Annotated in this window: 46 protein-coding genes (1 of these 46 running past the window's edge); 26 read left to right on the top strand and 20 right to left on the bottom strand. The window is 71.6% G+C overall.

Annotated elements, in window-relative coordinates; genetic code table 11:
- Window positions 1-4,041, bottom strand: the 5' portion of a protein-coding gene (scy, locus tag AB0D48_RS28480) for a polarized growth protein Scy (RefSeq protein WP_362402963.1). 429 nt of this gene lie to the left of the window's left edge; only the first 4,041 of its 4,470 coding nucleotides appear in the window; it begins with the start codon at window positions 4,039-4,041; the stop codon falls past the left edge of the window.
- A 194-nt stretch (window positions 4,042-4,235) separates the two neighbouring features.
- Complete coding sequence (gene mce, locus AB0D48_RS28475) at window positions 4,236-4,664, bottom strand: methylmalonyl-CoA epimerase (protein WP_215020519.1); 429 nt, start codon at window positions 4,662-4,664, stop codon at window positions 4,236-4,238.
- Between the two features lie 137 nt (window positions 4,665-4,801).
- Between mce and AB0D48_RS28470 the strand changes: the two genes are divergently transcribed.
- Both AB0D48_RS28470 and meaB read left to right on the top strand, forming a co-directional pair.
- Complete coding sequence (locus AB0D48_RS28470) at window positions 4,802-6,004, top strand: acetyl-CoA C-acetyltransferase (RefSeq protein WP_362402958.1); 1,203 nt, start codon at window positions 4,802-4,804, stop codon at window positions 6,002-6,004.
- A gap of 57 nt (window positions 6,005-6,061) precedes the next feature.
- The gene (gene meaB / locus AB0D48_RS28465) at window positions 6,062-7,024 is read left to right on the top strand and encodes a methylmalonyl Co-A mutase-associated GTPase MeaB (RefSeq protein WP_362402954.1); all 963 of its coding nucleotides are present in this window, start codon (window positions 6,062-6,064) and stop codon (window positions 7,022-7,024) included.
- Between the two features lie 224 nt (window positions 7,025-7,248).
- Here the strand turns inward: meaB and AB0D48_RS28460 are convergent, their stop codons facing one another.
- From AB0D48_RS28460 to AB0D48_RS28440, 5 genes are all read right to left on the bottom strand, one after another.
- Entirely contained in the window at window positions 7,249-7,815 is a 567-nt protein-coding gene (locus tag AB0D48_RS28460; protein ID WP_362402951.1) for a PepSY domain-containing protein, read from the bottom strand.
- 206 nt (window positions 7,816-8,021) lie between these two features.
- Window positions 8,022-8,498 (bottom strand): MarR family transcriptional regulator, encoded by a 477-nt coding sequence (locus AB0D48_RS28455; protein ID WP_362402982.1) that lies wholly within the window; start codon window positions 8,496-8,498, stop codon window positions 8,022-8,024.
- An 81-nt stretch (window positions 8,499-8,579) separates the two neighbouring features.
- Window positions 8,580-9,389 carry an AIM24 family protein gene (locus AB0D48_RS28450; RefSeq protein WP_362402979.1) on the bottom strand — a complete coding sequence of 270 codons (810 nt, stop codon included), beginning with the start codon at window positions 9,387-9,389 and terminating at the stop codon, window positions 8,580-8,582.
- Window positions 9,390-9,400: 11 nt separating this feature from the next.
- On the bottom strand, window positions 9,401-10,051 hold the full coding sequence (locus tag AB0D48_RS28445) for an AIM24 family protein (RefSeq protein WP_362402948.1): 651 nt from the start codon (window positions 10,049-10,051) through the stop codon (window positions 9,401-9,403).
- A complete protein-coding gene (locus tag AB0D48_RS28440) occupies window positions 10,051-10,689 on the bottom strand; it encodes an AIM24 family protein (protein WP_215020524.1) in 639 nt (212 codons plus the stop codon). Before AB0D48_RS28440 ends, AB0D48_RS28445 begins: the two co-directional genes overlap by 1 nt.
- Before the next feature lie 183 nt (window positions 10,690-10,872).
- On the opposite strand from AB0D48_RS28440, the gene AB0D48_RS28435 reads away from it, so the two are divergent.
- From AB0D48_RS28435 to AB0D48_RS28420, 4 genes are all read left to right on the top strand, one after another.
- A complete protein-coding gene (locus AB0D48_RS28435) occupies window positions 10,873-11,217 on the top strand; it encodes a DUF3817 domain-containing protein (protein ID WP_362402944.1) in 345 nt (114 codons plus the stop codon).
- Window positions 11,214-11,510: an MTH1187 family thiamine-binding protein gene (locus tag AB0D48_RS28430; RefSeq protein ID WP_362402941.1), complete on the top strand. Its 297-nt coding sequence runs from the start codon at window positions 11,214-11,216 to the stop codon at window positions 11,508-11,510. The genes AB0D48_RS28435 and AB0D48_RS28430 overlap by 4 nt, the downstream gene beginning before the upstream one ends.
- Before the next feature lie 198 nt (window positions 11,511-11,708).
- Window positions 11,709-12,389: a DUF4166 domain-containing protein gene (locus AB0D48_RS28425; RefSeq protein WP_362402938.1), complete on the top strand. Its 681-nt coding sequence runs from the start codon at window positions 11,709-11,711 to the stop codon at window positions 12,387-12,389.
- Window positions 12,386-13,018, top strand: a complete 633-nt coding sequence (locus tag AB0D48_RS28420) for a helix-turn-helix domain-containing protein (protein WP_362402935.1) — start codon at window positions 12,386-12,388, stop codon at window positions 13,016-13,018. The genes AB0D48_RS28425 and AB0D48_RS28420 overlap by 4 nt, the downstream gene beginning before the upstream one ends.
- A gap of 75 nt (window positions 13,019-13,093) precedes the next feature.
- On the opposite strand, the gene AB0D48_RS28415 is transcribed toward AB0D48_RS28420, so the two are convergent.
- Window positions 13,094-14,089 (bottom strand): DUF5937 family protein, encoded by a 996-nt coding sequence (locus AB0D48_RS28415; RefSeq protein ID WP_362402932.1) that lies wholly within the window; start codon window positions 14,087-14,089, stop codon window positions 13,094-13,096.
- A gap of 126 nt (window positions 14,090-14,215) precedes the next feature.
- Between AB0D48_RS28415 and AB0D48_RS28410 the strand changes: the two genes are divergently transcribed.
- From AB0D48_RS28410 to AB0D48_RS28390, 5 genes are all read left to right on the top strand, one after another.
- A complete protein-coding gene (locus AB0D48_RS28410; RefSeq protein WP_362402930.1) occupies window positions 14,216-15,466 on the top strand; it encodes an MFS transporter in 1,251 nt (416 codons plus the stop codon).
- A 21-nt stretch (window positions 15,467-15,487) separates the two neighbouring features.
- Complete coding sequence (locus tag AB0D48_RS28405; RefSeq protein ID WP_362402926.1) at window positions 15,488-15,997, top strand: MarR family transcriptional regulator; 510 nt, start codon at window positions 15,488-15,490, stop codon at window positions 15,995-15,997.
- A gap of 44 nt (window positions 15,998-16,041) precedes the next feature.
- On the top strand, window positions 16,042-16,371 hold the full coding sequence (locus tag AB0D48_RS28400; protein ID WP_362402923.1) for a DUF3817 domain-containing protein: 330 nt from the start codon (window positions 16,042-16,044) through the stop codon (window positions 16,369-16,371).
- Between the two features lie 75 nt (window positions 16,372-16,446).
- A complete protein-coding gene (locus AB0D48_RS28395) occupies window positions 16,447-18,147 on the top strand; it encodes a methylmalonyl-CoA mutase family protein (protein ID WP_362402920.1) in 1,701 nt (566 codons plus the stop codon).
- Window positions 18,148-18,196: 49 nt separating this feature from the next.
- The gene (locus AB0D48_RS28390; protein WP_362402917.1) at window positions 18,197-18,667 is read left to right on the top strand and encodes a hypothetical protein; all 471 of its coding nucleotides are present in this window, start codon (window positions 18,197-18,199) and stop codon (window positions 18,665-18,667) included.
- A gap of 25 nt (window positions 18,668-18,692) precedes the next feature.
- Here the strand turns inward: AB0D48_RS28390 and AB0D48_RS28385 are convergent, their stop codons facing one another.
- The gene (locus AB0D48_RS28385) at window positions 18,693-19,313 is read right to left on the bottom strand and encodes a TetR/AcrR family transcriptional regulator (RefSeq protein ID WP_362402914.1); all 621 of its coding nucleotides are present in this window, start codon (window positions 19,311-19,313) and stop codon (window positions 18,693-18,695) included.
- A 226-nt stretch (window positions 19,314-19,539) separates the two neighbouring features.
- Here AB0D48_RS28385 and AB0D48_RS28380 point away from each other — a divergent pair, with 226 nt between their 5' ends.
- The 4 genes from AB0D48_RS28380 (at window position 19,540) to AB0D48_RS28365 (ending at window position 23,729) form a co-directional block, all read left to right on the top strand.
- Window positions 19,540-20,538: a tetratricopeptide repeat protein gene (locus AB0D48_RS28380; protein ID WP_362402912.1), complete on the top strand. Its 999-nt coding sequence runs from the start codon at window positions 19,540-19,542 to the stop codon at window positions 20,536-20,538.
- A gap of 605 nt (window positions 20,539-21,143) precedes the next feature.
- Window positions 21,144-21,785, top strand: a complete 642-nt coding sequence (locus AB0D48_RS28375; RefSeq protein ID WP_362402909.1) for a DUF6230 family protein — start codon at window positions 21,144-21,146, stop codon at window positions 21,783-21,785.
- 107 nt (window positions 21,786-21,892) lie between these two features.
- Entirely contained in the window at window positions 21,893-22,465 is a 573-nt protein-coding gene (locus tag AB0D48_RS28370; RefSeq protein ID WP_362402906.1) for a DUF6114 domain-containing protein, read from the top strand.
- Window positions 22,455-23,729: a hypothetical protein gene (locus tag AB0D48_RS28365; protein ID WP_362402903.1), complete on the top strand. Its 1,275-nt coding sequence runs from the start codon at window positions 22,455-22,457 to the stop codon at window positions 23,727-23,729. Before AB0D48_RS28370 ends, AB0D48_RS28365 begins: the two co-directional genes overlap by 11 nt.
- Window positions 23,730-24,195: 466 nt before the next feature.
- Here AB0D48_RS28365 and pyk read toward each other — a convergent pair whose 3' ends face one another.
- The 3 genes from pyk to pta all read right to left on the bottom strand — a co-directional run bounded on the left by pyk (window position 24,196) and on the right by pta (window position 29,033).
- On the bottom strand, window positions 24,196-25,626 hold the full coding sequence (gene pyk / locus AB0D48_RS28360; RefSeq protein WP_362402900.1) for a pyruvate kinase: 1,431 nt from the start codon (window positions 25,624-25,626) through the stop codon (window positions 24,196-24,198).
- Window positions 25,627-25,688: 62 nt separating this feature from the next.
- On the bottom strand, window positions 25,689-26,903 hold the full coding sequence (locus AB0D48_RS28355) for an acetate kinase (protein ID WP_362402897.1): 1,215 nt from the start codon (window positions 26,901-26,903) through the stop codon (window positions 25,689-25,691).
- 45 nt (window positions 26,904-26,948) lie between these two features.
- Window positions 26,949-29,033, bottom strand: coding sequence for a phosphate acetyltransferase (gene pta / locus AB0D48_RS28350; protein WP_362402894.1), 2,085 nt, complete (start codon window positions 29,031-29,033; stop codon window positions 26,949-26,951).
- A 222-nt stretch (window positions 29,034-29,255) separates the two neighbouring features.
- Between pta and AB0D48_RS28345 the strand changes: the two genes are divergently transcribed.
- The gene (locus tag AB0D48_RS28345; protein ID WP_362402891.1) at window positions 29,256-30,281 is read left to right on the top strand and encodes an ATP-dependent 6-phosphofructokinase; all 1,026 of its coding nucleotides are present in this window, start codon (window positions 29,256-29,258) and stop codon (window positions 30,279-30,281) included.
- Window positions 30,282-30,440: 159 nt separating this feature from the next.
- Here AB0D48_RS28345 and AB0D48_RS28340 read toward each other — a convergent pair whose 3' ends face one another.
- Complete coding sequence (locus AB0D48_RS28340; protein ID WP_362402888.1) at window positions 30,441-31,133, bottom strand: XRE family transcriptional regulator; 693 nt, start codon at window positions 31,131-31,133, stop codon at window positions 30,441-30,443.
- Window positions 31,134-31,484: 351 nt separating this feature from the next.
- Here AB0D48_RS28340 and AB0D48_RS28335 point away from each other — a divergent pair, with 351 nt between their 5' ends.
- Together AB0D48_RS28335 and AB0D48_RS28330 are read left to right on the top strand one after the other, a co-directional pair.
- Window positions 31,485-31,877 carry a MerR family transcriptional regulator gene (locus tag AB0D48_RS28335; protein ID WP_362402885.1) on the top strand — a complete coding sequence of 131 codons (393 nt, stop codon included), beginning with the start codon at window positions 31,485-31,487 and terminating at the stop codon, window positions 31,875-31,877.
- A gap of 40 nt (window positions 31,878-31,917) precedes the next feature.
- Complete coding sequence (locus AB0D48_RS28330) at window positions 31,918-32,283, top strand: thioredoxin domain-containing protein (RefSeq protein WP_362402882.1); 366 nt, start codon at window positions 31,918-31,920, stop codon at window positions 32,281-32,283.
- Here AB0D48_RS28330 and glgB read toward each other — a convergent pair.
- From glgB to AB0D48_RS28310, 4 genes are all read right to left on the bottom strand, one after another.
- Window positions 32,273-34,561 (bottom strand): 1,4-alpha-glucan branching enzyme, encoded by a 2,289-nt coding sequence (glgB, locus tag AB0D48_RS28325; protein WP_362402879.1) that lies wholly within the window; start codon window positions 34,559-34,561, stop codon window positions 32,273-32,275. The two genes, AB0D48_RS28330 and glgB, sit on opposite strands and share 11 nt — an antisense overlap.
- Entirely contained in the window at window positions 34,558-36,027 is a 1,470-nt protein-coding gene (locus tag AB0D48_RS28320) for a maltokinase (protein ID WP_362402876.1), read from the bottom strand. The genes glgB and AB0D48_RS28320 overlap by 4 nt, the downstream gene beginning before the upstream one ends.
- A gap of 151 nt (window positions 36,028-36,178) precedes the next feature.
- The gene (treS, locus tag AB0D48_RS28315) at window positions 36,179-37,888 is read right to left on the bottom strand and encodes a maltose alpha-D-glucosyltransferase (RefSeq protein ID WP_362402873.1); all 1,710 of its coding nucleotides are present in this window, start codon (window positions 37,886-37,888) and stop codon (window positions 36,179-36,181) included.
- A complete protein-coding gene (locus tag AB0D48_RS28310; protein WP_362402870.1) occupies window positions 37,885-39,879 on the bottom strand; it encodes an alpha-1,4-glucan--maltose-1-phosphate maltosyltransferase in 1,995 nt (664 codons plus the stop codon). The genes treS and AB0D48_RS28310 overlap by 4 nt, the downstream gene beginning before the upstream one ends.
- Before the next feature lie 812 nt (window positions 39,880-40,691).
- Here AB0D48_RS28310 and glgP point away from each other — a divergent pair.
- A complete protein-coding gene (gene glgP / locus AB0D48_RS28305; protein WP_362402867.1) occupies window positions 40,692-43,328 on the top strand; it encodes an alpha-glucan family phosphorylase in 2,637 nt (878 codons plus the stop codon).
- Window positions 43,329-43,350: 22 nt separating this feature from the next.
- On the opposite strand, the gene AB0D48_RS28300 is transcribed toward glgP, so the two are convergent.
- Window positions 43,351-44,376: an Lrp/AsnC family transcriptional regulator gene (locus AB0D48_RS28300; RefSeq protein ID WP_362402864.1), complete on the bottom strand. Its 1,026-nt coding sequence runs from the start codon at window positions 44,374-44,376 to the stop codon at window positions 43,351-43,353.
- A 168-nt stretch (window positions 44,377-44,544) separates the two neighbouring features.
- Between AB0D48_RS28300 and AB0D48_RS28295 the strand changes: the two genes are divergently transcribed.
- Together AB0D48_RS28295 and AB0D48_RS28290 are read left to right on the top strand one after the other, a co-directional pair.
- Entirely contained in the window at window positions 44,545-46,086 is a 1,542-nt protein-coding gene (locus AB0D48_RS28295; protein ID WP_362402861.1) for an MFS transporter, read from the top strand.
- Window positions 46,087-46,243: 157 nt separating this feature from the next.
- Window positions 46,244-46,765, top strand: coding sequence for a hypothetical protein (locus tag AB0D48_RS28290; RefSeq protein ID WP_362402858.1), 522 nt, complete (start codon window positions 46,244-46,246; stop codon window positions 46,763-46,765).
- 207 nt (window positions 46,766-46,972) lie between these two features.
- Here AB0D48_RS28290 and AB0D48_RS28285 read toward each other — a convergent pair whose 3' ends face one another.
- The gene (locus tag AB0D48_RS28285) at window positions 46,973-49,243 is read right to left on the bottom strand and encodes a M4 family metallopeptidase (RefSeq protein WP_362402855.1); all 2,271 of its coding nucleotides are present in this window, start codon (window positions 49,241-49,243) and stop codon (window positions 46,973-46,975) included.
- A gap of 381 nt (window positions 49,244-49,624) precedes the next feature.
- On the opposite strand from AB0D48_RS28285, the gene AB0D48_RS28280 reads away from it, so the two are divergent.
- Window positions 49,625-51,100 (top strand): sugar transferase, encoded by a 1,476-nt coding sequence (locus AB0D48_RS28280; RefSeq protein WP_362402852.1) that lies wholly within the window; start codon window positions 49,625-49,627, stop codon window positions 51,098-51,100.
- An 18-nt stretch (window positions 51,101-51,118) separates the two neighbouring features.
- Here AB0D48_RS28280 and AB0D48_RS28275 read toward each other — a convergent pair whose 3' ends face one another.
- A complete protein-coding gene (locus tag AB0D48_RS28275) occupies window positions 51,119-52,066 on the bottom strand; it encodes a GDP-L-fucose synthase (RefSeq protein WP_362402849.1) in 948 nt (315 codons plus the stop codon).
- A gap of 255 nt (window positions 52,067-52,321) precedes the next feature.
- Between AB0D48_RS28275 and gmd the strand changes: the two genes are divergently transcribed.
- The 4 genes from gmd to AB0D48_RS28255 all read left to right on the top strand — a co-directional run bounded on the left by gmd (window position 52,322) and on the right by AB0D48_RS28255 (window position 57,546).
- Complete coding sequence (gene gmd / locus AB0D48_RS28270; protein WP_362402846.1) at window positions 52,322-53,335, top strand: GDP-mannose 4,6-dehydratase; 1,014 nt, start codon at window positions 52,322-52,324, stop codon at window positions 53,333-53,335.
- A gap of 245 nt (window positions 53,336-53,580) precedes the next feature.
- Complete coding sequence (locus AB0D48_RS28265; RefSeq protein WP_362402843.1) at window positions 53,581-56,355, top strand: LamG-like jellyroll fold domain-containing protein; 2,775 nt, start codon at window positions 53,581-53,583, stop codon at window positions 56,353-56,355.
- Between the two features lie 96 nt (window positions 56,356-56,451).
- A complete protein-coding gene (locus AB0D48_RS28260; protein WP_362402840.1) occupies window positions 56,452-57,132 on the top strand; it encodes a hypothetical protein in 681 nt (226 codons plus the stop codon).
- A 195-nt stretch (window positions 57,133-57,327) separates the two neighbouring features.
- A complete protein-coding gene (locus AB0D48_RS28255; RefSeq protein WP_362402837.1) occupies window positions 57,328-57,546 on the top strand; it encodes a DUF6458 family protein in 219 nt (72 codons plus the stop codon).
- Window positions 57,547-57,671 lie beyond the last annotated feature (125 nt).

Here is a 57,671-nt window from a genome sequence, read left to right as displayed (position 1 = left end):
CTTGTCGACGCGCTCGCCGGCCGACTTCATCTGCTCGGCCGACTCCCGGCGGGCCCGCTCGTGCAGCTCCTCGACCTCGGACTCGACCCGGGAGCGCAGCTCCTCCGCCCGCTCCCTTATGGCCGACGCGTCCGTGCGCGCCCCGACCAGCAGTTCGTCCGCGTCCGTACGGGCCTTCTCCACCAGGGAGTTGCCCTCCACGGTCGCCTCCGAGGTGATCCGCGCGGCCTCCTTGCGGGCCGCGTCGACCATCGCGTCGGCCTGCTCCTCGGCGGCCGTGGTGGCGGCCAGCGCCTGCTTGCCCGCCTCGGCGGTGAGCTTGTCGGCCTCGGCCGAGGCCTCGGTGATGAGCCGGTCGACCTGCTCCGCGGCCTCGCTGCGGCGCTTGTTGGCCTGCTCGCGGGCCTCGTCCAGCAGCCGCTCGGACTCCGCGCGGGCCTCCGTACGGATGCGCTCGGCCTCGTTCGCGGCCTCCGCCTTGACCCGCTCGGCCTCCGACCGGGTACGCGTCGCGTGCTCCTGTGCCGAGGACAGCGCCTCCGACGCCTCCGCGCGCAGCCGCTCGGCCTCGTTCGCGGCCTCGCCGACCGTGCGCTCGTTCGCCTTGCGGGTCTCGGTGGTGAGCTTGTCGGCCTCCGACGCGGCCTCGGTGATGAGCCGGTCCGCCTGCTCGGCGGCCTCGGTCCGCAGCCGGTTGGCCTCGGCGCGCGCCTCGTCCAGCGTCTGCTCGGACTCCCGCTCGGCGCTCGCCAGGGTCTCGTTCGCCGCGACCGTGACGCGGTCCGCCTCCGCAGTGGCCTCGCCGATGATCCGGCCGCCCTCCGCACGGGCGTCGTCCAGGGTCCGCGCCGCCTCGGCGCGCAGCCGCTCCGCCTCCGCGGCGGCTTCGCCGACCGTGAGTTCGTTGGCCGCGCGGGTCTCGTCGACCAGCCGGTCGCCCTCGGTACGGGCGTCGACCAGCACCCTCGCCGCGTCCCGCTCGGCCGCGGCCAGCGTGTCCGCCGCCTGCTTGATGAGCCGCTCGGCCTTCGCCGTCGCCTCGCCGACCGTCGCGGCGTTGGCCGCCCGGGTCTCCTCGGTGAGCCGCTCGGCCTCGGCGCGCGCCTCGTCCAGGGTGCGCGCCGCTTCGGCGCGGGTGGCCTCCGCCGCGGCCGCCGCCGCGGCGGTGATCCGCTCCGCCTCGGCGGTCGCCTCGCCGACCGTGGCCGAATTCGCCGCCAGGGTCTCCTCGGTGAGCCGCTCGGCCTCCGCCGTCGCCTCGGCCGTGATCCGGGAGCCCTCGGTGCGCGCGGCCTCCAGAGCCTCCGCCGCCTCGCCACGGATGCGGTTCGCGTCGTCCCGGGCGTCCGCCCGGGTACGGGCGGCGTCCCGCTCCGCCGCCGCCAGCGCGTCCGTGGCCTCGGTCCGTACCCGCTGGGCGTACTCGGCCGTGTCGCCGCGCAGTTGCTCGGCCTCGGCGATCGCGTCGCCGACCGTCCGCTCGGCCAGCGCCTTCGCCGCGTCCGTCTCGGCACGCGCCTCGCTGCGGATCCGGTTGGCGTCCTCGGTGGCCCGCTCCCGTTCCGCGTGCGCGTCGGCGCGGACCCGCCCGGCCTCTTCCTCGGCTTCGGTCCGGGCGCGCTCCGCCGCGTGCTCGGCCGCGCTGCGCAGTCCGGCGACCTCCTCCTCGGCCTGCTCGTGCAGCCCGGCCACGGAGTCCCGTACCTGCTGGGCGGTGGCCTCCGCCGCCGCCACGACCTCGGACGCGCGCCGCTCGGCCTCCTCGGTCAGCCAGACCGCCTCGGCCTGCGCCTCCTCGGAACGCTTGCGGGCCTGCGCCAGCAGCTCCTCGCTCTGCTCCCGGGCCTGGGCCCGCTCGTTCTCCGCGTCGGTCCGCGCCGACGCCAGGGTCTCCTCGGACTCCCGGCGGCGCCGGGTGGCCTCCTCCTGCGCGGCGGCCAGCGCCTCCGCGGCCTCCGCGGCGACCCGCTCGGCCGCCGCCTTCGCCTCGGCGCGCAGCCGGTCCGCGGTCTCCTGCGCCTCGGAGCGCACCCGTTCGGCTTCGGCCTCGGCCTCGCCGGTCAGCCGTACGGCGGCCTGCTCGGCCTCCGCGCGCACCCGGCCGGCGTCCTGCGCCGCGTCGGTGCGCAGCTGGTCGGCCTCGGTCTCCGACTGCGCCTGGAGGGTGCGGATCCGCTCCGCCGACTCGGCGCGCAGCCGGTCGGTCTCCTCGCCGGCCTCCCGGCGGATGTTCTCGGCCGCGGATCGGGCGTCGCGCAGCGTCTGCTCCGCCGTGCCCAGCCGGTTCTCGGCTTCCGTGTGCAGCCGTACGAGTTCCTCGTCGGCCTCCGCCCGCTTCGCGGCGAGGGCCTGCTCGGTCTCCGCGCGCCGGGCGAGAGCCGCCGCGTCCGCCTCGGCCCGTACGGCTTCCGCCTGCTCCTCGGCGTCGGCGCGCAGCCGCTCCGCCTCGGCGCGGGTCCGTTCCAGGGTCTCCTCGGCCTGCCGGCGCAGGGTGGTGGCCCGCTCGACGGCCTCGGCGCGGACCCGCTCGCTCTCGGCGGTGGCCCCGCCGCGCAGCTCGTCCGCGTCCGCCTTGGCCTTGCCGAGGAGTTCCTCGGCGGTCTTGGCCGCCTCCTCGATCTGCTGGACCGCCTCGCGGCGGGCCTCGCCGCGGATCCGCTCGCCCTCGGCGACGGCCTCGGCGCGCAGCTGCTCGGCCTCGCCGCGCAGCCGCCGGGCCTCCGCCTGGAGTTCGACCGTACGGGCCCGGTACTCCTCGGTGTCGTCCTTCGCAGCGCCCTTGAGCTCATCGGCCGTGGCCGCCGCCTGCAGGCGCAGCCGCTCGGCCTCCGCCTCGGCCTCGCGGCGGATCCGTTCGGCTTCCTCGGACGCGGCCTTCGTGGTGGCCCGGGCGTCCTCCGAGGCCTTGTTCAGTACGTCCTCGGCGGTGCGGGCGGCCTTCGCCAGCTGCGCCGCGGTGTCCTCGGCCGCGGCCGTACGGGCTTGCTCGCCGGCCTCGGTGCGCAGCCGCTCGGCCTCGGCGCGGGAGTCGGCCAGGGCCTGCTCGGCCTCCGCCTTGAGGGCCTCGGCCTCCTTGGTGGCCTCGCCGACCAGCCGCGCCACCTGCTCCTTGGCGGTACGGGTGCGCTGCTCGTTGACGGATTCCGCCGAGGCGAGCTGCCGGGCGGCGCTCTCCTTGGCCTCCGCGAGGACCTTCTCGGCGGCGGCGCGGGCCTCGCGCAGCGCGGCGTCGGCCTCCTGCACGCGGGACTCGGCCACCCGGCCGAGGTCGAGGGTCTGCTGACGGGTCTGCTCCGCCTCGGCGGAGGTGGTGGAACGCAGGCGCTCGGCGTGCTCGGTGGCCTCCTGGGCCTGCGCGGAGGCGGCGGTCAGCAGCCGCTCGGCCTCCTTGCGGGCGCGCAGCAGGGTGGCCTCGGCCTCCGCACGGGCGGCCTCGGCGTCGGCGGCCATCCGGCGCCGGGTCTCCTCGGCGACCCGGGCGGCCTCGGCGCGGGCGGCGTTCAGGGACTGCTCGGCCTCGGCGCGGGACTCTTCCATGAGCCGGCGCGCCTGGGACTCCGTACGGGCACGCAGCTGCTCGGCCCAGGCCACGTTCTCGTTGACGTGCGCCTCGACTGTCTGGCGGCGCTCGTTGAGCTCCTGGTCCAGCCGCTGGCGGCGGTTGACGGCCTCGGCGTGCAGTTCGGCCTGCAGGCGCGACTGGTGCTCGGCGTGCTCCTGGAGGATGCGCTGGGTCTGCGCCCGGGCGTCGCGCAGCTCGCGCTCGGCGTCCGAGCGCATCTGGTCGGCCTGGATCTGGGCATTGCGGAGCAGCTGCTCCGCCTGGTACCCCATGTCCGCGCCGTCGTAGGCGGGGCGGGACGCCAGACTGCGGCGTACCTCGTGGAGCTTGGCGCGCAGCACCTCGACCTGGTATCCCAGGTCCTCAGCGTGCTGGACGGCCTTCCCGCGCTCCTTCTTCAGCCGCTCCATCTCGGCCTCGAAGCGCGAGAGGTGATCGGCCTCGGCCTGATGGCTCTCCTGGCTTTCGTAGCCCCGCACAGCGCGGTCCCATCCGTCCCCTGGTCGCAAGCTCACTCCCAAATGAGCATCGCTCGCCCGCTGAACGACGCCCCCGGGGGAATGGTGTCAGATACCGGGGCAGGGGTCACAGGCCCCGACCCCCGTCTCCGCACCGAACCCCGGCCGAGCCATGGCCACTCTACCGGCCGGGGAATCGGGCCATCAGTGGTCCATCAGTGCTCGGGGTTGGAGGTGACGAGTTCGGTGAGGACTCCGTGGCAGTCCTTGGGGTGCAGGAAGGTGATCGAGGAGCCCATGGAGCCGGTCCGGGGCTGGTCGTACAGGACGCGGACGCCCTTGCCGCGGATGGCCTCCGAGTCGCCCTGGACGTCCTCGGTGCCGAAGGCGATGTGGTGGACGCCCTCGCCGTTCTTCGCCAGCCACTTGCCCACCGCGGAGTCCTCGCGGGTGGGCTCCAGCAGCTGGAGGTAGGAGGCGCCGCCGTCGGACGTCTCGTTGATCTTGAGCATGGCCTCGCGGACGCCCTGCTCCTCGTTGACCTCGGTGTGGAAGACCTCGAACCCGTACGTGGCACGGTAGAACTCGACGGTCTTGTCCAGGTCGAAGCAGGCGATCCCGATGTGGTCGATCCTTGTCAGCATGGGACCAGTGCACTGCCGAGGAGGGTGGTTACGCAACGTGCCAGCGATCACACCGGCAGCCCGGTGACGGCGCGGGTACCGCTCAGTACATTCAGGTAAACCCTCGTTCACTCCTCATCCTCAAGGGGCTGTGCCTCATGTCCGGATCGAACAACACCACCTCAGTGATCGTCGCCGGGGCCCGCACGCCCATGGGGCGGCTGCTCGGCTCGCTGAAGTCCTTCTCGGGTGCCGACCTCGGCGGCTTCGCCATCAAGTCCGCGCTGGACCGGGCCGGAATCTCCGGCGACCAGGTGCAGTACGTGATCATGGGGCAGGTGCTCCAGGCCGGTGCGGGCCAGATCCCCGCCCGCCAGGCCGCGGTCAAGGCCGGCATTCCGATGAACGTCCCCGCCCTGACCATCAACAAGGTGTGCCTCTCCGGGCTGGACGCGATCGCGCTCGCCGACCAGCTGATCCGCGCCGGCGAGTTCGACATCGTGGTGGCCGGCGGTCAGGAGTCCATGACGAACGCCCCGCACCTGCTGCCCAAGTCCCGCGAGGGCTACAAGTACGGCGCCATCGAGATGCTCGACGCGATGGCCTACGACGGTCTCACCGACGCCTTCGAGAACATCGCGATGGGCGAGTCCACCGAGAAGCACAACACCCGCCTGGGCATCGAGCGCGCCCCGCAGGACGAGTTCGCCGCCGCTTCGCACCAGCGGGCCGCGACCGCCCGGAAGAACGGCGTCTTCGAGGCCGAGATCACCCCGGTCGAAATCCCGCAGCGCAAGGGCGAGCCGGTCGTCTTCTCCCAGGACGAGGGCATCCGCCCGGAGACCACGGCGGAGTCCCTGGGCAAGCTGCGCCCGGCCTTCGCCAAGGACGGCACCATCACCGCCGGTACCTCCTCGCAGATCAGCGACGGCGCGGCCGCAGTGGTCGTGATGAGCAAGGCGAAGGCCGAGGAGCTGGGCCTGGAGTGGCTCGCCGAGATCGGCGCCCACGGCAACGTGGCCGGCCCCGACAACTCCCTGCAGTCGCAGCCGTCGAACGCCATCCAGCACGCCCTGAAGAAGGAGGGCCTGGAGGTCGCCGACCTGGACCTCATCGAGATCAACGAGGCCTTCGCGGCGGTCGCCGTGCAGTCAATGAAGGACCTCGGCGTGACGCCGGAAAAGGTGAACGTCAACGGTGGCGCCATCGCCCTGGGGCACCCGATCGGCATGTCCGGCGCCCGCGTGGTGCTGCACCTGGCGCTGGAGCTCAAGCGCCGTGGCGGCGGGGTCGGCGCGGCCGCGCTGTGCGGCGGCGGTGGCCAGGGCGACGCCCTGATCGTCCGCGTGCCCAAGGCGTAGCGAGGGCCCAGCAGCACCCGCCCGTACCCGTACGAGAACCCGAGGAGCGCAGCACGTATGACGGCGGTGGACGTCCCCCAGCTGGTGGCCCAGGCCCGTGAGGGCCGGCCGAGAGCGGTGGCCCGGCTGATCTCGCTGGTGGAGGGGGCGTCCCCGCAGTTGCGCGAGGTGATGGCGGCGCTGGCCCCGCTCACGGGCAACGCGTACGTGGTGGGGCTGACGGGGTCGCCGGGCGTGGGCAAGTCGACCTCGACCTCGGCGCTCGTGTCGGCGTACCGGAAGGCCGGGAAGCGGGTCGGCGTGCTCGCCGTCGACCCGTCCTCGCCGTTCTCCGGCGGGGCACTGCTCGGCGACCGGGTGCGGATGTCGGACCACGCCTCCGACCCGGGGGTCTACATCCGCTCCATGGCCACCCGCGGCCACCTGGGCGGTCTCGCCTGGGCGGCTCCGCAGGCGATCCGGGTACTGGACGCGGCAGGCTGCGAGGTGATCCTGGTCGAGACGGTCGGGGTCGGGCAGTCGGAGGTGGAGATCGCCGCTCAGGCGGACACCTCGGTCGTGTTGCTGGCGCCCGGGATGGGTGACGGGATCCAGGCCGCGAAGGCGGGAATCCTGGAGATCGGCGATGTGTACGTGGTGAACAAGGCCGACCGGGACGGCGCCGACGCCACCGCCCGGGAGCTGAACCACATGCTGGGCCTGGGCGAGTCCCGCGGGCCGGGGGACTGGCGTCCCCCGATCATCAAGACCGTCGCCGCGCGGGCGCAGGGCATCGACGAACTCGTCGAGGCGCTGGAGAAGCACCACGCGTGGATGGACGAGCGGGGGGTGCTGGCCGAGCGGCGTACGGCGCGGGCCGCGTGCGAGGTGGAGACGATCGCGGTGACGGCCCTGCGGGCCCGGATGGCCGATCTGCACGGGAACGCCCGGCTCGAAGCGCTGGCGGCCCGGGTGGCCGGGGGCGAGCTGGACCCGTACGCCGCCGCCGACGTCCTCCTGGAGACGCTGACGGAGGCATGAGCCTGCGGGCGCGGCCGGTCGACCCTAGACTGGCGAACGCCCGGAATACCCCGATGCAGGGAGTGGCTCATGGCCAAGCGCGGCAACAAGAAGCGAGCACGCAAGAAGAAGAAGGCGAACCACGGCAAGCGTCCCAACGCCTGACCGACCGCCTGAGCAGTACCCGAGCACTACGGCAGGAGCCGCGCCCCTTGACAGGGGCGCGGCTCCTGCCGCATGTGCGGTCAGCCGTTGTCGTCCTCGTCGCCGTCCGAGTCTGAGCCCGAGGTGACCTTGGCGGTCGTGGCGTCCACGGAGGCGTCCCACGTCTTGCCGTCGGCCGTCTTGCCCTCGACGTGCCAGTACGGGGCCTTGCCGTTGTCGTCATCGTCCCATTCGACCGACCAGACCTGTCCCGAGCGGGCCGCCAAAGCCGCCTTGGCGGCCTGCTCGGCGGTGACCTTGGCCGCGCGCAGGGCGGCGGTCTCGCTGCTGTCCTCGCCGGTGTCCTTGTTCTGCGTGGCGACCGCGCCGCTGACGGCGTTCACTTCCAGCTCGGCGTGGCCCTTGCCGTCCTTGCTGACCACGTCCACGTGCCAGGTGGAGCCGTCCTTGTCGAGGGACTCGACCACGCCGGGGTAGTGCTTCAGGGCGGCCGCGGCCGCCCCCTCGGCGGTGACATCGCCCCGGGCGGCGGTGGCCGCCGCGACGGTTCTCGCCGTGTCGGCGGATGCCGCTGCCGCGGCCGCCACCGGGCCTCCCGCCATCAGGGCGACGGATACGGCTGCGGAGACGTACAGATTGCGCTTCATGGCTGACCTCCTCAGGCCGGCCGGACCGCGTGCGGTTGCCCGGCGGGCGGCCGGCAGCGAGTGTTCCCGCCCATTGTCCGGCCGATCACCGAGGAGGGCGCGGCGACCTCGGCCTGGGGCCCGGAGGGCGCGGCGATCCCGGGCCGTGAGGCCGGCCCTCAGGCCTTGCCGCGACCCCGGGGGCTGCAGCGCCCGGAGGCCGGCCCTCAGGCCTTGCCGCGGTTGCCCCGCAGGTGGTCCGCCACCGGGCTCAGCGATTCGCGCAGCGCCGCCAGGGCCTCGGGCGGCAGCAGGTCGATGAAGTGCCGGCGGACGGACGCCACGTGGTGCGGGGCGACCTTGCGCATCGTCTCCATGCCCTCGTCCGTGAGCACCGCGAACAGACCCCGGCGGTCGGACTCGCAGTTCACGCGGCGGACCAGGCCCGCCGCCTCCATGCGCGTGATCTGGTGGGACAGCCGGCTCTTGGACTGCAGGGTGGCGGTCGCGAGATCGCTCATCCGCATCCGGTGTTCCGGCGACTCCGAGAGGTTCACGAGGATCTCGTAGTCGTTGTTGGTGAGACCGAAGGGCTGGAGGTCCTTTTCCAGCTGGTGCATCAGCAGTCTGCTGACGTCCAGGTGGGTGCGCCAGGCGCACTGCTCGGCGTCGGTCAGCCAGCGCGTGGCCGTCTCGGTCTCCATGGTCTCCATGAGTGAACTCTACCTAAGAAGTTGAATTACGTACAAAAATGGGGCGGCTGAACGGGTTCACGGGCTGCGGGGTCACAGACCGAATCGGCGCTGGAGATCACCCAGCTGCCCCGGCATCCGCGGCACGCCCAGCTGCCCCAGCGGACCCTGGCCCGCCCCGGCCCCCGGGACGCCCTGCGCGTTGCCCGTGGCCGCGCCGGCGCCGACCGCGCCGACCGCCTGCTCCGCCATCAGCATCTCCGACGACTGCAGCAGGACCGTACCCGCCCCGACGAACTCGAACTGGTGCTCCTCGCCCGAGGTGCCGCCGATGCCGGTCAGTGAGCGCAGCCCGCCCATCACGCCCGACATGTAGCCGTGGTCGTAGTGGTGGCACGGCGAGGGGCAGTCCGCCCAGCCCACCAGCGCCTGCGGGTCCACGCGCAGCGGCGGCTCCATGAACACCACCGGTCCGTTGGACGCCGCCACGAACTTGCCGGTTCCGATCAGCGTCAGGAAGCCCGGGACGATCGACTGTTTCAGGGCGAGGGAGGGCTGGTACGCGAGCAGGTTGCCCGACCGGATCGTCAGGTTCCCGTTCTCCAGGTCGTACGAGTTCACGTCGAAGGCCCGGTCGGCCAGCAGCATCTTGCCCTGGCCCTCGGCCACCACCCAGTCGCTCGCGTGCAGCGGCGAGTGGAAGCTGGTGCGCAGCAGCCGGTCGAAGCGGCCGTTGCCGATGCCGTTGAACTCGATGCTCCCGTAGTACGAGATCATCTTGCCCTTCTGCAGGAACCACTGGCTCCCCTTGAGCTCGACGCAGAAGGTGTACGCGTTCACGTTGTCGTCGGAGGGCAGGGTGTACGGGTCGAAGACGGTCGGGCCGCCGGGTCCGCCCGCCACGGGACCAAAGTTCACAGCTTCTCCTCCGACGCCTGTACGTACACCGCGCCCTGGCCGGACAGCTCCAGCTGGAACGCCTCGCCCGAGCCGCGCCCCACCATGTCGCGCCAGCCGAGCGCGGTGGAGAGCTTGTTGCGGACGTCGCCGTGGTGGGCGACGTACGCCTGCGGGTCCACGTGGACCGGGCGCTGAGGGGTGATGGGGAGCTCGATGACCCCGCCGTGGGCCATCACGGCGACCGCGCCGTGGCCCTTGAGGGTGGTCGTGAACAGTCCCTGGCCGGTCACCTGGCCGCGGACCATGCCCATGACCCCGCCCTGCGAGCCCATGAACATCGTGCCCTGCTGGAGGGTGCCGTCGAAGGCCAGCAGCCGGTCGGCCTCGACGTAGAGCGTCTCGCCGGTCAGGTTGATCACCTGGATGTGGTGGCCGCCGTGGCCGAACATCACGGTGCCGCTGCCCTCGACCGTCATCAGCGGGGTCTGCTCGTTCGCCACCCGGCGCCCGATCATGCCCATCACCCCGCCCTGACCGCCGGTCAGGCTCGGGGTGAAGGAGACCTCGCCGCGGTACGCGAGCATCGCGCCGCGCTGGCTGTACATCCGCTGCCCGGGAATCACCTGGGCCTCGACCATCTTCGAGTTGATCTCGCGGAACGGCATCAGATGTCGCCCCCGATGGTGTTGCGCTCGCTGGGCTGCACGTACACCAGGCCCTCGCCCTCGAAGCGGATCTGGAAGGACTCGCCGGAGCCCTCGCCGATCAGCGTGCGGAAGTTGACGCCGGACTGGAAGGACTGCTGGAGGTTGCCGGTGTGCGCGATGTACGCCCCCGGGTCGACGGAGAGCGGGTACTGGGCGCTCACGCGCAGCACCACCGCCGGGCCGTCGGACATGATCGCCGCCTGGCCCGAGCCCTCGACGGTCGTGGTGAACAGGCCGTTGCCCGTCGTCGCACCGCGCAGCCCGGTGAAGGTGGTGCCGGTGCGCAGACCGGCGTCGGTGCAGAGCAGGTTGCTGGACTCGACGTAGAGCTTCTCGCCGCGCAGGCTGACCAGATTGATCTCGCTCGCGCGGTCGGCGAAGAAGCAGGTGCCGTGCCCCTGCACTTCCATCACGGTCATCTGCTCGCCGGTCAGCCGGCGGGTCACCATTCCGCGGAGGCCTTCGCCGCCGCCGGTCATCTTCTTGAAGGCCATCTGACCGTCGTACGCGACCATGGAGCCGTTCTTCGCTTTCACGGCATCCCCGGTCAGGTCGACGGCGAGCACCTTGCTGCCTTGGAGTCGGAACTGAGCCACGGGATGACGTTATCGGCAGCGGGCGGGCGCGAACAGGGTCCCGTGGCCGATATGCGCCACACCCGGGCGGTAACGGGCGTCCTGCGGGTGCGTTTCCGGGGTCCGCGGAGCGGGGCCGGGGTCAAGATCCCGCAAAGCGGCTGAGACACTGGAACGCCCTGGCACCCACCCCGAAGGTTCCCCGTGGACATAAAGACCGCCTCCGCCCTGCACCGGCTGCGCCTCATCTCCGTCCCGGAGGCGCTGTCGTTCCCGGCCCTGCTGATCTTCGGCTCGCTGCTGAGCCGGATCTCGGACATCGACTACCTGATGATGCCGCTCGGCATCATCCACGGGATCCTTTTCGTCATCTACGCGCTCTTCCTGCTGGATGTCTGGAACAAGGCGAAGTGGCCGGTCAAGAAGGTCGCCCTGTTCTTCGTGCTGGCGCTGCTGCCGTTCGGCGGCCTGTACGGCGACCGGCTGCTCAAGCGGGACGAGGCCGACAGCGTGATCGCGGCCCGCGCGCGTGCGGCGGCCGACGCGTGATCGTCGCGTTCTCCGTGACCCCGCTGGGTGTCGGCGAAGAGGTCGGGGAGTACGTCGCCGACGCGGTCCGCGTTGTCCGCGAGTCCGGGCTGCCCAACCGCACCGACGCCATGTTCACCACCGTCGAAGGTGAGTGGGACGAGGTCATGGACGTGGTCCGGCGCGCGGTGGCCGCGGTGGAGGCGCGCGCGCCGCGGGTCTCCTTCATCCTGAAGGCCGACATCCGCCCCGGCGTCTGCGACGGGATGACGTCGAAGGTGGAGACGGTGGAGCGGCACCTGGCCGGAGGCTGAGCGCCCCGCCCCGCCGTCTTCGCTCAGCGCCCCCGGCCTGCCGGCCGGGGGCGCTTCTGCGTGTGCGGCGCCCCATGCAGGGCTCGGCCTCGGACCGCGCCTCAGGCTCCGTCCCGGCCCCGGGGGCTATTGAGCGATCGCTCAAACTCACCTAGGGTGCGGTTTGATCGGTCGCTCAAATGGAACCCTGGAGGACTCATGACCTCGATCTTCCGCGCGCACATGGGTGCCGACTTCGACCGTCTGCACCCGCAGATCCAGCGCCGGTTCTCGGTCGGGCTGGAGAGCGGGGAGGGGTGCGTGGGGCGCGGCACCATGGACCGGATCTGGCACGGGCCGGGCTTCGTGAAGCCCTTCCTGAGGATCGGCGGGAAGCGGAACATCCTGGTGCCCCGGGAGGGCCGGGACGTGCCGTTCGTCATTGAGAACCTCCCGTACCTCGACTCCTTCGGGCGCGAGACCGTCACCTTCGTGCGGACCTTCCAGCTGCCCGGCGGGCCCCACCGCTTCGACGCCACGATGGTCCACAGCCCCGAGCGGGACTGCGTCCTCGACTACCTGGGCACGCACCAGCACCTCGCCAGCGACCTCCACATGCGCGCCGAGTCCGACGGCTCGCTGCTCATCCGCTCCGGCGAACACCGGTTCCGCGAGGGCCCCGTCGACGTCCGCGTTCCCGAGTTCATCGGCGGCGACGCCGAGGTGCGGGAGTCCTTCGACGAGGCCACCGGCCGGTTCCGGATCCGGGTGCGGGTGGTCAACCGGCGCTTCGGCCCGCTCTTCGGCTACGAGGGCTCCTTCACCGCGGAGTACGTCGACGCCCGCGCTCACGGGGTCCGGCCCGGCCTGCGGCCCGTGCGCGAGGAGGCCCGGGCGTGAGCGCCGCCACCAAGGAGAAGCTCCTCGAAGGAGCCCTGCGCACCCTGGTCGAGCAGGGCATCGCCAAGACCTCCGCCCGGACCATCGCGGCCACCGCCGGCGTGGGGCAGGGGCTGATCTTCTACCACTTCGGCTCCGTCGACGAACTGCTTGCCGCAGCCTGCCGGTTCGGCGCCGAGCGGCGCGTGGCGGTCTACCGCGACCGGCTCGCGGAGCTGAGCAGCCTCGCCGGACTGCTGGAATTCGGCCGCCGGATGCACGCCGAGGAGCGGGCCGCCGGACAGGTCGCCGTGCTCGGGCAGCTGCTGGCCGCAGGGCAGACCTCGCCCGCGCTCGCCGCGGCCACCGCCGCCGGGCTCGCGCTGTGGATCGAGGAGCTGGAGACGGTGCTCGCCCGGCTGCTCGCGGCGACCCCCCTCTCCGGGTTCACCGACCCGGCGGGACTGGCCCGGGCCGCCGCCGCCTCCTTCGTCGGCATCGAGCTGTACGAGGGCGTGGACCCGCAGGGCGCCGGCCGGGCGCTCGACGCCCTGGAGCAGCTCGCCGTGCTCGCCCAGGCGCTGGAGGGTCTCGGGCCGCTGAGCCAGCGCGCCGTCCGGCACGGCCTGCGGCGCGGCGCCCGCGACTGAGATGGAACGGGGGCCGGGGTCCGCCTTTTGCCGCCGTACGGCACGCTGTTGGCGCCGTACGGCACCGTGTGCGGGTCAGGGCGACGCGTCGCCCGTGGTGAGGGCGATGGCCAGCGGGGTCCGCTCGTAGAGGACCTGATGGCCGTGGCGGGCGGAGACGAGCAGGCCCGCCCCTTGCAGGACGCTCAGGTGCGCCGAGACGGTGGACGGGGCCAGCCCGAGCCGATGGGCCAGGGCCGTGGTGGAGGCCGGCTCGTGCAGAGCGCACAGCACGTCCGCCCGGGCCCGGCCCAGCAGGCGGGCCAGCGCCTGCGGGGTCGGCCCCGTCGAAGCGGTCCACAACGCGCCGACGCCCCGCGCCGGGTACACGAGCGTCGGCTGCCACGGCGGGTCGTAGCCGCCGACCACCTCCGGCCAGACGAAGGCGCTCGGCATCAGCAGCAGCCCCTGCCCTTCCAGCGCGCGGTCGTGGTGCGCGGGCCGTTCGATGGTCAGCGTCGCCGTCTCCTCGTACCACCGCAGGTCCGGATGGAGCCCGTCGAACAGCGCTTCCAGCCCGCCCGCCGCGAGGCGCCGCGAGTGGAAGACGATGTCCGCCTCCAGCAGTCCGCGCAGCCGCGGCCAGTGGGGGGCGACCAGCGCCTCCCAGGCCCGCGCGGTGAGATCGGCCAACTCCCTTACCGCCCGCGCCGGATCCGCGAGCATGCGCTGCCCGATGTCGCTCTCCAGGGCGCCCGGGGTGCACACCAGGGAGAGCCTCAGGTCCTCCCGCGCCGCCTCCGGGTCGGCGGCGCGCACCCGCACCAGCTCCTCCTCGAAGGTGACGGAGGGTCCGAGCGGCGACGGGCTGAGGAAGTCCGGATGGTGCCCGGCCCGCGGCATCAGCAGCCACAGCGGACGCAGGTCCAGCCCCTCGGCGGCCGCCCGGACCTGACGCAGCCACGGCAGGTGGTAGGCCTGCCGGGCCGGCCGGAGGAGGGTCCGGACCGCCTCCTGCGTCTCCCAGCGCGGAGACACGGCGAAGCGGCACCGCAGCAGGTCGCCGGGCCCGAACCGGTAGTGGAATCCCATCGCGGCCCTCCCCGTCCCCTCCGCGTCGGCCGAAGATCCGTACCGGATTCGTGCCGGATTCATGCCGGATTCGCGCTGGGACGAATCTCTACCGGTCCCACGGTAGCCGCGGCGAAGCTGCCGGACATGGCAACGGCAACCCCCAGCCCCACTTCCACCGGCTACCGGGCCGTCTTCCGGATCAGGGAATTCCGCCCCGTCTTCGCCGCACACCTGCTCTCCGTGCTCGGCGTGGTCGTCGCCGAGATATCCCTCACCGTCCTCGTCTACCGCGCCACCGGCTCGCCGCTGATGAGCGCCCTCACCTTCGCCCTCGGCTTCCTCCCCTACGCCCTCGGCGGCACCCTGCTCGCCGGGATCGCCGACCGGCACCCCGCCCGGCGGGTCCTCGTCGGCTGCGACCTCGTCTGCGCGGCCTGCGCCGCCGCCATGGCCCTGCCGGGCACCCCCGTCGCGCTGCTCCTCGTACTGCGCTGCGCGACCGCCTTCGTGGCACCGCTGTTCCAGGGCGCCCGCGCCGCCTCCCTCGCCGACATCCTCGGCACCGGCGACGCCTTCGTCCTCGGCCGCTCGCTGCTGCGCATGGTGGCCCAGAGCTCCCAGCTCATCGGCTTCGGTCTCGGCGGGCTGCTGCTCACCGTCCTCGCACCGCGCGGGGCCATCGCCCTGACCGCCGCCGGATTCCTGGGCTCCGCGCTCCTGCTGGGCCTCGGCACCCGCAGCCGCCCCGCCCGCGGGGGCTCCCGCGAGTCCTCGCGCGGCGGGATGCGCGCCGTCCTCGGGGACCGCCGGATCAGGGTGCTCACCCTGCTGTTCTGGCTGCCGCCCGTCTTCGCCGTCGTACCGGAGGCTCTCCTCGCTCCGTACGCCGCCGGCATCGGCGCGGGAACCGCGGTGCTCGGGCTGCTGATGTGCGCGCTGCCCGTCGGCACCATCGCCGGTGAACTCTGGGCCGGCTCCGCACTCACCGCCCGAACGCGTTCCCGGATCACGGCCCCGCTCGTGGCTGCCGGACTGCTGCCGCTCCTGCTGTACGCCGCGCGGCCCGGCGTACCGCTGGCACTCACCGCGCTGCTGCTCGCCGGGCTGGCCAACGCCTACACCCTCGGCCTCGACCAGTGGTACCTCGACGCCGTCCCCGAGGACCTGCGCGGCCGCGCGATGACCCTGCTCAGCACCGGTGTGATGGCCCTCCAGGGCGTTGGCATGGCCCTGGCCGGCCTCGCCGCCGAGTTCCTGCCCGTGCACCAGGTCGTCACCGCCTCCGGGATCCTCGGCACGGCCGTCGTCCTGCTGCTGCTCGCCGAACTCCGCGCCTGCGCCCGCGCCGCGGAGTCCGAGCGGCCGAGGAGTGAGACGGGACTCGCCGCCAAATGACCGCCCGGTAGGGTCTGGTCCGTGCCCAAGCCGCTCAGCCTTCCCTTCGATCCCATCGCCCGCGCCGACGAACTCTGGCGGCAGCGCTGGGGGCCGGTGCCCTCGATGGCCGCCATCACCTCGATCATGCGGGCGCACCAGATCCTGCTCGGCGAGGTCGACGCGGTGGTCAAGCCGTACGGTCTGACCTTCGCGCGGTACGAGGCTCTGGTGCTGCTCACCTTCTCCAAGGCCGGCGAACTGCCGATGTCGAAGATCGGCGAGCGGCTGATGGTGCACCCGACGTCGGTGACGAACACCGTGGACCGGCTGGTGCGGTCGGGGCTCGTCGACAAGCGGCCCAACCCGAACGACGGCCGCGGCACCCTCGCCTCCATCACGGACAAGGGCCGCGAGGTCGTCGAGGCCGCCACCCGGGACCTGATGGCGATCGACTTCGGCCTCCGCGCGTACGACGCGGAGGAGTGCGCGGAGATCTTCGCGCTGCTGCGCCCGCTGCGGGTCGCCGCCGCGGACTTCGAGGAGAAGTAAGCCCGGGTAAAGATCGCTCAAAACGGACGGTTAGGCTCGTCCGCATGAAACGAAGCGTGCTGACCCGCTACCGCCTCATGGCCTACGTGACCGCGGTCATGCTCCTGATCCTCTGTGCCTGCATGGTGGCGAAGTACGGCTTCGACACCGGCGCCGACCTGACCTTCGCGGTCTCGCAGGCCCACGGTGTCCTCTTCATGGTCTACCTGGTCTTCGCCTTCGACCTGGGCTCCAAGGCGCGGTGGCCGTTCGGCAAGCTCCTCTGGGTCCTGGCGTCGGGCACGATCCCGCTGGCCGCGTTCTTCGTCGAGCGCAAGGTCCGCGCCGAGGTCGAGCCCCTGGTCAGCGACGGGCTCGCGACCTCCGAGGCCTGATCCTCGCCGCCCCCGGGGCATCTCCCCGGGGGTTGCCATCGACATTTACTAGGACGTCCTAGTAAATTGATGGGTATGGACGCAGACGCCATCGAGGAAGGCCGCCTTCGCTGGCAGGCCCGTTACGACAAGGCCCGCAAGCGCGAGGCCGACTTCACCACGCTCTCCGGCGATGCCGTCGATCCGGTCTACGGGCCCCGGCCCGGCGACGCGTACGAGGGATTCGAGCGCATCGGGTGGCCGGGCGAGTACCCGTACACCCGAGGCCTGCACGCGACCGGCTACCGCGGCCGGACCTGGACCATCCGGCAGTTCGCCGGGTTCGGGAACGCCGAGCAGACCAACGAGCGCTACAAGATGATCCTGGCCGCCGGCGGCGGCGGGCTCTCGGTCGCCTTCGACATGCCCACCCTCATGGGGCGTGACTCCGACGACCCCCGCGCCCTCGGCGAGGTCGGCCACTGCGGCGTCGCCATCGACTCCGCCGCCGACATGGAGGTCCTCTTCAAGGACATCCCGCTCGGCGACGTCACCACCTCGATGACCATCTCGGGCCCCGCCGTGCCCGCCTTCTGCATGTACCTGGTCGCCGCCGAGCGCCAGGGCGTGGACCCGGCCCTCCTCAACGGCACGCTCCAGACCGACATCTTCAAGGAGTACATCGCCCAGAAGGAGTGGCTCTTCGAACCCGAGCCGCACCTGCGCCTCATCGGCGACCTCATGGAGTACTGCGCGAAGGGCATCCCGGCCTACAAGCCGCTGTCCGTCTCCGGCTACCACATCCGCGAGGCCGGAGCCACGGCCGCGCAGGAGCTCGCGTACACCCTCGCCGACGGATTCGGCTACGTGGAACTCGGGCTCTCGCGCGGCATGGACGTGGACCACTTCGCGCCCGGCCTCTCCTTCTTCTTCGACGCGCACCTCGACTTCTTCGAGGAGATCGCCAAGTTCCGTGCCGCGCGCCGGATCTGGGCCCGTTGGATGAAGGAGGTCTACGGAGCGAAGAGCGAGAAGTCCATGTGGCTGCGCTTCCACACGCAGACCGCCGGCGTCTCCCTCACCGCCCAGCAGCCGTACAACAACGTCGTGCGCACCGCCGTCGAGGCCCTCGCGGCCGTCCTCGGCGGTACGAACTCCCTCCACACCAACGCCCTCGACGAGACCCTCGCGCTGCCCAGCGAGCAGGCCGCCGAGATCGCCCTGCGCACCCAGCAGGTGCTGATGGAGGAGACCGGCGTCGCCAACGTGGCCGACCCGCTGGGCGGTTCCTGGTACGTCGAGCAGCTCACCGACCGCATCGAGGCGGACGCCGAGAAGATCTTCGAGCAGATCAGGGAGCGCGGGCTGCGCGCCCACCCCGACGGGCAGCACCCCATCGGGCCGATCACCTCGGGCATCCTGCGCGGCATCGAGGACGGCTGGTTCACCGGGGAGATCGCCGAGTCGGCCTTCCAGTACCAGCGGGCGCTGGAGAAGGGCGACAAGCGGGTCGTCGGCGTCAACGTCCACCACGGGTCGGTCACCGGGGACCTGGAGATCCTGCGCGTCAGCCACGAGGTGGAGAAGGTACAGGTCCGGGAGCTGGCCGAGCGCAAGGGCCGGCGCGACGACGCCAAGGTGTCCGGCGCGCTGGCCGCGATGCTGGACGCCGCCCGGGACGGGTCGAACATGATCCCGGCCATGCTGGACGCGGTGCGGGCCGAGGCCACGCTGGGCGAGATCTGCAACGTGCTCCGCGAGGAGTGGGGCACCTACACCGAGCCGCCGGGCTTCTGACCTCCCATCCGCTGGAACGGCCGGTCATGGCGCCCGTACCGTGGGCTGCATGACCGGCCTTTCCGTGCCCGTACGGGGCGTCAGCGCGCGCGTGGTGATGAACAGGGGCGGCTGCGGCGGCCACTACGCCTACGTCGTGGCCGACTTCGAGCCGCCGGGGCCGGAAGGGACCGAGATCCTGAACCTGGCCCCGGAAGAGCGGCTGCCCGCCGAGTTCCTCGCGGCGGTGCGCGACGGCATAGAGGTGGGGCTGGACGGGGTCGCGGCCGCCGTCCTGATCACCGACGGCGGTGTCTACTGGCCGGACGCCCGTGACATCGGCTACCGGACGGCTGGGGCGCATGTGGCCCGGGGCGCCCTCGTCGCGGCCGGGCTGCGACCGGCGGAGGAGGCGGACGCGCTGCGCTGGGCGAGCTGGCCGGGCCGCCGGCGGCCCTGGCCGGGGGACAACCCCCGGGCGGCCGCGCTGGCGGAGCAGGTCCGGGAATCCCGGCGCCGCTCGGGGGCCTGGACCTTCTGAAGGCGGTACGGGCAGGCAGAACCGGTCAGGTCGGGGCCGGGCCCTGCAGGCCGTGCATCAGCAGTGCCGTGAAGGTGGACACCCAGAGTTCGTCCACCGGTTCGGAGCTCACCAGCGCGCGGTGCACCACCGTGCCCGCGATCACGTCGAAGATCAGGTCGGTGGTGCGGCCCGCCAGGGACTCGTCCTCCTCGTACGGGAGTTCCCCGCGGGCCTGGGCCCGCTCGCGTCCCAGTACGACGAGACGTTTCTGCCGGTCCACGATGGCCGACCGGATCCGGTCACGCAGGGCTTCGTCCCGGGTGGACTCCGCGACCACCGCCATCAGGGCCGTACGGGCCTCCGGGCGCCGCAGCAGCGCCGCGAACTGCAGGACCACGTTCTCTATGTCGGCTTCGAGGGAGCCCCGGTCCGGGAGTTCGAGAGAGTCGAAGAGCTCCGCGACCGCGTCCACGACCAGCTCGTTCTTGCCCGCCCAGCGCCGGTAGAGCGTGGTCTTGGCCACGCCGGCCCGGGCCGAGACGTCGCCCATCGTCAGCTTCGACCAGCCCAGCTCCACCAGCGCGTCCCGCGTCGCGGCGAGGATGGCGGCGTCCGCGGCGGCGCTGCGGGGGCGGCCGGTCCGGCCAGGGCTGGGGTTGCGCATGGCCGAGACCATACCCGTCGGTAGGCGAACGGGCCGCTGTGCTTCAGATCACCGCGCGCCGCGGGGCCCGGAGCAGTTACGCTACGACTCGTAGCGAAAGAGCGACAACCACGCGAAGAGCTACTGGCGCCAGGTGGGGACCCGGCGCCGCCCGGTTTGACGGTCGCGACGAGGCAATTCTCGCGATCTTTTTCGTCGGCGCGCGCACACGGGGGAGGATGTACGCATGCAGCCCAGAAACATGTCCATGAGCGGCGTCGTCGACCTCGCCGCGGTGAAGGCGGCCGGCGAGGCCAAGGCCAAGGCCGAGCAGGCCCGCGCCGAAGCGGCACGGCAGGCCGCACAGGGCGGCGGGGCCGGCCCGGCCGCCGGCGCCGTGCCCCCGTCGGCCCTCGTGCTCGACGTAGACGAGGCCGGCTTTGAACGCGATGTGCTCCAGCTCTCCGCCGAGGTCCCGGTCGTCCTGGACTTCTGGGCCGAGTGGTGCGAGCCGTGCAAGCAGCTCAGCCCGCTCCTGGAGCGCCTGACCGTCGAGGCGAACGGCCGCCTCGTTCTGGCCAAGGTCGACGTGGAAGCCAACCAGATGCTGATGCAGCAGTTCGGCATCCAGGGCATTCCGGCCGTCTTCGCCGTGGTCGCCGGCCAGGTGCTGCCGCTGTTCCAGGGCGTGGCTCCCGAGCAGCAGATCCGCGAGACCCTCGCCCAGCTGGTCCAGGTCGCCGAGGAGCGCTTCGGGATCATCGGCATCGAGGTGGACCCGAACGCCGAGGGCGCGGCCCCCGCCGCCGCGGCCGAGTTCCCGGCCGGTCCGTACGACGCCCTGCTGGAGGCGGCCGTCGCTGCGCTTGACGCCGGGGACCTGGGCGGCGCGGTGCAGGCGTACAAGAACGTGCTGTCCGACGACCCGGGCAACACCGAGGCCAAGCTGGGCCTGGCCCAGACGGAACTCCTCGTCCGGGTCCAGGACATGGACCCGCAGGCCGTGCGCACCGCGGCCGCCGAGAACCCGCGCGACCCGGCGGCGCAGATCGCCGCGGCCGACCTCGACCTGGTCGGCGGGCACGTGGAGGACGCCTTCGGGCGCCTGGTGGACACCGTGCGCGTGACGTTCGGTGAGGACCGGGACGCCGTACGGCTGCGCCTGCTGGAGCTGTTCGAGGTCATCGGCGCGGACGACCCGCGGGTGTCGGCGGCGCGTACGGCGCTGGCGCGCGTGCTGTTCTAGGGCCTGCCGGAATGCGGCGCCGCCAGGCGCCGCGCAGGTCGGCGGACCCCCGGCGATTTGTTGACACGTAGATGAACAGCGGCCGCACTTTGCCAAAACTTGGCAATTGCGGCCGCTGTTACTCGCAGTAAGCCGAACCCCGTGAACTGTCCGGTGTGTTCATATTTCCTCCGTTTGTCGTGGCCCTCGGTAACACCCTGTGTTGCTGCCCGACAACAGCTGGCAGTACCCCGGTTATCTGGCCGTTACCCGCCAGTAACGACCCCCCTTGTGCCCCGGCCGGGAATGGACCACGATCGGCGACGCTCGGTCCTTCCCGCAGAGCCGCTCATCCGGAGCCGCGGTGGAGGGTCCCCACCGAGCCGGCCGGTGCCAGCGGTACCGGCCGTGGGACAGGGGGGTCTCTGCCGCACGGCAGGGCCTGTCCTCCAGGTTGCGCGAACGCGTGGCCCAGTGGTTGTCGCTCGGGGGTGATCGCCGGTGTACGGGACGTGGCACAGCCGCGGCCGGGCCGCCTGCGCTCCTTCCCGAGGACGTAGCACTTCTCCCATCCCAGGACGGGCACGGCCCGGACCGGAGATGTACGTCCGAGAAGGAGGAACGAAATGAGTTCTCAGGTTCGTGGCGGGACCAGATGGAAGCGCTTCGCGCTCGTCATGGTGCCGAGCATCGCGGCCACGGCCGCGGTCGGTGTGGGTCTGGCGCAGGGTGCCCTCGCGGCGTCCTTCAGCGTCTCCGGCCAGGACTTCAAGGTCTCGGCCGACAAGCTCGACGGTGACAACCTCATCCAGTACGGCGGCATTGCCGAGGGTCACGACCTCAAGGGCAACGCGCAGCACCACCCGGTCACCATCTCCGGGTTCAGCCACGCCGAGATCACCAACATGTGCCAGTCGCTGGTGACCCCGACGCCGCTGGGCAACATCACGCTGCAGCTGCGCACCGGCCACAAGGGCAAGCCGGCCGTCGCCGACAACATCTACCTGGATGTTGCCGAGCTCGACACCGATGCCGAGTTCAAGAACCTCGACATCGGCGTTGCGGTCGGTGACGCGAGCCACAAGACCAAGCCGCAGGCCGGCACGGTCGCCAGCCCGTACGCGTTCTCGCAGCGCGCCGACAAGGCCGTGCTGACGAACGTGCGTCAGAAGGCGTGGGCGACGACGGCGGGCACCTTCCGGCTGCCCGACCTCAAGCTGCGCCTGATGGGTGGCGACCAGCCGTGCTACCAGGACATCAAGGACTGATCCGTCCTGATGCGTGACCGGCCGGGCGGGTGACGAACGTGTCGCCGCCCGCCCGTCCGGGCTCCACAGAGTTCTCAAGTACCACCGTTTCCAGGGAGCTGTTGTCCATGAACCCCCAGGCCCCGGTTTACGTTCGCGCCGAAGACGACGCCTGGCTCACGGCGGTGTACTACCGCTTCTACGCCTGGCGCGGTCGCCGTCCATTCTGGGCCGGGCTGTTCACGCTCCTCGGCGGCTTCCCGATCGCGTACTTCCCGTACGCGGACCTCCGGCTGGGCAACGTCAGTCTGGCGATGGCCACCACGGGTGGCGCCGGCGCGCTGATCATCGGCGTACTGCTGATCACGCTGGGCCTGGCCCTCTGGTTCCAGCAGGCCATCCGAGTCTTCGCCGGTGTCGCCGCGATCCTGCTGGCCCTGGTCTCGCTGCCGGTGTCCAACCTCGGCGGCTTCTTCATGGGGTTCATCTGCTCCATGCTCGGCGGCGCCCTCGCGCTGGCCTGGGCCCCCGGTCAGCCGGTGGAAGGGGCCCCGGCCGACCGGAGTCCGACCGCGGTGGACATGGGCAAGGCGGAGTCGACGGCGGGCCCCCACGGCATCCCCGGACCCCGCGAGACGGAAACGGCATACGCGAGCGAGACGACTGCCCACGCCGATGGCGGGAGGAACAGTGCGGGGTGACGAGACGCAGCCGGGCGTGGCCCCAGGCGCGGAGTCCCGTGAGAGCAAGGGGCCGCGGCACGCGGCACCCAGGAAGTCGCTGCTGAACAAGCTCCAGATACCCGTCGGCAAGACGATGGCGCTGGCGGCGATGCCGACGGCCGTGTTCGTCGGGATGGGCATGGCGCCGAAGCTGGCCGTGGCCGACGAGAAGGACATCCCCTTCGCACCCGGGCCGTGTGTGACGCGGTCCGACGAGCCCGCCGAGTCGGCGTCCCCGACGCCTTCCACCTCGCCTTCGCCGAGTGCCTCGCCCAGCGCGAGCCCCTCGCCGTCCGCGTCGGGTGCCGCGAAGCCGAAGCCGAGCACCTCTCCGTCCCCGTCGGCGACCAAGCCCGCGTCGGACAAGCAGGGCGACGCCCCGGCGCCGAAGGCGACGCCGTCCACCACTCCGTCGCCGACCAAGACCACGAACCCGCTGGACCCGCTGGGTCTCGGCGACGCGCTCAAGGGCCTGGTCGACGAGCTCGGCAACCCCCTCAAGGACGCGAAGACGCCGGTGACCCCGACGCCCGCGCCTTCCACGACCGCTCCGCAGAAGCCTGCCCCGGCCCCGACTCCGGACCCGGCGGCGGACGCGATCCGCGACGCGGCGAAGAACGCCGGTGTCGACGTCAAGGAGCTGTCCGACGAGGTCAAGGACACCGCCAAGACCCCGAAGGACGAGACGGGCGAGGACAAGGCCGACGAGGACAAGTCCAAGTCGGAGGAGACGAAGGACGCGGACGGGAAGGAACCCTTCCCCTGCCCGACCTACGACGCCAAGGCACTGGCCGACGCCGAGCTGGAGCAGGGCGTCCCGCTCCTGCCGGACGAGCCCTGGTACCTGGACAGCTCCCTGCTGACCCTCTACGGCCTGGACTACCACGGCATCGTCGAGGTGAAGACGGCCGGCGGCAAGACCAAGAAGGTCCTGAAGTTCACCGCGGACTCGCTGGACATCAAGGACCTCTACCAGACGGTCGGCAAGGAGGGGACCATCGCCCACCTGAAGTCGCGTCCGGGCTCCACCTCCAAGATCCGCGGCGGCACGGTGACGATGTACACCGAGAGCCTCAAGGGCAACCTCTTCGGCCTGATCCCGATCGAGTTCACCCCGAACAGCCCGCCGCCGCTGAACGTCCCGTTCGCCTTCTTCACGGACGTGAAGGTCGTCCAGGCCGGCCAGTTCGGCGGCACCCTGACGGTCCCGGGCCTGAAGAACTACATGGGCCCGCCGGAATAACCGCGTCAAGCCAGGTGAACCGGCTGCACCTGCGGTGGCCCGCCCCTCGCTCCGAGGGGCGGGCCACCGCTTTGGGGCAACCGCCGCCGCGCAAGGGGTAGTACATGGTCTACTCGGCCTTCCCGAGTGAGTGACTCCACGAGGGACGCTCGGCGGCAGATCTGGATCGACTTCGGCCTCAGCGGTCTCACCAGGATGTTCGATGCGGGATGGAGTTCCGGCACGACGCCGCTGGAGATCGTGGCGGCCGTCGCGGGATGGGGCGGTGGTTCTTACGCCCCCACCCTCCTGGAGGACGCGCTCCGCGTGCTGGAGTCGGACCTCTCCTCCAGGGATCGACGTCGGACCGGATCCGGCGGACTGACCCGACTCCTCCGCGCACCGAGGGCGGCACCCCGGATCCTTCGTGGATCCGGGGTGCCGCCCTCGGTCTCTGTGCGGCAGAGTTCAAGCGGCGGGTGCGACGTCAGTCGCGGGCGGCGCCGCCCAGGTGGTGGACCCGGACCATGTTGGTGGTGCCCGGGACGCCGGGGGGCGAGCCGGCGGTGATGACCACGGTGTCGCCCTCGTTGTAGCGGCCCAGCTTGAGCAGCTCGCCGTCCACCAGGTCGACCATCGCGTCGGTGTTGTCCACGTGCGGGACGACGTACGACTCGACGCCCCAGCTCAGCGAGAGCTGGTTGCGGGTGTTCGCGTCCGTGGTGAAGGCCAGGATCGGCTGCGTGGCGCGGTAGCGCGACAGGCGGCGGGCCGTGTCACCGGACTGGGTGAAGGCGATGAGCGCCTTGCCGTCGAGGAACTCCGAGATCTCGCAGGCCGCGCGGGCGACGGAGCCGCCCTGGGTACGCGGCTTCTTGCCGGGGACCAGCGGCTGGAGGCCCTTGGAGAGGAGCTCCTCCTCGGCCGCCGTGACGATCTTCGACATCGTCTTGACGGTCTCGATCGGGTAGGCGCCCACCGAGGACTCGGCGGACAGCATGACCGCGTCCGCGCCGTCGAGGATCGCGTTGGCGACGTCGGACGCCTCCGCGCGGGTCGGGCGGGAGTTGGTGATCATCGACTCCATCATCTGGGTCGCGACGATCACCGGCTTGGCGTTGCGGCGGCACATCTCGATGAGCCGCTTCTGGACCATCGGGACCTTTTCGAGCGGGTACTCGACGGCCAGGTCGCCACGGGCCACCATCACGGCGTCGAAGGCGGCGACGACGGCCGCCATGTTCTCGACGGCCTGCGGCTTCTCCACCTTGGCGATGACGGGGACCCGGCGGCCCTCCTCGTCCATGACCTTGTGGACGTCCTTGACGTCGTTGGCGTCCCGGACGAAGGACAGGGCGACCATGTCGCAGCCCATCCGCAGGGCGAAACGGAGGTCGTCGACGTCCTTCTCCGACAGGGCGGGGACGTTGACGGCGGCACCCGGCAGGTTGATGCCCTTGTGGTCCGAGATGACACCGCCCTCGATGACGATGGTCCTGACCTGGGGGCCCTCGACCTCGGTCACCCGGAGCTCGACGTTGCCGTCGTTGATCAGGATCTGGTCGCCCTTGGAGACGTCGCCGGGCAGGCCCTTGTAGGTGGTGCCGCAGATGGACTTGTCACCGGGGACGTCGTCGGTGGTGATGGTGAACTCGTCACCGCGCACCAGCTCGACGGGACCCTCGGCGAAGGTCTCCAGACGGATCTTCGGGCCTTGGAGATCGGCGAGGACGCCGACGGCGCGCCCGGTGTCCTCGGAGACCTTCCGGACGCGGTCGTACCGCTCCTGGTGTTCTGCCTGGGATCCGTGGCTGAAGTTGAATCGGGCCACGTTCATACCTGCCTCGATGAGCGCTTTCAGCTGCTCATACGAGTCGACGGCGGGGCCCAGCGTGCAGACGATTTTGGAACGGCGCATGGAGCGGATCCTATCGGTTTGTTTCGTAGCGGAATATTCCGTCTGGTGGAAAGTCCAAGTGACTAACGGGTAACCAGCGCGTACGCCTGGGTGGCGATCTCCAGTTCCTCATCCGTCGGGACCACGGCGACGGCCACCCGGGCGTTGTCCGCCGAGACCAGCCGCGGCGCGGACGAGCGCACCGCGTTGGCCTCCAGGTCGAGCGCCAGGCCCAGCTCGGCCAGGCCGTCCACCGCAGCTTCCCGGACCTGATGGGCGTTCTCGCCGACCCCGGCCGTGAACGCGACCGCGTCCACCCGGCCGAGCACCGCCGAGTAGGCGCCGATGTACTTCTTCAGACGGTGGACGTACGCCGCGAAGGCGGTGCTCGCCGCCTCGTCGCCCTGGCCCGCTCGCCGCAGCACTTCGCGCATGTCGTTGTCGCCGCACATGCCCAGCAGACCGCTCTTCTTGTTCAGGAGCGAATCGATCTCATCCACCGAGAGGCCGCCCACCCGCGCCAGGTGGAAGACGACCGCCGGATCCAGATCGCCCGAACGGGTACCCATGACCAGACCCTCCAGCGGGGTCAGGCCCATGGAGGTCTCCACGCACACCCCGCCGCGGACGGCCGAGGCCGAGGCGCCGTTGCCCAGGTGCAGCACGATCACGTTCACGTCCTCCACCGGGCGGCCCAGCAGCGCGGCCGTCGCCCGGGAGACGTAGGCGTGGGAGGTGCCGTGGAAGCCGTACCGCCGGATGGCGTACTTCTCGGCCGTCGCGGCGTCGATCGCGTACCGCGCCACGTACTCCGGCATCGTGGAGTGGAAGGCCGTGTCGAAGACGGCCACCTGCGGGATGTCCCCGCGCAGCTCGCGCGCCACCTCGATGCCCGTCACGTTCGCCGGGTTGTGCAGCGGCGCCAGCGGGATCAGGTTGCGGATCTCCGCCAGCACCTCGTCGTCGATGACGGTCGGCTGCGTGAACCTCGTCCCGCCGTGTACCACCCGGTGCCCCACCGCGGCCAGTTCGGGGGAGTCCAGGCCCATTCCGTCGGCGGCCAGCTCCGCGGCGACGGCCTGGAGCGCCGCCCCGTGGTCGGCGATCCGGCCGGCCGTCTCCCGCTTGCCGCCCGCGGCGCCCGGCCCGGCCAGCGGCTCGTGCACCAGCCGGGAGGTTTCCTCCCCGATGCGCTCGACGAGACCGACGGCGAGCCGCGAGCGGTCCGCCATGTCGAGGAGCTGGTACTTGACCGACGAGGAGCCGGAGTTGAGGACGAGTACGCGCGATGCGGTCACGGTGAGAGGTCTTTCCTTGTCGCAGTCGTGGTGCGGTGGGAGGGGTCAGGCGGTGGGCGCCGGCGCGCCCTGTGCCTGGATCGCGGTGATGGCAACCGTGGTGACGATGTCCTGGACGAGCGCGCCGCGCGAGAGGTCGTTCACCGGCTTGCGCAGACCCTGGAGCACCGGGCCGACCGCCACGGCGCCCGCCGAGCGCTGCACGGCCTTGTACGTGTTGTTGCCGGTGTTGAGGTCGGGGAAGATCAGCACGCTCGCGCGGCCGGCCACCTCGGACTCGGGCAGCTTGGTCGCGGCGACCGAGGGCTCCACGGCCGCGTCGTACTGGATCGGGCCCTCGACGGCCAGACCGGGGTGCTGCTCGCGGACGAGCTCGGTGGCCTTGCGGACCTTGTCCACGTCCGCGCCGCTGCCCGAGGTGCCGGTCGAGTACGAGAGCATGGCGATCCGCGGCTCGACGCCGAAGGCGGCGGCGGTGGCGGCCGACTGGACGGCGATGTCGGCGAGCTGCTCGGCGTTCGGGTCCGGGTTGACCGCGCAGTCGCCGTAGACGAGGACCTGATCGGCCAGGCACATGAAGAAGACGGACGACACGATGGAGGCCTCCGGCTTCGTCTTGATGATCTCGAAGGCCGGGCGGATGGTCGCGGCGGTGGAGTGCACCGAGCCGGAGACCATGCCGTCGGCCAGGCCCTCCTGGACCATCAGGGTGCCGAAGTAATTGACGTCGGTGACCACGTCGTTGGCAAGCTCGACGGTCATGCCCTTGTGGGCGCGGACGTTGGCGTAGTACTCGGCGAAACGTTCCCGCAGGGGGGAGGTCGCCGGATCGATGAGCTGCGCGGCCGAGATGTCGATGCCGAGGTCTGCGGCCTTCTTCAGGATCGCCGGTTCCTCGCCCAGCAGGGTCAGGTCGCAGACCCCCCGGCGCAGCACCACGTCCGCGGCGCGCAGCACGCGCTCCTCGGTGCCCTCGGGCAGCACGACGCGGCGGCGGTCGGAGCGGGCCCGCTCCAGCAGCTCGTGCTCGAACATCATCGGGGTGACGCGCTCCGAGCGGGCCACCGAGAGCAGGTCGCGCAGCTCGCCCGTGTTCACGTGCCGTTCGAAGAGTCCGAGCGCGGTCTCCAGCTTGCGCGGGGTCGCGGAGTTCAAGCGGCTCTGCAGCGCGAAGAGTTCGGCGGCGGTCGGGAAGCTGTTGCCGGCGACCGACACCACGGGCGTGCCCGGCGCGAGCTTCGAGGCGAGCGTCAGGATGTCCGGGCCCGGGCGCTCGTTCAGGGTGAGCAGCACACCGGCGATCGGCGGGGTGCCCGAGGTGTGCGCGGCCAGCGCCCCGATGACCAGGTCGGAGCGGTCCCCGGGGGTGACGACCAGACAGCCGGGGGTCAGGGCGTTCAGGAAGTTCGGCAGCATGGCGCCGCCGAAGACGAAGTCCAGCGCGTCGCGGGCCAGCCCGGCCTCGTCGCCGAGGAGCACCTCGCCGCCGAGCGCGCGGGTGATCTCGGCGACGGTCGGTGCGGACAGCGACTTGTCGTCCGGCAGTACGTAGCAGGGCACGGGGAGCCGGGCGGCCAGGCGCCCGGCTATGAGGTCGCGGTCCTCGGCGGCCACCCGGTTGACGACCATCGCGACGACGTGGCAGCCCAGGCTCTCGTAGGCGCGGTAGGCGTTGCGGACCTCGGCGCGCACGGCCTCGGCGGGGTGCTTGGTGCCGCCCACGACGGGAACGACGACCGCGCCCAGCTCGTTGGCGAGGCGGGCGTTGAGTGCGAGCTCGTCGGGGAGGTTGGTCTCGGCGTAGTCGGTGCCGAGGACGAGCATGACCTCGTAGTCGCGGGCCACCCGGTGGAAGCGGTCGACCAGCCGGGAGACCAGCTCGTCGGTGCCCTTCTCGGCGAGGATCGCCGAGGCCTCGTCGTATTCCATGCCGTAGGCGGTCGCCGCGTCCTGATCGATCCGGTAGCGGGCCTTGAGCAGATCGAAGAGCCGGTCCGGTCCGTCGTGGAGCAACGGGCGGTAGACGCCGACCCGGCCCGTCTGCCGGGTCAGCAGCTCCATGATCCCCAGCTCGACGACCTGGCGGCCGTCCCCCCGCTCGATGCCGGTCACGTACACGCTGCGCGTCACGCGTGCTCTCCGTCCTTGCTGTGAATGTCGATTTAGTCTGGCTGACCTCTTGACAATACCCCTGCCGCTGAGTAAGACGCTCCCCAGGAAAAGGCCTGGCCGGAGGGGCCGAAAGGCCTGGAGGGCGGAGCACCAGAAGACGCGCCGCACCCCGGGCCCGTGGAACAATCGGACAGGCTTCACCATTACGCCCTTCATATGTACGGCAGGAGACACAGCACGATGCGTATCGGAGTTCTCACCGCAGGCGGCGACTGTCCGGGCCTCAACGCTGTCATCCGGTCGGTCGTACACCGCGCCCTGGTCGGGCACGGGGATGAGGTCATCGGGTTCGAGGACGGCTTCAAGGGCCTCCTCGACGGCAACTTCCGCTCGCTCGACATCAATGCCGTCAGCGGCATCCTGGCCCGCGGCGGCACGATCCTCGGATCCGCCCGCATGGAGCGCGCACGCCTGCACGAGGCCGCCGAGAACGCGCAGGAACTGTCGAAGCGGTACGGCATCGACGCCCTCATCCCGATCGGCGGCGAGGGCACCCTGACCGCGGCCCGGATGCTGTCGGACGCCGGGATGCCGGTCGTCGGCGTACCGAAGACCATCGACAACGACATCTCCTCCACCGACCGGACCTTCGGCTTCGACACCGCCGTCATGGTCGCCACCGAGGCCATCGACCGGCTCAAGACCACCGCCGAGTCGCACCAGCGCGTCATGGTCGTCGAGGTCATGGGCCGCCACGCGGGCTGGATCGCCCTGGAGTCCGGCATGGCCGGCGGCGCCCACGGGATCTGCCTGCCGGAGCGCCCGTTCGAGGTGGACGCCTTGGTGAAGATGGTGGAGGAACGGTTCTCCCGCGGCAAGAAGTTCGCCGTCATCTGCGTTGCGGAGGGCGCGCACCCGGCCGAGGGCTCCATGCCGTACGAGAAGGGCGCGATCGACGCGTACGGCCACGAGCGCTTCGCCGGCATCGGCAACCGCCTCGCGGTCGAACTGGAGCGGCGCCTGGGCAAGGAGGCCCGTCCGGTCATCCTCGGCCACGTCCAGCGCGGCGGCACCCCCACGGCGTACGATCGCGTCCTCGCGACCCGCTTCGGCTGGCACGCCGTCGAGGCCGTCCACCGCGGCGACTTCGGCAACATGACCGCCCTGCGCGGCACCGACATCGTGATGGCCCCGCTGGCCTCGGCCGTCACCGCGCTGAAGACCGTCCCCGAGGCCCGCATGTACGAGGCCGAGTCGGTCTTCTGACCGCCCCGCGACCGACCCGGACCTCCGCCCCCTCGTGGCGGGGCCTCCGGCCCGTCGCGGCGGGACCTCCTGCCCGATGCTGTGCCGAAAGGCCTCGGAGCACAGCGCGCCGGGGCCTTTCCGTTGTCCTGATCCGGACCGCCGGCCGCCGCGGCCGGTCTACCGGCCGCCGCCAGCGACGTACCAGAACCGGTCCACGATCTCGGCGAGGAACTCCCGGCCCGCGTCCCCACTGCCCGCCTCTCCCTGGCCACCGCCCCAGCTGAGCGTCGCCACCATCCGGGACTGGTAGTCCCCGTGCAGGTGCTCCAGCACCTGCTCCAGATTGGCCTTGGGGATCGGCAGCAGTTTGCCCAGCGGCTTCACGTACGCCTGCCAGCGCGTGGTCACCGCACTGCGCAGCAGGTCCGCAAGCTCCTCCTGCTTGCCGGTGGCCGTCACGAACTGGGCCAGCGTCAGCCCCAGCACCGTCGCGAGGGAGGCGGACTGCCGCTCGTTGCCCTTCCAGCGCCCGGTGTCCTCCATCTTCTGGTACGCGTTCGTCTCCAGCCCGATCCGCCGGGCCAGCTCCTCTGCGGCCAGCCCCCTGGCGATCCGGTGCTCCCGCAGGGTGACCGGCTCGGCCAGCAGCTCCCCGGGCGAACACCACAGGACGCCGGCGAGTGCCGTGAGCTCCGCCGAGGTGGGTGATATCTCGCCACGTTCCCAGGCCAACACGGTCTCGGGCGCGACGATCAGTCCGTACTGGGCACGCAGGCCATAGGCGACATGACCGGGAGCCATGCCCAGGGCCGCGCGCAGGCGACGCGCGGCGGGGGCATTGAAAGGTGGGCTGGAGTGCACACGGCACACCGTAGAAGTGGCCAGGCTGTGGCGCCTACAGACCAAACAAACAAGCCCATAACTCGTAGGAAAGTCCTATGGAGTTAGCGGCTTTTATCGGGTTCCTCTGCGACTGTCCGGTAATCGGTGCACCCGAAGATCGACTACACCCGTACCGTTCCAGCCAACGCCTTCCCGCGCAAGGCCCCTCACAGGCCCCACACAAACCTGAACCGGACGTCCTTCCCGTGCGTGATCCCTGGAGGGGGCCCTCGCCGACGGGGGTGGCGAGGGCCCCTCCAAGGATCACCGGATCACCGGGTCACCCCCACCCTTGCCTCCCCTTGCCTTGACGTCGGCGTCAAGGAATACGGTCGGTCCATGCGCATCGGCGAACTGGCGGAGCGGGCCGGGACCAGCACCCGGACACTCAGGTACTACGAGTCGCGAGGGCTGCTGCCCGCGCGGCGGTCGGACAACGGCTACCGCACGTACGACGAGGACGACCTGCGGCTGCTGCGTCAGATCCGCATGCTCCAGGACTTCGGCTTCGAGCTGGAGGAGACCCGGCCCTTCGTGGACTGCCTGCGGGCAGGCCATCCGGACGGGGACTCCTGCCCGGCCTCGCTCGCCGTGTACCGGCGCAAGCTCGCCGAGCTGGACGGCCTGATCGGCCAGCTCGCCGACGTACGGGAGCAGGTCGCGCGCCGGCTGGCCGACGCGGAGGAGGCCGCCGGGGAGGCGGCCGTCCCGCGCTGCGAGATGACGGGCTGAACGGCCCGCACCCACGACCGACACGAGAAGGGGACACGAAATGATCCACGCACAGGGTGTCGCGGAAGTGACCGACATGGACTTCGAGGCGGAGGTGCTCGGCGAGCGGGGGAGGCCCGTACTCGTCGAGTTCACCGCGGACTGGTGCGGCCCCTGCCGCCAGCTCGCCCCCGTGCTGTCCGCGATCGCCTCCGAGGAGGCCGACCGCCTCAAGGTCGTGCAGATCGACGCGGACCGCAACCCCGCCACCGTCACCCGGTACGGGGTGCTGTCCATGCCGACCCTGCTCGTCTTCCGCGACGGCGAGCCCGTGCAGCAGATCGTCGGCGCCCGGGCCAAGCGCCGGCTCCTCCAGGAGCTGGAGGAGCAGCTGACGGCCACCCCGGTCCAGGTCCCTACGGCCTGAGCCAGACCGTCGCCAATGGCGGGAGCGTCATCCGCAGGCTCGCCGGCCGGCCCTGCGCGGGCACCGGCTCGGGCCGCAGCGGCTGCAGGTGGCGCACGCCGCTGCCGCCGTACTGCTCCTGGTCCGTGTTGAGGACCTCCCGCCACAGCGCCACGTCCTCCGGGACACCGAGCCGGTACCCGTGCCGGACCACCGGCGAGAAGTTCGACACGCACAGCAGCTGCGAGCCGTCCTGCGCGTACCGCAGGAAGGCGAAGACGTTGTCCTCCGCGGCGTCGGCCTCCACCCAGGCGAAGCCCTCCGGCACGGAGTCCCGCTCCCACAGGGCGGGCGCCGCCGTGTACGTGCGGTTCAGGTCGCGCACGAGGCTGCGCACGCCCCGGTGGTCGCCGGCCGCCGCGTAGGAGTCGTCCAGCAGCCACCAGTCCGGCCCGTACGTCTCCGACCACTCCGACCCCTGGGCGAACTCCTGGCCCATGAAGAGGAGCTGCTTGCCCGGGTGGGCCCACATGAAGCCCAGGTACGCCCGGTGCGCGGCCCGCTGCTGCCACCAGTCCCCGCCGGGCATCTTCGACACCAGCGAGCCCTTGCCGTGCACCACCTCGTCGTGCGAGATCGGCAGCACGAAGTTCTCGCTGAAGGCGTAGACCATCCCGAAGGTCATGTCGTGGTGGTGGTACTTGCGGTGCACCGACTCCTTCGACATGTAGCGCAGCGTGTCGTGCATCCAGCCCATGTTCCACTTCAGGCCGAAGCCCAGCCCGCCCGCGTCCGTCGGCAGGGTCACGCCCGCCCACGCCGTGGACTCCTCCGCGATCGTCACCACGCCCGGGCAGCGCCGGTACACGGTGGCGTTCATCTCCTGGAGGAACGCCACCGCGTCCAGGTTCTCCCGCCCGCCGTGCTCGTTGGGCGCCCACTCGCCCTCACCGCGCGAGTAGTCGAGGTAGAGCATCGAGGCCACGGCGTCCACGCGCAGTCCGTCGACGTGGAACTCCTCGCACCAGTACACGGCGTTGGCGACGAGGAAGTTGCGGACCTCCTTGCGGCCGTAGTCGAACTCCAGCGTCCCCCAGTCCGGGTGCGCGGCCCGCCGCGGGTCCTGGTGCTCGTACAGCGGCCGCCCGTCGAACTCGGCGAGCGCCCAGTCGTCGCGCGGGAAGTGCGCGGGCACCCAGTCGACGATCACCCCGATCCCGGCCCGGTGCAGCGCGTCCACCAGGAAGCGGAAGTCGTCCGGGCTGCCCATCCGGGAGGTGGGCGCGTAGAAGCCGGTGACCTGGTAGCCCCAGGAGCCGCCGAAGGGGTGCTCGGAGACCGGCATCAGCTCCACGTGCGTGAATCCGAGATCCTTCACGTACGCCGGCAGCTGCTCGGCGAGCTGCCGGTAGGAGAGCCCGGGCCGCCAGGACGCCAGGTGCAGTTCGTACACCGAGAAGGGAGCCTGGTGCGGGGCGCGGGCGCCGCGGTTTGCCATCCACTCCGCGTCCCGCCACACGTGGGTGGAGGCCGTCACCCGCGAGGCGTTCGCCGGGGGGACCTCCGCCGAGCGGGCCATCGGGTCGGCGCGCAGCGTGTGGCTGCCGTCGGGGCGCGTGATGTCGTACTTGTACAGCGCCCCGGCGCCCACGCCGGGCAGGAACAGCTCCCACACGCCCGTCGACCCGAGCGAGCGCATCGGGTAGGCGACGGAGTCCCAGTAAGAGAAGTCACCGGCGATCCGGACCCCCTGGGCGTTGGGCGCCCACACCGTGAAGCGGGTGCCGGCCACCCCCTGGTGCTCGATGGGCTCGGCGCCGAGCGCCTTCCACAGCTGTTCGTGGCGGCCCTCGCCGATCAGGTGCAGGTCCAGCTCGCCGAGCGAGGGCAGGAACCGGTACGGGTCGTGGATCTCGATCTCGTCGCTGTCGTACGCCACCAGCAGCCGGTAGTCCGGCACCCCGCTCAGCGGCAGCAGCCCGGAGAACAGCCCGTCGCCCTCGTCGACGAGCTCGGTCCGCAGCCCCTTGGCGAGGATCGTGACCGTCTTGGCGTACGGGCGCAGTACGCGGAAGGCCACGCCGCCCCGCTGGGCACGGGCGCCCAGTACCGCGTGGGGGTCGTGGTGGCGGCCCTCCAGCAGCCGGGCCCGTTCCTCCCCGCCGAGCGGGTGCGCCGGCCGGACCCCGTGGGGCGGGGCGGCGCGGCGGGCCCGGGGCGCGCGCGGTTTCTTGGTGGACGCCGGGACGGGTGCGGTCTCGTCGCGGACGGTCGGTGACGGCTGTCGTGCGGCGCTCACGCGAGCGGCCTCCTCGGGGGCTTCTGATGGGGTTGGGGGTGGGCGGAGATGGAGCCGGGGGCGGGCGGGTTCGGGGGCACCCGGTGGGCCGGCCGCTGCGGCTCCGAGAGCCGTCGGATCGCGGCCATCGGGACGTGTAGCCAGTCGGGGCGGTGCCGGGACTCGTAACGGGCTTCGTACACCGCCTTGTCGGTCTCGTACGCGCGCAGCAGTACGGGGTCCTCGCGCGGGTCGCGGCCCGTGGTGCGGGCGTAGCCCTCGCAGAAGGCGGCCCGGCAGTCGTCCGCCCAGGCGGGGGCGAACGGCCGGTGCGAGCGCGCGGCGTAGTCGAAGGAGCGCAGTATCCCGGCGATGTCGCGCACGGCCGGTTCGGGGCGGCGCCGGTCGGCCAGCGGCCGGGCCGGCTCTCCTTCGAAGTCGATCAACGACCAGGAGCCGTCGAGGGTGCGCAGGGTCTGCCCCAGATGGAGGTCCCCGTGGATCCGCTGGGCGGGCACCCCGGCCCCGCGGGAGGCGGCCAGCGCGTCGAACGCCCCCCGCAGCCCCGCTTCGTAGGGCCGCAGCGCTGGCACCTCCCGGGCGGTGGCGGCCAGCCGGGCCGTCATCCCGGCGGCGAGCCGGGCGGTCTGCTCCGGACCGAGGGCGACGGTGGGCAGGGCGGCGGCGAGCGCGCTGTGCACCTCGGCGGTGGCCCGGCCCAGCGCGTACGCCTCGGCGGTGAAGTCCTCCCCGGCGTCCAGCCGGCGCAGGGCGAGCTGCCAGCCGTCGTCGGAGCCGCGCAGGTACGGCTGGAGCACGCCGAGGGTCAGCGGCTCGCTCCCGGGCAGCTCGGCCTCGTACCAGGCGACGGGCGCCGGGACGCGGGCGCAGCCGGCGGCGGCGAGCGCCCTGGGCAGTTCCAGGTCCGGATTGACCCCGGGGCCCACCCGGCGGAAGACCTTCAGGATGTACGAATCCCCGTAGATCAGCGAGGAATTGGTCTGCTCACCGGACAGCGGCCGGGGTGCCAGACCCGTCGGGACGGGCGCGTCCGGGTCCCGGTCGAAGCGCAGCGGGCCCAGGCTGCCGGGGGAGCGCAATCGTTCCAGCAGCATGGCGGCGAGCCGGGGATCGCCCAGTGCCTCGTACACCGCGCGGCCCGCGTACGGGCCGTCCTCGGCGTGCCCGATCAGCGTGTGCGCGAGCGCGGGCGGCAGGGACGGGCGGATGCCCAGCAGGAGTTGGTAGCAGTCCCCGTCGACGTCGAGGAGCAGGTGCAGGAGTCCGGGGGTGGACCCCGGCGGCAGCAGCTCGGCCGCCGAGACGGCCCTGAGCGTGCTGATGGCGCGGCCCTTGCCCGCGAACCAGCGCTGTGCGGGCAGCCAGGCCCGCAGCATCGGTTCCAGTGGGCCGAGCCCGGCCGTCCCGGTGAGCCCGGCGGCCCGGTCGGCCGTCAGCCGGCTCCGGGCGGATGCAGCCTCCGACATGGCGTCGCGTCCTTTCCCCGGGCCGTCACAGAGTGCGCAGAGTGTCCCGGATGTGCGGCAGTTGCTTCTCCGGCGTGTGCGAGTGTCGGGTCAGGATGATCCGTACAGGGGCGGGCGATTGACCCATTCGCGCTGCCCGCCCCGTACCCGGCTACTGCTCGGCGCGCTGCTCGGTGCGCAGGCGGAACCAGTAGAAGCCGTGTCCCGCCAGGGTCAGCAGGTACGGCCACTCGCCGATCGGCGGGAAGCGCACATCACCCGTGAGCTCCACCGGGACCCGCCCGTTGAACGACCGCAGATCCAGCTCGGTGGGCTGCGCGAAGCGCGAGAAGTTGTGCACGCACAGCACCAGGTCGTCCCCGAACTCGCGCAGGAACGCGAGTACCGCCGGGTTGGACGAGGGCAGTTCGGTGTACGAGCCGAGTCCGAAGGCGGGGTTCGCCTTGCGGATCTCGATCAGCCGGCGGGTCCAGTGCAGCAGTGAGGAGGGCGATGCCATCGCGGCCTCGACACTGGTGACCTGGTACCCGTAGACCGGGTCCATGATGACCGGCAGGTTCAGCCTGCCCGGATCGCAGGAGGAGAAACCGGCATTGCGGTCCGGGGTCCACTGCATCGGGGTGCGCACACCGTCGCGGTCGCCCAGCCAGATGTTGTCGCCCATGCCGATCTCGTCGCCGTAGTAGAGCACCGGCGAGCCCGGCAGCGACAGCAGCAGGGCGGTGAACAGCTCCATCTGGTTGCGGTCGTTGTCCAGGAGCGGGGCGAGGCGGCGCCGGATGCCGATGTTGGCCCGCATCCGCGGGTCCTTGGCGTACTCGGCGTACATGTAGTCGCGCTCTTCGTCCGTGACCATTTCGAGGGTGAGTTCGTCGTGGTTGCGCAGGAAGATGCCCCACTGGCAGCGGTCCGGGATCGCCGGGGTCTTGGCCAGGATTTCGGAGACGGGGTAGCGGGACTCTCTTCGCACGGCCATGAAGATGCGCGGCATGACGGGGAAGTGGAAGGCCATGTGGCACTCGTCCCCGCCCTTCGTGAAGTCCCCGAAGTAGTCGACGACGTCCTCGGGCCACTGGTTGGCCTCGGCGAGCAGCACCGTGTCGGGGTAGTGCGCGTCGATCTCCGCCCGCACCCGCTTGAGCAGCTCGTGGGTGCGCGGCAGGTTCTCGCAGTTGGTGCCCTCCTCGGCGTACAGGTACGGGACGGCGTCGAGCCGGAACCCGTCGATGCCGAGGTCCAGCCAGAAGCGGAGGGCGGAGATGATCTCCTCCTGCACGGCCGGGTTCTCGAAGTTGAGGTCCGGCTGGTGCGAGAAGAAGCGGTGCCAGTAGTACTGCTTGCGCAGCGGGTCGTACGTCCAGTTCGAGGTCTCGGTGTCGACGAAGATGATGCGGGCGTCCTGGTACTGCTTGTCGTTGTCTGCCCACATGTAGTAGTCGCCGTACGGACCGTCGGGGTCCTTGCGGGACTGCTGGAACCACTCGTGCTGGTCGCTCGTGTGGTTCATCACGAAGTCGATGATCACCCGCATGCCGCGCTGGTGCGCGGCGTCCACGAACTCCACGAAGTCGGCGAGGTCGCCGAACTCGGGGAGCACCGAGGTGTAGTCGGAGACGTCGTAGCCCCCGTCGCGGAGGGGTGAGGCGAAGAACGGCGGCAGCCAGAGGCAGTCGACGCCGAGCCACTGGAGGTAGTCCAGCTTGGCGGTGAGCCCCTTGAGGTCCCCCACGCCGTCGCCGTTGCTGTCGTGGAAGGAGCGGACGAGGACCTCGTAGAAGACGGCCCGCTTGAACCAGTCGGGATCGCGGTCCTTGGCGGGGGTGTCCTCGAAGGTGTCGTGGACGGGATCGTTGATCATCATGTGGTGGGTGACCCTCCGGTGGGCGGGGACGGTCGCAGAGCCGCCAGTACGTGCGCGGGCGTGCGGCCCGGCTCTAGGCGCACGTAGTTGGCCCTGCCCCAGTGATAGGTCTCGCCGGTGAGCTCGTCGCGCACCGCGAGGGACCCGTGCCAGTCGAGGCCGAGTACCGGCATGTCCAACGAGACCGTCGCCTCCTGGGTGTGGTGCGGATCGAGGTTGACGACCACCAGTACGGAATTGGCCCCGGCATGCTTCGAATAGGCGATCACCTGTTCGTTGTCGGTCGAGTGGAAATGGATGTCGCGCAGCTGCTGGAGGGCGGGGTTGCGGCGGCGCATCCGGTTCAGGGCGGTGATCAGCGGGGCGATGGTGCGGCCCTCGCGGTCGGCGGCGGCCCAGTCGCGCGGCCGGAACTCGTACTTCTCGGAGTTCAGGTACTCCTCGCTGCCCTCCCGCACCGGGGTGTTCTCGCAGAGTTCGTAGCCGGCGTAGATGCCCCAGGCCGGGGACAGGGTGGCGGCGAGCACCGCGCGCACCTCGAAGGCGGGGCGGCCGCCGCGCTGAAGGTATTCGTGGAGGATGTCGGGGGTGTTGACGAAGAAATTCGGCCGCATCACGGAGGCTGACGGGGTGTCGGACAGCTCGGTCAGGTACTCGGTGATCTCCGCCTTGGTGTTGCGCCAGGTGAAGTACGTGTAGGACTGCTGGAAGCCGACGGCCGCCAGGGCGCGCATCATCGCGGGACGGGTGAAGGCCTCGGCAAGGAAGATCACGTCGGGGTCGGACTTGTTGATGTCCGCGATCACCTTCTGCCAGAAGACGACGGGTTTGGTGTGCGGGTTGTCGACCCGGAAGATGCGGACGCCGTGGTCCATCCAGTGCCGCAGGATCCGGCAGGTCTCCTCGACGATGCCGGCCATGTCGGTGTCGAAGTGGATCGGGTAGATGTCCTGGTACTTCTTCGGCGGGTTCTCGGCGTACGCGATCGTCCCGTCGGCGCGGTGGCGGAACCACTGCGGGTTCTTCTCCACCCACGGGTGGTCGGGGGAGCACTGGAGGGCGAAGTCCAGGGCGATCTCCATGCGCAGCTCGCGGGCGCGCGCGACGAAGGCGTCGAAGTCCTCCATGGTGCCGAGCTCGGGGTGCACGGCGTCGTGGCCGCCCTCGGTGGAGCCGATGGCCCAGGGCACGCCCGGGTCCCAACTACCGGCGGAAAGGGTGTTGTTCGGTCCCTTGCGGAACGTGCTCCCGATCGGGTGGACGGGCGGCAGGTACACCACGTCGAAGCCCATCGCGGCGATCGCGGGCAGCCGCTCGGCGGCGGTCCGGAAGGTCCCGCTGACCGGGGCCTCGCCGGGCTCGACGACGGCCCCCTCGGACCGGGGGAACATCTCGTACCAGGAACCGAAGAGGGCCCGCTTGCGCTCGACGAGGAGGGGCAGCGCCTTGGCCGAGGTGACCAGCTCCCGGTACGGGCGCTTTGCGAGCGCCGCGTCCACGGCCGGGTCCAGGGCGGCCGCGTACCGCTCGGCGGCGGGCCGGTCCTCGTCGCGCATCACCTCGGCTGCGGCCAGTACGGCCTCGCGGCCGTCGCGCTTGGGGATCCGGGCGCCGGCGCGCGCGTAGAGCTCGGCGCCTTCGAGGAGGGTGAGGCCGGTGTCGATACAGGCGGGGATCTTGATCGCCGCGTGGGCCCGCCAGGTGGCCACCGGGTCGCTCCACGCCTCGACGGTGTACGTCCACCTCCCTTCGGCCCCGGCGGACACCCGGGCCCCCCACCGGTCGGTACCGGGGGCGAGCTCGCGCATGGGTACGGGGGGCCGGAGCCGCCCGCTCGGGTCTCGGAGCACGACGTGCGCGGAGACGGCGTCGTGTCCCTCGCGGAACACGGTGGCGGAGACCTCGAAAACTTCGTCCACGACCGCCTTGGCGGGTCTGGCGCCGCAGTCGACGGCGGGGCGGACGTCCAGCACGGGAATGCGACCGATCATGATGGGCTCACCTGGGGGCAGTTCGCAGGGCTCGGTGACAACAGGCCAGCCGGTATCACGGCTGGTAGTGCACGCTCTGTTCGCTCTGTTTCTAGCCGCTCGGTGGACGGCTGGGCTGCGGGCATGGCCGCTCCTGTCCGCGTTCACTCGGGTGGCGGGGAGAGGTTGGGGGCGGGTGCGCCGTGCGTGTACGACGTGTACCCGGTGAGCCCTTCCCACTCTTTTCCCGCCCAATCCGCGCGCTTGGTTAACTACTCGTACGTAGTGGCGCGCCCGATACCAAGCCCCGGGTCGACATCCGCCGGGGCTCCGTCAAGTCGGCCAGGACTACCTGATGTAGTGACACGCCACGGGCGTCTCACCGCTCCCAGGGGTCACGCGAGGCTCGTCGGGCCACAGGGACGAACCGGGAGGACAGGGGTGAATCGTCGCCGCCGGAGCGCGGGCGTACCGGCACGTGGGACCGCCGGAGTTGGCCGCCCCGTGCGATCAGGAGTCCGGGGGCGGCCGGCAAGGAAGGCAGTCAATCTCACGGAGTGGGACGGCGGTCTCGCCGAGCCGTGCACCTGCGTGGCGCAGGGGGCGGGTGTGCGGGCGGATCGCCGCGCGACCCGGCGAGCACGTGCCAGGGGTGGCCGGCGACCCGGTCGCGCAGTCGCGGGAGATACGTTTCGCCGTCCGCCCGGGCCGACCGCGAACCCGAGGCGGCATGGCCCGGGCGGCGGGGCGGCGCTAGCCTTCCGGGGGTGATGCGCGGATGCACAGCGTGGTGCGGCCGCTCCGATCCGTAATCCCCTGCGAAGGTGGAACACGTGAAGGCTATCCGTCGATTCACCGTGCGCCCCGTCCTCCCGGAGACCCTGCTGCCGCTCACCGGCCTCGCGCGCAACCTGCGCTGGTCATGGCATGCGGAGACCCGCGAACTCTTCCAATCCGTCGACCCCGAGGGCTGGCAGGCCGCCGGGGGCGATCCCGTCCGGCTGCTCGGAGCCGTCTCCGCCGCCCGGCTCGCGGAGCTGGCGGGCGACCGCCGCTTCCTGCGGCGGCTCGCCGTCGCCGCCGCCGACCTCGATGACTACGTGAACGGCGGGAGGTGGTACCAGAGCCAGGAGAACGGCCCGGAACTGCCCGCCGCCATCGCCTACTTCTCCCCCGAGTTCGGCATCACCGCCGCCCTGCCCCAGTACTCCGGCGGCCTCGGCATCCTCGCCGGGGACCACCTCAAAGCCGCCAGCGACCTCGGCGTCCCGCTCATCGGCGTCGGACTGCTCTACCGGCACGGGTACTTCCGGCAGTCGCTCTCCCGCGACGGCTGGCAGCAGGAGCACTACCCCGTACTCGACCCCAACGAACTCCCGCTCGCCCTGCTCCGCGAGGACGACGGCTCCCCGGCCCGGATCTCGCTCACCCTCCCCGGCGGCCGGGCCCTGCACGCACACATCTGGCAGGCCCGCGTCGGCCGTGTGCCCCTGCTGCTCCTGGACTCCGACGTCGAGGACAACGACGCCGCTGCCCGCGAGGTGACCGACCGGCTCTACGGCGGCGGCAGCGACCACCGGCTGCTCCAGGAGATGCTGCTCGGCATCGGCGGGGTGCGTGCAGTGCGCACGTACTGCCGGATCACCGGCCACCCCGACCCCGAGGTGTTCCACACCAACGAGGGGCACGCTGGGTTCCTGGGGCTGGAGCGCATAAGGGAACTGGAGAGGGAGCGGGGACTCGACTTCGACGCCGCCGTCGAGGCGGTGCGCGCCGGGACCGTGTTCACCACGCACACCCCCGTCCCGGCCGGCATCGACCGCTTCGAGCAGGCCCTTGTCGCCCGGCACTTCGGGGACGGCGGGGAGCTGGCCGGCGTACCGGTCGACCGGATCCTGGAGCTCGGCGCCGAGTCCTATCCCGGGGGCGACCCGGGCCTGTTCAACATGGCCGTCATGGGGCTGCGCCTGGCCCAGCGCGCCAACGGCGTCTCCACCCTGCACGGCGCGGTCAGCAGGGAGATGTTCGCCGGCCTGTGGCCGGGCTTCGACCCGTCCGACGTGCCCATCACCTCCGTGACCAACGGGGTGCACGCCCCGACCTGGGTGGCCCCCGAGGTGGTACGGCTCGGCGCCCGCCAGATCGGCGCCGGCCGCACCGAGGACGCCCTGTCGGTCGGCGGCTCCCCGCGCTGGGACGCGGTGGCCGACATCCCCGACCAGGACGTCTGGGACCTGCGGCGGGTGCTGCGCGAGCAGCTGGTGCAGGAGGTACGGGACCGGCTGCGGGCCTCGTGGCGCCAGCGCGGGGCCGCCGACGCCGAACTGGGCTGGGTGGACTCCGTACTGGACCCGGACGTGCTCACCATCGGCTTCGCCCGGCGCGTGCCCTCGTACAAGCGTCTGACCCTGATGCTGCGCGACCCGGACCGGCTGCGCAGGCTGCTGCTGGACCCGGACCGGCCGGTGCAGATCGTGGTCGCTGGCAAGGCGCATCCGGCCGACGACGGCGGGAAGCGGCTCGTGCAGGAGCTGGTGCGGTTCGCGGACGACCCGCGGGTGCGGCACCGGATCGTCTTCCTGCCCGACTACGGCATGGCCATGGCGCAGAAGCTCTACCCGGGCTGCGACGTCTGGCTGAACAACCCGCTGCGGCCGCTGGAGGCGTGCGGGACCAGCGGGATGAAGGCCGCGCTCAACGGCTGCCTCAACCTGTCCGTGCTGGACGGGTGGTGGGACGAGTGGTTCGAGCCCGACTTCGGCTGGGCCATCCCGACCGCCGACGGGCTCGGCGCGGACGAGGACCGCCGGGACCACCTGGAGGCGAACGCGCTCTACGAGCTGATCGAGAGCCGGGTCGCGCCCCGTTTCTACGACCGGGTCGGACGCACCGGGCTCCCGGTGCGATGGATCGAGATGGTCCGGCGCACGCTGGTCTCGCTGGGGCCGAAGGTGCTGGCGGGGCGGATGGTGCGGGAGTACGTGGAGCGGCTGTACACGCCGGCCGCGCTCGCCCACCGCGCCCTCACTCCCGAGGCGGCACGGGACCTCGCCTGGTGGAAGGGGCGGGCCCGGGCGGCGTGGCCGCGGGTCGCCGTCGAGCACGTCGAAGCCCTCGCCGCGGCCCCGGTCAACGGCACCGCCGAGCTCGGGGCCACCCTGACCCTGCGCGTGCAGGTGTCGCTGGACACGCTCGCGCCCGAGGACGTGGAGGTGCAGGCCTTCGCCGGGCGGGTGGACCCGCAGGACGTCATCCGGGACGGGCGGAGCTTCCCGCTCAAGCCGGCCGCCGGGCCCGACCTGGAGGGCCGCTGGGTGTACGAGGGCCCGCTCGCCCTCGAACGCACGGGGCCCTTCGGCTACACGGTGCGCATCCTGCCGGCGCATCCGCTGCTGGCGAACCCGGCCGAACTGGGCCTGGTCGCCGCCCCGGTGGACACGGACGCGGGAGGCGGCGTACTCCTGCGGTAGTCCGTGCCGTCGAAGAACGGCTTCAGGGGGCGGGCGGCGGGTCCACCAGCCGCCCGTCCTCCACGAGCATCCCGGCCCGCTTGACGCTGCGCAGGGTCGGGATGAGCTCCACCTGGCCCACGCCGTCCACCGAGCCGATCCGCTCGGTCAGGTAGGTGTAGAGCGCGTCGGTGTCCCGGCACACGGCCACGGCCATCAGAGCGGCCGCCCCCGTCACTGCCGCCGCGAAGGCCACCTCGCGGTGGCTCGCCAGAGCTGCCCCCACCTCCGCGATCCGGGCCGGCGGGACGGTCAGCACCAGCGTCGCCTCAGCCTCGTAGCCGAGGTGTGCCGGGACGAACTCCACGTCGAAGAAGACCGCCCCGAGCTCGCGCAGCCGGTCCAGCCGCCGGCGGGCGGTGGACTCGGACAGGCCGGTGGCGCGGGCCAGTTCCGGATACCCGGCGCGGCCGTCCCGGCCCAGCACCGAGAGCAGCGCGAACTCCGTCGCGTCCAGGGTGTACGGGGTGTCCCGCTCCGGCCCCGGCTCCACCGGTGGCGGTTCCAGTGCCGCGATCTGGTCGGGGCGCAGCTCGTCCAGACCCGTCCAGGAGTCGGCTCCGCCGAAGAACTTGCGCAGGATGGTGTGGGCGCTGATGCCGGTCACCCGGCGGGTGCGCGGCAGCTTCTCCAGCAGCAGCGTGTCCCGGTCCTTGCGGGTACGGGCCCGCGTCATGCAGTGGATCTCCGTACCGCCCGAGTTCAGGGTCACCCATGCGATGTCCGGGCGGCGCGCGAGGGCCTCGGCCACCGGGAGCGCCGCGTCGGGGGCGCACTGCACCCGCAGCCAGGACTCGAACAGCCCGACGCGGCTGCCCACCGGGAGTCCTACGACCCGGATCAGGCCGGTGGTCCGCAGCCGCCGGTAGCGGCGAACCACGGTCTGGTCGGAGACCTCCAGCACCTCGGCGAGACGGCTGAAGGCGGCCCGGCCGTCGATCACCAGGGCCTGGATCAGGGCGCGGTCGAGGGGGTCCAGCTCCACGGTCTCGTGCGTGCTCTGCTGCATGGTTTCCATCATGACAGGGGCTCGGGCAGGGGAAATCCGGCAGGAAGGAGCCCCTGGGTGGGGAACGGGGCCGGGGGCTGGGAGCTTGGGGCGTCGGCATCCGGCCCGGCCCGGACTCCCGTCCCGGGCCCGCCCCCTCGTCCCCTCACACACCCCAGGAGAACTCCCATGCGTAAATGGCTGCCGCTGACGGCAGTGAGCCTCGGGGCCTTCATGCTCCTGGTCGACGTCACGATCGTGACCGTCGCCCTGCCCGGCATGGCCGCCGACATGCGCACCGACTTCGCCGGACTCCAGTGGGTCATGGACGTCTACGCGCTGGCGCTGGCGGCCCTGCTGCTCGGCGCCGGCTCGCTCGCCGACCGGATCGGCCGGCGCCGCGTCTACCTCGGGGGGCTCGCGCTCTTCGCCGCGGCTTCGCTCGCCTGCGGGCTGGCCACCGGCCCGGGGGAGCTGATCGCCTTCCGCGCGGTCCAGGGCGTCGGCGGGGCCGCCATGTTCGCCACCACCATGGCCCTGCTCAGCGGCGCCTACCAGGGCCGCGACCGCGGGATCGCCTTCGGCGTCTGGGGCGCGGTCAACGGCGCCGCCGCCGCGGCCGGTCCGATCATCGGCGGGCTGCTCACCGACCACTTCGGCTGGCGCTGGATCTTCTTCATCAACCTGCCGGTCTGCGCGCTGGCCGTGTACGTGACCCTCAAGGCCGTCGCCGAGTCGCGTGACCCGCACGCCAGGGGCCTCGACCTGCCGGGCATGGCCGCCTTCACCACGGGCGCCGGGGCCGTCACGTACGCGATGATCCGCGTCGGCGAGAACGGGTGGAGCTCGCCCACCACGCTGGGCCTCCTCGGTCTCGGCGCCGCCGCCTTCGCCGCCTTCGTCCTCGTCGAACTGCGCAGCTCCCGCCCGATGCTGGATCTCTCGCTCTTCCGCAGCCGCACCTTCGTCGCGGTCATGGCCGCCGGGCTGCTGCTGTCGGGCGCCGCCTTCTCGTACCTGATGTACGTCTCCCTCTGGCTGCAGTCCGCCGAGGGGATGGGCCCGGTCGGCGCGGGTCTGGCTCTCGTGCCGATGAGCGCGGCCGCGTTCTTCCTCTCGGCGCTGGCCGGGCGGCTGCTGCACGCCATGCCGGCGCGGCTGACCATCGGCGGCGGGCTCCTGTTGATCGGCGTGGGCGCGCTGCTCCAGGCCTGGATGCTGGACGCCGGTGACGGCTGGCCGGCCATCGTCCCGGGGCTGCTGGTGACCGGCCTGGGCGTGGGCGCCGCGACGCCTGCGCTGGCCGCGACCGCGATGGAGGCTGTGGCCCCGGCCCGGGCGGGCATGGCCGGCGGAGCCCTGAACACCGCGCGCCAACTGGGCACGGCCCTCGGGATCGCCGTACTCGGCGCGGTCTTCCACGCCGGACTCCGCGGTGGCCTGGGCGACGGCGGCCGGGAGCTGTCGGAGCCGCTGGCCTCCGGCGGGGCCGGACGGCTGCTCGCCGAGGCTCCGGCGGGAGCGGCGCGCGAGACCCTGAGCACACTGGTGGACGCGGCCTTCGCGAGCGGGCTCCGCGAGACGTTCCTGGTCTCGGCGGCGATGGGCCTGGCGGGCGCCCTTGCGGTGTTCCTGCTGGTCCGCACCGGTCCGCGCCGGGGTACGGGCGCCCCCGCAGCGGTCCCGGGGCAGGCGGTCCCGGCGGCAGGGACACCGGCGGCCCGGCGGTAACTGCATCCCGCCATAAGGCGGGTGACCCGGTACCTCACGGGTGAACCTTCGAACGCGCTGCGCACGCCGAATCGTTTCGCCATCCCCGTCCGCTCCTACGGTTGCCCGCGGATGCCACCGGACCCGGTATCCGAGGACCCCGAGAAACGGACTTCCCATGCGTCTTCGCACCACCGCCGTCGTCTTCGCCGGCGCCCTTGCGCTCATTCTGCCCACCGCCGGCCAGTCATTGGCCGACGACCACAGCAGCAGCGACCTCGGCACGCTGCACTACCGGTTCGTCGACGACGAGGGCGACGCGCGCAGCGCGCAGCTCCGGCCCGCGGAGAACGACACCTGCTACGTGCTGACCCGCACCTCCGACGCCGAGCCCGCCGTCGAGGTGAGCAACGAGACGGAGTCGCTGGCCGTCCTCTTCGACAACCGGACCTGCGACGGCAAGGCGGCGCGGGTCCTCGAGCCCGGTCAGCGGACGCAGGACGTGGAGGTCGTCTCGGTCTTCTTCAAGCCGGTCGAAGGGGAGCAGACGGGCAAGGGCGACGGGAACGCCCGCGAGGACCAGGCGCCTGAGGACCAGGCCCGCGACGACCAGGCCCGTGAAGACCAGGCGCGCGACGACTGGGAGGACAGCGAGAGCGCAGAGGACCTCCTCGACCAGCTCTTCCACTCCATCGGCTGACCCGGCAGCTCCCCGGCCGACGAGGGCCCGGCACCCCGGCGCGGGGGCGCCGGGCCTCCGTCATCCCGGGGGAGCGGGGCGGACGCGAGCGTGCGGCCGGCAGGCTCCACCCGCCCTTGCTCATGGAACAGGGCCGCCCGGGGAGGTCTTCTGCCGGGCGGCCCCGTGGTCTATCTGGTCAGCTTCTTCTCACGTGGCCCCGGTGGGTCAGAACGTGAGCTTCCAGCTGTTGATGTAGCCGGTGTCGGCCGCGTACACGTCCTTCACCCGCAGCTTCCAGACACCCTGCGCGACCTCGGAGGAGGCGTTCACGGTGTAGGAGGCGATGACGTTGTCCGCGGAGTCCGAGCTGGAGGTGTTCTTCAGCCGGTACGCCGTGCCGTCGGGGGCGATCAGGTCGATCTGGAGGTCACCGCGGTAGGTGTGGACGATGTTCACGTCCACCTTGAGGGTGCTCGGGGCGTTGCCCGTGCGGTTCACGGTGATCGGCGAGTCGACCGTGGAGTTGTCCGCGATCTGGTAGTCGGTGGTGTTCTCGAAGACGTTCGGCTGCGTGGTGCCGACCGTCCAGGTGAAGGCCGCCGTACCGGTCTGGTTCGCCGAGTCCCGCACCGTGACGGTCACGTTGGACGTGCCCGCGGTGGTGGCGGTACCCGAGATCAGGCCGGTGGAGGAGTTGATCGACAGGCCGGCCGGCAGACCGGTCGCCGAGTAGCTCAGCGCACCGGCGTTGCTGCTGGTGGCCTGGATCTGCAGGCTGACTGCGCTGCCGGTGACGGTCGTCTGGTTGCCCGGGTTGGTGACGGAGACGCCGACCTGGGGGCGGGCGCCGACGCCGATGCCGGCCCAGGCGTGCGCGACGTTGTTGTACGTGGCCGAGCCGGCACCGTACAGGTCGGCAGCGGCCTGCAGGGTGGCCGTACGGGCGGCCGCGTAGTTGGTGTTCGACTTGAACAGACCGGTCGTCAGCGCGCGGAACCAGATCTTCGAGGCGGCGTCGCGGCCGATCGCGGTGACCGGGAGGCCGTCGGCGGTCGGCGAGTTGTAGCTCACCCCGTTGATGACCTTGGCGCCCGAGCCCTCGGAGGCCAGGTAGTACCAGTGGTTGGCCGGGCCCGAGGAGTAGTGGACGTCGATGGATCCGATGCCCGAGTACCACGAGTCCTTGGAGCCGCCGTCCTTGCTCGGCTTGTCCATGTAGCGCAGCGGGGTACCGTCGCCGTTGATGTCGATCTTCTCGCCGACGAGGTAGTCGCCGACGTCCTGCGGGTTGTTGGCGTAGAACTCGACCGCCGCCGCCATGATGTCGGAGGTGGCCTCGTTCAGACCGCCGGGCTCACCGCTGTAGGTCATGTTGCCGGTGACCGAGGTCAGACCGTGGGTCATCTCGTGCGCGGCCACGTCGGTCGAGGTGAGCGGCTTGTTGTTGCCCTCGCCGTCGCCGTAGGTCATGCAGAAGCAGGAGTCGTCCCAGAACGCGTTGACGTACGCGTTGCCGTAGTGGACCCGGCTGTACGGGGCCACGCCGTCGTTGCGCAGGCCGTTGCGGCCGTGCACGTTCTTGTAGTAGTCCCACGTGACCTGGGCGCCGTAGTGGGCGTCCGCGCCGGCGGTCTCCAGGTTGGAGGCCAGGCCGTTGCCCCAGATGTCGTCCGTGCCGGTGAAGAGGGTGCCGGTGCCGGAGGAGCCGTGGTTGAGGTTGTACGTCTTGTGGCTGCCCCGTCCGGCGTCGGTCAGCGTGTAGTTGCTGCCCGACTGGGACGTACCGAGGGTCACCTGGCCGCTGTACTGCGTGTTGCCGGTGCCCGTCTCGATGGCCTGCCACTCGGTGATCTTCGCGCCGGTCTTGGCGTTCGTCACCACGTGCAGCTCGCTCGGGGTGCCGTCGTCCTGGAGGCCGCCGACGACGGTCTCGAAGGCGAGGACGGGCGCGCCCTCGGCCGCCCAGATCACCTTGCGGGCGCCCTTGGAGGCCTTGGCCTCCTTGGAACCCGCGGCGTTGGCGGCGGCGACCGCCTGGCCCTCGGCGGCCGACGGGGTGACCGTGGCGTCGGTGTCCGCGACCTTGATCTCGTGGTTGGTCGCCTTGGTCACGCTCTTGGTGACGCCGTCCTTGGCGTGGACGGTGAGGTCACCGCCGAGCACCGGGAGGCCGTTGTAGGTGCGTTCGTACGTGGTGTGCGTGGTGCCGTCGGCGTCCTTGACCACGTCGCGGACGACGAGCTTCTCGCCACCGCCGAGGCCGAGCGCCTTGGCGGCCTGCGCGGTGGTCGAGTTGGCCTCGGCGAGGAGCGTCGCACGCTCCGAAGCGCTGAGTGCGCGGTTGGCCGCGCCCGGGTTGGACTGGACGGCCTGGCGGGCCTGCGACGCGGTGGCGTCGGCGGTCGCGGTGCCGGTCTGTATGCCTACGGCGAGCAGGGCTGCCGCGGCAACGAGCGCGCCGGCCGCGGTGGCACGCCTCTGGGGGGTGGCTCTCAACGCAGACTCCTTCTGCAAGGGGGGTTCCGGACGGCTGGGTGGGCCTCCGGGCAGATCAGGGCTGGTGCGATGAACGGTCGAAGAGTGCCACCTGCCGGCCATGATGTCAGGAGCGTGTCAAAAGGTTGGCCGGAAACAGTTCGTTGTCCGATCAGACGTATCCGGTATGCGAACCATTCACCTTTGCGTGCGAGAGAGGCGTCCGGCATTCGGAACGCCTGATACCGGTTGCTAACACTTGAGCAACAAGAGGTCGTGATGCCCCAAACGGCATCTGGCGAACGGGTGTTTGTCGTACTGTTTCCCGGTGCGACAGATGTTCACTGCCAGGGGAAGCCGTGGACAGTCGCCGCTGTCATAGACCACGTGCCAGGGGGGCCCATGAGGCATGTCCATTTTCCTGCGCAAAGTGTGGCCGGTACGGCCCGGGCGTCCTTCCTGCCCGCACGGCGCCTCGGTGACAAGGCCCGTTGGTACCTGCCCGCCGCCGTCACCGCCGACTTCCTCGGCGCCGCCGTTCCCGTAGGGCTCGTCTTCGCGGCCGCCCAGCAGGTCCGGCCCCTCTACTGCGCCCTCGGCGCCGCGCTGGCGTGGACCGGCGTGCAACTGCTGCGCCGGCGGTACGCGGCCCGGGCGCTCGGAGAATCCCGTGGAGTGCTGCCCGTCGTACACGACTGGCTGATTCTGATCGGTGTGCTCGCGGTGGCCCGCGTGGTGACCGAGGAGGACACCCCCCGGCTCTCCGCCCTCGGTGCCCTGCTGCCCGCCCTGCTGATCACCGTCGCCTGCCACAAGCTGACCTACCGCCACCTCACGGCCGCCCGCCGCGAGGCCCACGCCGTCAGCCGGGTCCTGGTGATAGGGGAGGCCGACGCGGCCGAGGACGTCATCGCCCACCTCGCCGCGCGCACCGACCATCCGTACGTGGTCGTCGGCGTGGTTCCGGTCGGCGACGGATCCCTCGCCAGCGGAGTGCCCGTGGCGGCCCGGCTCGACGCGGCGGTGCCGTCGGCGCGGGGCGGCGACGCCGCGGCCGTGCTCGGCGCCGTCCGCAGCCAGCACGCCGACCTGGTCCTGGTGGCCCCCGGCGCGCGGTTCTCCGGGGAGCGGCTGCGCCGTGTGGCCTGGGCCCTGCACGACGCCGGGCTGGAACTGGCCGTCTTCCCCGGACTGGTGGAGGTATCCGTCAAGCGGCTGGAGACCCTGTCCGCGGGCGGACTCGCCGTGCTGCGCGTCGTACCGCCACTCGGCCGGGGCGTGCAGACCCTGCTCAAGTCGGCCCTGGACCGCGTGGGCGCGGCGGCCGGGCTGCTGCTGCTCTCCCCGGTCTTCCTCGGGATCGTCCTGGCGATACGGCTCGGCTCGCGCGGCCCGGCCTTCTACCGGCAGCGGCGCATCGGCCGCGACGGGATCCCGTTCGTCATGTGGAAGTTCCGCACCATGGTGGTGGACGCCGACGTGCGCAAGGCCGAGCTGGCCGGGGCCAACGAGCACGACGGCCTGATGTTCAAGATGCGCCGCGACCCCCGGGTGACCCGGGTGGGCCGGCTGCTGCGCCGCACCTCGATGGACGAACTGCCGCAGCTGATCAACGTCCTGACCGGACACATGTCGCTGGTCGGCCCGCGCCCGCCGCTGCCGGAGGAGGTGGCGGAGTACGACGAGGTCGAACTGCGCCGGCTCACCGTGCGGCCGGGCATGACGGGGCTGTGGCAGATCAGCGGACGGTCCGACCTGTCCTGGGACGAAACGATCCAGCTCGATCTGCAGTACGTCGACAACTGGTCCTTCACCAGTGACGTCGACGTGATGGGCCGCACGCTCCGCGCCGTCGTCGACGGTCGCGGAGCGTACTGAGAGGCTCCGGGTTTGGGATCAGCCGTTCTGCTCGCGCCACCACCGGTAGGTGGCGGCGATGCCGTCCCGCAGCGGGATTCCGGGCTTCCAGCCGAGGGCGGTCAGCCGGCCGACGTCGAGCAGCTTGCGCGGGGTCCCGTCCGGCTTGGACGTGTCCCAGGCGAGCCTGCCCCGGAAGCCGGTCACCTCGGCGACGGTCTCGGCCAGCTCCCTGATCGTCAGGTCCTCGCCGCAGCCGATGTTGACGGGCTCGTCGCCGTCGTAGCTGCCGAGCAGCACCACGCAGGCCGCGGCGAGGTCGTCCACGTGCAGGAACTCCCGGCGCGGGGTGCCGCTGCCCCACAGGGTGACCTCCTCGCGCCCGTCGGCGGCCGCCTCGTGGAAGCGCCGGATGAGGGCGGGCAGGACGTGCGAGGACTCCAGGTCGAAGTTGTCGCCCGGGCCGTACAGGTTCGTCGGCATCGCCGAGATGTACGAGGCCCCGTACTGCTTGCGGTACGACTGGACCTGGACGATGCCTGCGATCTTCGCGAGCGCGTAGGCCTCGTTGGTCGGCTCCAGCGGGCCGGTCAGCAGGGCGTCCTCGCTGATCGGCTGCGGAGCCAGCTTCGGGTAGATGCAGGACGAGCCGAGGAACAGCAGCCGGCCGACACCGGCGGTGTGCGCACCGGCGATGACGCTGAGCTGGATCTTGAGGTTGTCCTCCAGGAACTGCACCGGGTACGTGCTGTTGGCCATGATTCCGCCGACCTTGGCGGCGGCCAGCACGACGGCGTCCGGGCGGACGTCCCTGAGGTACGCCTCGGTCGCGGCGGCGTCGCGCAGATCGAGGTCGGCGCGGCCCCGGGTGAGCACCTCGTGGCCGTCCGCGGTGAGCCGGCGGGCGACCGCGGACCCCACGAGGCCGCGGTGGCCCGCGACGAAGACGCGGGCGTTCGGGGGCAGCAGCGGCAGCGAACTTGTCATACCGCCGATGATGCCAGTCCGCTCCGCAGGAGGTGGCAGCAGTCCGTACCCGTCCGGTCCGGACCCCGCTGCCCCGCCCGGGGGAGTCCTGGCCCCGCCCCGCCCGGCGCACCCGCGGAATCCGCCGCAAAGACGGCCGGACCGGGCGTGTACGGTACGCATCCAGTCCCCGGGCACGCGCCCCGGGGGACCGGGCGCTGCCGGGGGTGCAGCCCGCTCGATACAACGAACAGCAACCACCACCAGGGGGACCCCATGGGCAAGACCGCACTGATCACCGGCGTCACCGGGCAGGACGGCTCGTACCTCGCCGAGCTCCTGCTCTCCAAGGGCTACACGGTGCACGGTCTGGTGCGGCGGTCCTCCAGCTTCAACACGGAGCGGATCGACCACATCTACCAGGACCCGCAGACCGCCAACCGGTCCTTCGTCCTGCACCACGCCGACCTCTCCGACGGCGTCGCCCTGGTGAACCTGCTCCGCGACATACGCCCCGACGAGGTCTACAACCTCGGCGCGCAGTCCCACGTCCGCGTCTCCTTCGACGCGCCCCTCTACACGGGCGACGTGACCGGCCTCGGCGCGCTGCGCCTGCTGGAGGCGATCCGGGCCAGCGGTATCGACACCCGCATCTACCAGGCCTCGTCCTCCGAGATGTTCGGCGCCACCCCGCCGCCGCAGAACGAGGGCACCCCCTTCCACCCGCGCAGCCCCTACGGCGCCGCCAAGGTCTTCGCCTACTGGACCACGGTGAACTACCGCGAGGCCTACGGCATGTTCGCCGTCAACGGGATCCTCTTCAACCACGAGTCCCCGCGCCGCGGCGAGACCTTCGTGACCCGCAAGATCACCCGCGCGGTCGCCCGCATCAAGGCCGGTCTCCAGGAGAAGCTCTACCTCGGCAACCTCGACGCCGTCCGCGACTGGGGCTACGCCCCGGAGTACGTGGACGCGATGTGGCGGATGCTCCAGCAGGACGAGGCCACCGACTACGTGGTCGCCACCGGTGTGGCCGCGACCGTCCGCGAGTTCGTCGAGGCCGCGTTCGGACACGCCGGTCTCGACTGGAACGAGCACGTGCGCTACGACCCCAAGTACGAGCGCCCCAGCGAGGTCGACGCGCTCATCGGCGACGCCTCCAAGGCCCATGACCGGCTCGGCTGGAAGCCGACGGTCCTGGTGGACGAACTGGCCAGGATCATGGTCGACGCCGACATCCGCCAGGTCGAGGACCAACTGGCGGGCGTGACGGTACGCATCGACCGCTGAGGCCCTATATTTCGCCTACGATTTGCCGTGTCCCGGTCATACCCCGCAGGTCCCTGCGGGTGAGACCGGGTCAAACCTGCTGTATGTCCGTAGTGCACCCTCCAAGCTGAACCCTGTATTCCAAGTTGGTATGCAATGGGTCAAGTGAGGTGACCGGGCCCTCACGTGAGCCCTAGTCTGCGCCAGTACATATGGCTGTTCGGATAGTTCCAGCCATCAAACCGGGCGATTGCCCTGGGGGGCTCATGCGTAGATCCAGAGGGCTGACTGCCGCCCTCGTCCTGTCACTGGCCGGTGCCGGCACCGGTATAGGCCTCGTGCTGATGCCTCAGGCGTCCGCCATCACGGCGCCAGTGGCATTCACCGCCGACAACCTGCCGACGTGGCAGCCCAACGGCATCGTGTGGGCGATGGCCCAGGCGAACGGCACCGTCTTCGCCGGTGGCACCTTCTCGGCCGTCCGCCCGCCCGACGGCGCCGCAGGCACCGAGCAGGACGCCGTGAACTTCGTCGCGCTCGACGCCGCGACCGGCGCCCCGACCTCGTGCAAGCTCGCCTTCACCGTCGGGGACGGCACCGCGACGGTCCGCACGCTGGCCGTCTCGAAGGACAAGAAGACCCTCTACGCGGGCGGCTACTTCGGTGCCGTGAACGGCACCCCGGTCTCCAGCCTCGCCGCGGTCGACATCGAGACGTGCACCCCCAAGGCCGCGTTCCACCCGAGCGTCCCCGCCACCGTGCGCGCCATCGCCGTCACCGACGACACCGTGTACGTGGGCGGCGACTTCGCCGCCGTCGAGGGCCAGACCCGCGAGCGCTTCGCCGCGGTCGACGCCTCCTCCGGCGCCCTCAAGCCCTTCGTCGCCAACGCCGACGAGCCCGGCCGCGCCATCGAGATCAGCAACGACGGCAAGAACGTCCTGCTCGGCGGCGACTTCTTCTCGGTCAACGGTGCCAACACGCATGCGCTGGCCGTCGTGAACGCCACCACGGGCGCCGTCACCAAGACATACACCAGCATCCCGTCCAACTCCGTGGTCAAGGACATCTCGGCCGACGCGACGGGCTACTACACCGGCAGCGAGGGCTCCGGCGGTGGCGTCTTCGACGGCCGCATCGGCCTGAGCACCGACTTCAACGAGAAGTGGCGCGACCGCTGCCTCGGCGCCACCCAGTACGTGCTGCCGTACGACGGGGTGCTCTACAGCTCCTCGCACGCGCACGACTGCTCCACCGAGCTGGAGTACCCCGACGGCAAGCGCCACTTCCTGCTGGCCCAGCCGACCGACCACACCGGCGCCGCCCCCGCGCCCGTGAACGGCTTCGTGCGCGGCCCGCGCAAGCTCGGCTGGTTCCCCACCGCCAACGACGGCCTCGGCGAGGGCATCGGCCCGCGCGTCATGTCGGTCGCGGAGAAGAACGACGTCAAGTACATGTGGGTCGGCGGTGAGTTCACCCTCATCAACGGCAAGCCGCAGCAGGCCCTGACCCGCTTCGCCTCCACCGGCGACGTCGGCGCCCCGACCACCCCGGTGGTCAGCGCCGCGAGCGTCAAGCCCGGCGAGGCGCAGGTCCGCTGGCGCACCAGCTACGACGCGGACGACAGCAAGCTGACCTACCGCATCTACCGCAACGGCTCGGCCACGCCCGCCGCCACGGTGAACGCGGACTCCCTGGAGTTCGAGCGGCCCCAGGCCTCCTGGGTCGACACCACGGTCAAGGCGGGCCAGTCGTACACCTACCGCGTGACCGCGACCGACGCGGCGGGCAACACCAGCGCCCTGTCGGCCAGCGTCTCGGTGACGGTCCCGGCCTCGGTCCAGGCGTACCCGAACCAGGTCCGCGCGGACGGCGCCAACCTGTACTGGCGCTACGACGACACCGTCAGCCCGTACGTCGCCGACTCCTCGGTCAGCGGCAACACCGGCGGCGTCCAGCTGAACGCCCCGGCCCTGCGCCAGACCCCCGGCGCGGTCTCCGGGACCAGCACGGCGATGGGCTTCAACGGCACCAGCCAGCAGGTCTACAGCGACCACCGCCAGACGGTCGGCGCCGCGTTCACCCTGGAGACCTGGTTCAAGACGAGCAGCACCCGCGGCGGCAAGCTGATCGGTTTCGGCAGCAACACCGACCGCAGCAGCGGCTCGTACGACCGGCAGATCTACATGACCAACACCGGTCGCCTGTTCTTCGGCGTCTCCGACGGCTCGGCCCGCACGGTTTCCACCGGGCTGTTCGACACGTACAACGACAACAAGTGGCACCACGTGGTCGGCACCCAGGGCCCCGGCGGCGTCACCCTGTACGTCGACGGCCAGAAGAAGGACTCGACGAACCGCACCAGCACGCAGACCTACGCGGGCTACTGGCACGTCGGCGGCGACAACCTCACCGGTTGGCCGTCCCGTCCGACGAGCAACTTCTTCGCCGGCCAGATCGACGAGACGGCCGTCTACCCGGCGGCGCTCACCGAGACCCAGGTCAAGAACCACTTCACCCTGGCCAAGGCGGCCACCGACACGGTCTCCAAGGTCAACGCGACCGAGGACACCTACATCAACCAGGGCGCCCCGAGCACCGCGTACGGCACGTCCGGCTCGCTCGCGGTGCGCGGCACCTCGGCGTACGAGACGTACCTGCGCTTCGCCCTCCCGGCCGCGCCGGCCGGCCAGGTCCTCAAGTCCGCCTCCCTGCAGGTCAAGACCACCACCCAGACGGGCGCCGGCACCGCCGACACCGTGTCCGTGGTCCCGGTCACCGGCACCTGGAGCGGCGCGGGCACGACCTTCAACACCAAGCCCACCCTCGGCACCACCCCGCTCGGCACCATCGCGGGCGTGCCGGACGGCTCGGCGGTCCACAACGTCGAGCTGGACACCGCCGCGGTCTCCGCGGCGCTGGGCACCAGCTACAGCCTGGGCCTGACGAGCACGGGCACCGACCCGCTGTGGATCTGGTCCTCGGAGTCCACGGCCGCGGACGGCATCCCGCAGCTGGTTCTCACCTTCGGCGCGAAGTAGCGAGAACCGAAGTAACCGCCTGACGGCGTGCGGGGCCCGGTCTGCGTGGCCGGGCCCCGCACTCCTGTCCCACCCAGTAAGTACGGGAGCCATCCGATGTACCGACGCTCCGCAGCGGCTGCTGTTCTGCTGACCGCCGCCCTGACGCTGACCGCCTGCAGTTCCGGCGGGGGCAAGGCCGACTCCGGCGCGGAGGCGAAGGCCAAGCCCCCGGCCTCGTCGGCCGCCCCCGACCCCGCGGACAGCGCGGCGCCCTCGGCGCCCGCGCCCGACGCGAAGCCGACGGGCCCCGTCCTGCCCGACGCGAAGCTCACCCCGAAGACGGGCAGTTTCACGGCGGAGGAGAAGAAGTACCTGAGCGGGCGCGTCCCGGAGAAGATGGACCCCGCGGCCGTCCTGCAGAGCGGCCAGGAGGCCTGCCAGCGCGTGGAGCGCACCGCGAAGCGCGACAAGGACGCGGCGACCGGCGCGGTCATCACCGGGGAGATCCCGGGCGCCAAGGACGCGATCACCCTGTTGTGCCCGGAGCAGAAGCCGATCCTCGCGGCGGCCGAGAAGGGCTTCCCCGAGGGCCCCCGCCAGTCGCCCGCGGCGGGCACGTACCGGGCGCTGACCCAGGCCACCACCTGCACGTGGGAGGCCAAGGGCAAGGACGGCTCCGTCCTGGCCTCGGGCCCCGAGACCCCGCCCAAGACGGGCGACAAGATCACGGCGACGATCCCGTCCGGCACGGCGGAGTTCAACTCCTCGGGCTGCTACGCCTGGGTGCCCGCGTAAGGGCCACCACTGCCGTACGAGAACGCCCCCGGGGCCGGACCGCCGGTCCCCGGGGGCGTCCTCTTTTTCCGCGTCCTCGCACGGTGCGGCGTCGGGTCTGCCCGACTGCCGTTCCCCGGGGGCGTTTTCGCGGGCCGGGTCGGGGTAGCCGCGTGCAGTACGCGACCATGACCCCGGCATGCGGAGGCGAGTCCTATGAGTGGCCTGGGCGGCTGCATCGGCCTGATCGTGGTGGGGGCCATCCTCACCTTCGCCACCGACTGGGAGATGCGCAGCGTCGACCTCGACCTGGTCGGCCTCATCATGATGGCGGCGGGAGCCATCGGCCTCGCCGTGTACTCCAGCGTCCTCAAGCGCCGTCGCGCGGCGGGCGCCATCCCGGTGGTGGAGGAACGCCGCCGCGACGGCGTCTAGGTCGTGTCGTCAAAGTCCCGGCTGGCTGGCGGGGCCTGGCACGCACGCTCGCCGCGTTGTCGTCGGTCACCGACGTCCCCCAGCTACCGCTGGGAGGTGCCCCCACCGCGTCGATTCCCTCCTCC

The organism is Streptomyces sp. NPDC048269 (assembly GCF_040652395.1).
In the GTDB taxonomy this organism is placed as follows: domain Bacteria; phylum Actinomycetota; class Actinomycetes; order Streptomycetales; family Streptomycetaceae; genus Streptomyces.
This window is presented reverse-complemented; position numbering and strand designations above follow the sequence as displayed.

Coding starts and splice junctions, on each gene's coding strand:
- mce (WP_215020519.1), bottom strand. CDS start 4,664: ATGCTGACAAGGATCGACCACATCGGGATCGCCTGCTTCGACCTGGAC.
- AB0D48_RS28330 (WP_362402882.1), top strand. CDS start 31,918: ATGATCCACGCACAGGGTGTCGCGGAAGTGACCGACATGGACTTCGAG.
- AB0D48_RS28255 (WP_362402837.1), top strand. CDS start 57,328: ATGAGTGGCCTGGGCGGCTGCATCGGCCTGATCGTGGTGGGGGCCATC.
- meaB (WP_362402954.1), top strand. CDS start 6,062: ATGACGGCGGTGGACGTCCCCCAGCTGGTGGCCCAGGCCCGTGAGGGC.
- AB0D48_RS28295 (WP_362402861.1), top strand. CDS start 44,545: ATGCGTAAATGGCTGCCGCTGACGGCAGTGAGCCTCGGGGCCTTCATG.
- AB0D48_RS28385 (WP_362402914.1), bottom strand. CDS start 19,313: ATGCGCAACCCCAGCCCTGGCCGGACCGGCCGCCCCCGCAGCGCCGCC.
- AB0D48_RS28460 (WP_362402951.1), bottom strand. CDS start 7,815: ATGAAGCGCAATCTGTACGTCTCCGCAGCCGTATCCGTCGCCCTGATG.
- pyk (WP_362402900.1), bottom strand. CDS start 25,626: ATGCGCCGTTCCAAAATCGTCTGCACGCTGGGCCCCGCCGTCGACTCG.
- AB0D48_RS28425 (WP_362402938.1), top strand. CDS start 11,709: ATGACCTCGATCTTCCGCGCGCACATGGGTGCCGACTTCGACCGTCTG.
- AB0D48_RS28390 (WP_362402917.1), top strand. CDS start 18,197: ATGACCGGCCTTTCCGTGCCCGTACGGGGCGTCAGCGCGCGCGTGGTG.
- AB0D48_RS28280 (WP_362402852.1), top strand. CDS start 49,625: ATGAGGCATGTCCATTTTCCTGCGCAAAGTGTGGCCGGTACGGCCCGG.
- AB0D48_RS28310 (WP_362402870.1), bottom strand. CDS start 39,879: ATGATCGGTCGCATTCCCGTGCTGGACGTCCGCCCCGCCGTCGACTGC.
- AB0D48_RS28265 (WP_362402843.1), top strand. CDS start 53,581: ATGCGTAGATCCAGAGGGCTGACTGCCGCCCTCGTCCTGTCACTGGCC.
- AB0D48_RS28260 (WP_362402840.1), top strand. CDS start 56,452: ATGTACCGACGCTCCGCAGCGGCTGCTGTTCTGCTGACCGCCGCCCTG.
- gmd (WP_362402846.1), top strand. CDS start 52,322: ATGGGCAAGACCGCACTGATCACCGGCGTCACCGGGCAGGACGGCTCG.
- AB0D48_RS28345 (WP_362402891.1), top strand. CDS start 29,256: ATGCGTATCGGAGTTCTCACCGCAGGCGGCGACTGTCCGGGCCTCAAC.
- AB0D48_RS28400 (WP_362402923.1), top strand. CDS start 16,042: ATGAAACGAAGCGTGCTGACCCGCTACCGCCTCATGGCCTACGTGACC.
- AB0D48_RS28445 (WP_362402948.1), bottom strand. CDS start 10,051: ATGCCGTTCCGCGAGATCAACTCGAAGATGGTCGAGGCCCAGGTGATT.
- AB0D48_RS28395 (WP_362402920.1), top strand. CDS start 16,447: ATGGACGCAGACGCCATCGAGGAAGGCCGCCTTCGCTGGCAGGCCCGT.
- AB0D48_RS28410 (WP_362402930.1), top strand. CDS start 14,216: ATGGCAACGGCAACCCCCAGCCCCACTTCCACCGGCTACCGGGCCGTC.
- AB0D48_RS28380 (WP_362402912.1), top strand. CDS start 19,540: ATGCAGCCCAGAAACATGTCCATGAGCGGCGTCGTCGACCTCGCCGCG.
- AB0D48_RS28275 (WP_362402849.1), bottom strand. CDS start 52,066: ATGACAAGTTCGCTGCCGCTGCTGCCCCCGAACGCCCGCGTCTTCGTC.
- AB0D48_RS28455 (WP_362402982.1), bottom strand. CDS start 8,498: ATGGAGACCGAGACGGCCACGCGCTGGCTGACCGACGCCGAGCAGTGC.
- AB0D48_RS28300 (WP_362402864.1), bottom strand. CDS start 44,376: ATGCAGCAGAGCACGCACGAGACCGTGGAGCTGGACCCCCTCGACCGC.
- treS (WP_362402873.1), bottom strand. CDS start 37,888: ATGATGATCAACGATCCCGTCCACGACACCTTCGAGGACACCCCCGCC.
- AB0D48_RS28335 (WP_362402885.1), top strand. CDS start 31,485: ATGCGCATCGGCGAACTGGCGGAGCGGGCCGGGACCAGCACCCGGACA.
- AB0D48_RS28375 (WP_362402909.1), top strand. CDS start 21,144: ATGAGTTCTCAGGTTCGTGGCGGGACCAGATGGAAGCGCTTCGCGCTC.
- AB0D48_RS28290 (WP_362402858.1), top strand. CDS start 46,244: ATGCGTCTTCGCACCACCGCCGTCGTCTTCGCCGGCGCCCTTGCGCTC.
- AB0D48_RS28320 (WP_362402876.1), bottom strand. CDS start 36,027: ATGTCGGAGGCTGCATCCGCCCGGAGCCGGCTGACGGCCGACCGGGCC.
- AB0D48_RS28470 (WP_362402958.1), top strand. CDS start 4,802: ATGTCCGGATCGAACAACACCACCTCAGTGATCGTCGCCGGGGCCCGC.
- AB0D48_RS28370 (WP_362402906.1), top strand. CDS start 21,893: ATGAACCCCCAGGCCCCGGTTTACGTTCGCGCCGAAGACGACGCCTGG.
- AB0D48_RS28415 (WP_362402932.1), bottom strand. CDS start 14,089: ATGGGATTCCACTACCGGTTCGGGCCCGGCGACCTGCTGCGGTGCCGC.